Below are 57,671 nucleotides of genomic sequence, written 5' to 3'. Positions count from 1 at the left end.
TCCGCTAAAGCAAGGAAGCACTAGCAGCCGCGTGACTCCAATTGCGCCCAAAATTGTTCCGACCTGGAGGCATTGCCGGGATCGCCTGGGCGGTTCTCAACAAGGGACGCGCCTTCGAGTGCGTCAAGACTGAGGAGACGGCGTCCTGATGGCCCGACCCTCGCGCCGTGCTCGGGGCCCTCAAGGCGCAGCCTGGCAGCGTAGAGCAAGACGTCAGGACACCACGACGGCCGGCCTTGACGGCCTCTTGCGCGCGGCGCGTCTGCGCGCGCAGGCCCGGACGAAGGAACGACCGCCAGACACGAACAAAGGAGCAGCGCGAAGTGAGCAGCTATCGAGATGACGTAACCAACATCCCTCACCCGTCGAGGTCTGCGAGAGGATGACACGACGATGGAAGATCGGTCTTCCCGGCGCATGCGAACACTGGTGACCGAATGGCCCGTTCGAGGCCTGTCCGCCAATCAGCTCGAATGCGCCCTGATATCCATGATGGCCCGGGGCGTAGCTCGCTCCAATCAGAGGCGGGATACATTGATGCAAGACCGCCATCTGACAGGTTGACGAAATCTCTTGCAACGCGGGGCCGGACCAGTTGGGTCAAAACCGACGATCGAGGCTCCTGCGAGCCTCTCCGGTTTCCCCGACGGCCCGCCCCGGGCCAATCGCGGACCTTGTGTTGAGTTGAAGAGAAGACCTAGCGTGCACGCTTTGCCCGCTCGAAGATCGTTGTCGCCACCCCACCGCCCGATGAGTGCGGGTCTGTGAAGTGCAGCTCATCACCCCTGATAACAAACGAACGTTTCGTGTTCTTGCCGTCCCAGTTGGGAAATGTCGCACGCTCGACTTGAAACGTGAAGCTCTTGTCCACCTCGTCCACGACGTAAGTGCCGCAATGGGCGAAGCTTCCCGAAACAACAGCATTGCTTTCATCTGCCGTCGGGCTGGAACGGCTGTCCGACGCAAAATTCGGGAGGCCACTGGAAATAAAGATGATTGAATATCGCCCGATCGGATCGAACACCAGATGCCCCTTAGCGTTTGGGCCATAAGTATCCAATCTTTCGCCGTCCCGCTTGGTTACGACGGAAACGAGCGTCCACGTGCCTTCCAAATCCTTCGGATCGTGGCTAACTAAAGGGGTGGGTTCCGAATTGCGCATGGGCAATCCTCCTTCCTTGTTCTGGAAAAGCATTCCAGTCAGGCACGATTTTGATTTAAGGGAACGCCTTGCGGCAGCAAAGGCACCGACAATCTAAGGCATCAAATAGATCGAAAGTTGAACTAGCGCATAGGCCGGTCAAAGCGGGCTGATGTCCGAAGTAGGTCAATCGCGGCGGTTGGCCCGATCGACGCCGCGTATGCTTTACCACTCATCGTCGACATCGATGCACCGCGCCCAATTTGTCATGGGCAGACATAGTGCGTGCCTCCGAGAACCTTCCGATTGCTTTCGTAGTTCCGGACGGGATTTGCGTCATATGGTGCAGAAGCTCGGCAGCCTGAAACGGCTTGATCAGCACCGAAATATCCTGTGCGATTATCGCCTCGACGGTCTCCGACCTCATGTCGCCCGTCATGATAATGGCTGGAACGTTCCAGCCGAGCGCGGCCCGCAGCGCCCCGATGCTCTCGACGCCGTCGATCGAGCCACGCAAATTGTAGTCGGACAGCACCAGATCCGGGCGGACGCTCTCGCTGTTCACGAGCGTCAGCGCTTCATCCCCCGTCGCCGTGACGACCGCCTCGATCCCCTTGGCTTTCAGGAATCTGGCGACCGCCGTTCGCACCGACGTCTCATCCTCGATGATGAGGACCTCACGTGCCGGCAGCAAATCAACTTCATTTGCCGCACTCCGCGGCACCTCGGGTACATCGCTGCGCGCTTGCACACGCGGGACTTCGATGGAGAAGCGCGTACCCTTGCCGACTGTGGAGCTCACATGGATTCGATGGTCCAGCAAAGTCGCCAGTCTCCTGACGATCGCAAGACCCAGTCCGAAACCGCCACGCTGCAGGCCCTCCGCACCCTGATAATATTCCGCAAAGATGTCTGGCAGTTGATCAGGCCCGATTCCGACGCCACTGTCCCAGACTTCAATGCGAATATTATCGCCGCTGCGGCGGCACCCCAGCAGGATCCTGCCTGCATCGGTATACCGGGTCGCGTTCGACAGCAGGTTGCGCAGCATTTCCTCGAGCATGCGTTTGTCGCTGCGGACCATCGCTCCAGAACGCACCAGGCACCATCGCAGACCTTTTTCCTCGACCGAGCGGGCAAAGTCGACGGCAATCGAATCGAATATGTCGTTGAGCGTAAACTCGCTCAGCGATGGCCGCACGCTGCCGGATTCGAGCTGATTGACGTCGAGCAAACTCGACAGCATGCTGGACATGGTGTCGAGCGAACGGCCCATATCGGTGACGAGCTTGCGCCCTTCGCCATTGGAATGATGCTGCTCGAGCAAGCCTTGCAGGAATCTAAGGGTTTGCAGCGGCTGCCGCAAATCGTGGCTTGCCGCAGCGAGAAAGCTGGACTTGGCGCGGTCGGCCAACTCCGCCGATTTACGCGCGAACGAAATCTCCTGCTCGGATCGTTTACGAGCGGTAATATCAGCCGCGAGACCATGAATGTGCGCAAGCTTTCCGGCTGCATTGAATTGGGCGACGGCAATTTGCTCTAGCCACACTTCGCCGGCGCCGTCGGGACGCCGATAACGGAACGTCACCGCAAGCGATGGCGCATCGGGACGCGCGCCATCCGCGCATTCGATCATCCTCGGACGATCATCGGGATGGATCTGTTCGAGCCAGACTGAGCTATCGAGGGACTGCCTCGATAGAACACCGAGAATTTGTTCGGCATTCGAGCTGTACCGAACCTCGCCTGCGGCTACGTTCCAGTCGAATGTCATGACTCCGCCGGCGCGAAGCGCTTCCTGCAGCCGAAGCTCTCGTTCCAGAATGCTGGTCTCGTGAAGCCGCCGTTCGCTGAAGAGCGCCGCCAAAACCAGCGCGCCGAACGACGCTGCCAGAATCGTCGCCTGGGCGGACAGGATGCGTTCTTCGACCGGCAAACGCGGATCGCCAAACACACCGACCGCAAAGGTCGTTGTCCAGACGATCGTGATCGCACACATGAACGTTGCCGCAGCGGTGAAGGCGGGCCGAAGGCGAGCCGCGATCCAGACAACAAGCGGGCTGAGGGTGGCAATTGCCAGCTCAAACGTCCACGGCTGGTTCGGCAGAAAGACCATGCCCGCGCACAACATCGCGGCCAATGTCAATGCCACGCCTCCTTCCGTGACTTCGCGGCGCGGTGGAAAGTCGCGTATCAGCGACGCGACCCCGATCGCAAGTGGTGCAACGGTCACGGCGCCCAGCGCGTCGGACGTAAACCAGTGAAGCCAGATGGTCGGGATCGATGCGTTCGAGGTGTGAAACAGCACAAAGCCGAGCGTGCCGACGAACCCGGAGAGCGCCGTTGCGGCGATCGTGGCCGCGAACAATCCAATAACGCGCTGCAGCCGATCGAGCTCGAATCGCGAGCCGTGGAAGTGCTCGACGAGGGCGGCGATAATGACGGCCTCTATGGCGTTCGCGAATGCGAAGAAGATGGAGCTCGACAAATTGCGATCGCCCGACAGATTAGCGACGAGCGTCGCCGCCACCACGCCGATGACAACCGGCCACCGCGCGGCCGAACCCGCCCCGATCAGGATACCGGAAGCAACCCCTGCGGCCGGCCAGAACACGGCAACGCCGTCAGGTTCGGCGAGCAGGAAGAGGCTCAGGCGCGCAGCAAGAAAATAGGCAGCAGCCACGACAAAGATGACAGCCACGTAGACTGCCCATGCCGGCTGCTTGCCCGGCGGCCATACTGGCTCAACCAACAACGCCACGCTCGATCCGCCCATCGCCGAGGATGGGCAATCCTACCAACCAGGTCGCGCCGGTGGCAACCGAGCCATGTGCGACGTCGGCTCGCCGCACTGCAAAAGACAGACGTGGCGCGCGTGATCCTATGGGGGCAAAACCCGCACTCACCGGGCGACCTAAGCTCGTCCACTATGTCCTGAAAACCGGAAGTCGGCGTAACAGCGAACAACCAACTCACGGCGGAGAGACAGACATTTAGACGGTCGCAGCAAACCAGTCCCATCGCCCGGCCTTGCCCTTAAACTCTTGAGAACTGTGATATCGTTCATCCGAGATCGTTCACTGCTCGTCTGGCGGGATCTCGCCGCCTTAAATCATTCAAACGCGCTCTTCGGAAAGTAAGTGATAGCGGAAAGCAAGATCTGCGTAGCGCCGTTTGAGGGAATGCTGCTGCGCTTCGTGCACCAGACGCACGAACTCAGCAGCGCGATTGTGGGACTCAGTAACACTTTTCATGACCAGCCCTCCGAACGAACGGCATTTATGTCGACGTCACCCGCGAGGCCAGACTGGATCTTCAGGTTGATTATCCATGCGGGCTCAAATTGGAGCTGTTGGGCCAGCCTCGTCCCGCCATGCTCGCTCGCCGCAAGCGCACGAGAAGAGTCGAACGGAGCGGCCGTTGGTCGGGTCAAGCAGATGTTGCACCAACCAGGCTCAGAGCGGAGCCGCATCTGGAGCAGAGTGGTTGCCGATCCTTATCTGCGGAGACGTTTGCTGACATGCGACGCTAGTAGCATACCGGAGTGGCGAGGGAGCCCTCCGGGCGAGTACGGCGTTACCGCTCTTGAGCCTAGCCGTTCGTTCCTCTCGGCGCAGTTGCTTACCGTGCTGGCTAGTTTGCATCGACGAGATTTTGCCGATGTCGGCAATGGGTCAATCAAAATGCGAAGAGAACTCTGGTTGAGCAGATCTGGTCCGTTCTGCCGCAATAAGCGGACCTCCGTCCCGCGCGGGGCACTTCGCTGATGGGCCAATGCACAAGTCGCTGCGCTCCAGCCCGCTGCGCGGGAGCAAGAGCCGACAGGGCTGTAGCCGATGGAGAGGACAGCGATGCCGCGGCGGCAGGTCAACACGATTAACGGGCGGGATCAAGCGCGGTCCAGCACCCCGGTGTGGCAGCCACACCGGCCCACTATATGGAATGACAAAAATTGCCTTGACGAAAGCGCCAACCAGTTTGCTTGAATGTGCGGTCGATATCCCTGCTCGCAAGAAATTGATTCAAACCATGCCACTGGATATTGATCGACCGATTAATCGCGCAGTGGTTCTCGGATGCGCCATTTCTGCCACGCGCAACTATTTGAAATTACACAGGTCGCAAACATTAAAAATACTCTTTTGCAACACTCGTGCCGAAACGCGGAAGTTGTGGAAGCGTTCTGCCTGGTTTGCCGCCTCTCGAAGCAATGCCCGTCGATCGATTCACCGGCTGCCCGTTGCTGCACTTCACCCACCTGCCGAGATACCCACTGCACTCTCCTCGGTTCCCTGGCATGCAGAGATACACGCCACCTCGTGCTCGCGTCGCGCTTGCCATCGAACGCGGCACCCGACATGCGATCCTCACAGCGCTCGCTGCTCCGCCGGCGCCCTACCTCCCGTGACTTCGTGCCTTGGCGCTTTTTGGACGCCGGCCAGTGGAGCCCTGAGGAGCCTCCTCGTTGCCGGCCTCCAAAAACCTGCACATTTCCGGATTCATGCATTGCAGCAAAGGCGAACTCTATTCGACAACCCCGTCGTGAGTGCCGTAAGCATGCGGCGTAGGCCGCGGGCGGGCTGGTTTGTCCGGTTAGCGGCTAAACCTCGGGCTTTTCGGCCTTCGGCTTAACGATCGCCGCGAGTACCTGGCGGCGTTCTTCAATAATCCAAGGAGCGTCCTTGTGGATTGCGATCAGCTCTTTGAGGTTCTCGATCCCGTCATCGGTGAACGCCATCACCCCGTCTTCACCGACGCCGACGACCCATAGCTGGCCATCCTCGGTGTCCATTTCTTCGGCGACCTCGAACAGCCATTCCCCGTCTTCGCCGAGCATCTCAGCAACATGGCTGAGAGTGAACACGTGGCTAACCTTGTTGACGTGTCCCATCAAGCCGCCTGTGCCGCAAGGCCTTGCTGTTGCGCTGTCTTCCAGTTCCAGGGCAGCAGCTCATCGAGCCTGTGGGCGGAGTGGGTGGCGATGCGAGCGAGTACATCGGCGAGCCAGGCCTGAGGATCGACGTCGTTCATCTTGGCAGAGACGATGAGGCTATACATGGCGGCGGCTCGGCGCCCTCCGCGGTCGGACCCACAGAATAACCACGACTTTCTGCCCAATGCGATGCCGCGCAGCGCTCTTTCGGCTGCATTGTTCGAGAGGCAGACGCGGCCATCGTCGAGGAAGCGGGTGAAGGAGGTCCAGCGCTTGAACATGTAGTTCATGGCCTTGGCCAGATCGTGACCGCGGGTGAGCTTGGCGCACTGCTCGCGCATATAGGCTTCCAGATCGGCGACCAGCGGCGCGCTCTGCGCCTGGCGAACAGCTCTTCGGTGATCGGCGCTTTGGCCATTGATAGAGCGCTCTATCTCGAACAGAGCGTCGATGCGGCGCACGATCTCCATGGCGACGGGCGAGATGACGATCTCCTGCTTTCCGGCCGCTTTGCGCCGCGCGTTCTCCTCAAGATCCGCCATGGCGAAGAACGGCCGCCGGGCATGGACCCAACAGGCCGCTTCCCTGATAGGCCCAGGACTTCGCTGGGGCTCGTAGAGTTTGGTGTATCCACCGAAGGCGTCGGCCTGCAGGATGCCGCTATAGTTGGTCAGATGCGCCTGCGGATGCTCGCCCCTTCGATCGCGCGAGTAATAAAACATTGCTGCCGGCGGATCTGAGCCGCCGAAGGGGCGGTCGTCCTTCACATAGACCCAGCATCGAGCGACATCGCACTTGCCCAAGGCCAACACGGGCACGGTGGTGTCGTCGCCGTGGAGGCGTTCAGCTGCCATGACGTGGGCTTCCAACAGGCGCGATAGCGGCTCCAATACCGTGCAGCAAGCCCCAACAGCGTCGGCTGCGGTCGACAGACTGACGGGCACGCCCTCCAGCGCGTAACGCTCAGTCTGCCGGTTCAGAGGCTGATGCTGGCCGAACTTCTCATAGAGGAGCATGGCCAGCAGGCTCGGCCCCGCCCATCCTCGCGGAATCACATGGAATGGCGCCGGTGCCTGACTGATTTTCTCGCAGTCCCGGCAGGTGAACTTTTCCCGCACCGTCTCGACCACTTTCCACTGGCGCGGTATTGATTCCAGGGTCCGGGTCACATCCTCACCAAGCTTGCGCAGGCGATTGCCGCCGCAGCATTCACACGTCGTTGGCGAATCGATCACCACGCGCTCGCGGGGAAGATGATCAGGGAAGGTATTGCGTTCGGGACGCGTGCGCGTAAATCCGCGCACGGTCGTTGTCCTGGCGACAGCTCTCTCGGCCGCAAGCTCGTCTTCGGTGGCGCTGGATTCCAGCTCTTCAAACGTAAGCGCTAACTGGTCGATCAGACGAGACGAGCGTTCTGATCTTTGCCCGTGGACCTGGCGCTCAAGCTTGGCGATCCGCAGCTTCTGGCGGGCAATCAGCGCACTGTCTTCCGACGCCTTGGCACGGGCGACCGCAAGCTCCGCTGCAATATCCAGAGCCTTCGCGCGTTCGCTCGCCAACGCCTCTTTCAGAGCGGCTATGTCTTCGGGAAGAGCGTCGCGAGGCGTGTCCATGCAACCAGAGAATCACAAATTCAGTGCTTTGTGGTGCCCCAAAATGCGCATGATCTCATATTTTATTTCGCTCAGCCGGCGCTCTGCGGTCGCCATGTTAGTTGCGGATTCCTCCAGTCGATCCCTTCCAGCATATAAGCCATCTGAGCCGCTGAGATCGATACCGCATCTCCCGACGTCGCAGGCCAGATAAACTTGCCGCGGTCCAAGCGCTTGGCATACAGCGACATGCCTAACCCGTCGTGCCAAAGAATCTTGAGCAGATCACCGCGGCGGCCGCGGAAGATGTAGAGATCCCCCGCATGCGGGTCACGCTTCAAACTCTCCTGGACCGCGAGCGCCAGGCTTTGCATGCCGCGGCGCATGTCTGTGTGACCGGTGGCAATCCAGACCCTGACGTTGCTTGGGATCGGAATCATCACCGCCTCAGAAGCTCGAGGACCCGCTGCAGTGCTTCAGTGTCCACGTCACGGTCAACGCGGACCCGACAGCCGCTAAGCTCGATCTCGATTATGCCTACCTTCGCGCGCTCTTTAGCCGGCGATGGCCTTGTCTGCGCGACCACGGCCGATGCCGGAGTTGGTGTCGAAGTGATCTCCACAGGAACAAGCAATGGCGCTGCATCCCCGCCCAGCCGACCCTCGCGCGCCAACCGTCGCCACGTGAACAACTGGCTCGTGGACAACCCGTTGCGCCGCGCCGTCGCCGACACCAACCGGGAACCATCATAACTCTCAGCAACGATCCGCTGCTTCTCGTCCACTGTCCAACGACGGCGGGCGCCAGTCGAAACTACTTCCAATCGGGAGACCTTCGAAATAGGCGTATGGTCAGTCATACGCCTATGTCTTCATCCTCCGTCCTCAGCGCGCAAGGCGGCCCTCGCCGGAGCGATACGCTTGTCCCGACGCTGGCCTATGAACTTTAGCCCTCCGGCACCCCGGCCATTCGCATGCCCTGACAAAGGCGCTCAAGCGTGGAAATGTAGGTCGTGTTGTCGCTTACTCTGTGGGCGAGCACGCGACGGATGGTAAATTCGGGGCTGAGCGCAAGTCCGGCCCGTACAGCCGCTCGCGCCTCATCTACAGCGCCGAGTGCGCTTAGAGCACCCGCTAACATAAAATGGGCGAGAGGAAAGTTACGGTTAGTATCAATGCTTCGCCGAAACCAATCGACGGCTTCGGCATCCGCGCCCAATTGTATCTTGGCCCGGCCTATAGAGTACATCCAGTAATGGGCATTCTTATCGCGAGGGGAGAGCCGAAAAGCTTCAAGTACATGGGCTTCGGTCTCGGCAGCTCGACCCAAAAAATATTTGCCCGAACCAATAGAGTTATATGCGCCGGCTAAATTGCGGTTAAGCGCCAATGCCTGCTACCGATTCCTTCAGCGGCGCGTTTTGTAAAAATGTAGGCGCCGCCCAATATCCAGTGTGCCACCGCATAGTTTGGGACCAGTGAAAGCGCCTTAATCGCATTTGTTTCAGCTTCTGAATAGCGCGAGGCGCGGTCGTCGGTGAGTAAGCTGCTAGCCATACCCAGATCGACGGATGCCATTCCCGCAAGCGCCACGAAATTTCGGTTATTGATGCTCAAGGCACGTTCAAAAAAGGCGCGCGCTCGGGTGAAGTCGTCGGACGTGAATGCCTTGTTCAAGCAAGCCAAGCCTTGAAAGTTGAGGTCCATTGCATCGGGATGAAGCGAGCCCTCCGCCCTCCGTGCCTCGACCTCAACTAGCTGGGTATTCAGTGTGTTAGCGAGCCGCGATACGATCTCGTCCTGCATTTCGAACAGGTCGGCAATGGGCTTGTCAAAACGCTCGGCCCAGAGGTGATTGCCCGTTTCCGCATCAACCAACTGCACATTCACCCGGATGCGGTTGCCACCACGCTGCACCGAGCCCTCAAGCACATAGCGGATGTTCAGCTCACGTCCTACCTGCCTTAGATCAACCGCTTCGCGCTTGTAGGTAAACGCTGTGTGTCGACCGATGACAAACGAGCCGCTGATCCGTGACAAATCCGTGATTAGGCTCTCAGTTACGCCATCGACGAAATATTCTTGTTCGGGGTCGCCACCGATATTCGCAAACGGCAAAACGATAATTGACAGACGTGGCGGGCCTTCCGGACGGGCGAGATTGCTTTGGCTCTGCTGGTCCTGAATAGTGGCTACCGAACTAGCAGGTGATTTCTCTGTTTCCCGCACCGCACCTACGAAGCGGAAACCCTTGCGCGGCAGCGTTTTGATCAGGCGCTGTTCTTCGCCGGAATCCCCGATTGCGCCCCGGACGGCATTCAGGCGGGTTGTCAGCGCCGCGTCCGATACGCTGCGCTCATTCCAAACGGCTTTGATGAGGTCGTCCTTGCTGACAACCCGCTCCCTGTTGCGGATCAGGTAATCGAGCAGATCGAACACCTGTGGCGCGATGGCGACGACATCGCTTCTGCGGTGCAGTTCGCGACGGACCGTGTCAAATGTGTAGTCCTCGAAGATATAGCGCAAAGCACCATTCTCCCTGGCATCTTTCGGATATTGAAAAGCGCTCCTGATGTGGATTGGACCACAAAGAATAAGCGTGTGGTAAGGGAAATGTAAGCCATTCATTAAGCGCGCCGACCCGTTTTTCGGCAGACTTCGGTCGAAAGCGGATTTGAAGAGGTGCAGCTATGAAGACGATCGAGTCGGGACAGACCATCGCTTCGACACAGCATGTCTTCCGCGTCTTCGAAGCATATTGGTTTGCGTTTCAGGCGTGGCGGGAACGAGAGAAGGCGCGAGCCCAGTTGTACGCTCTAAGTGATAGTGACCTGAGGGATATGGGCATTACCCGGGGCGAGATCTACAATGTCACCGCGAACTATAGCGAACCGGGGCGTTGATACAGGTTACTGGGCCGCCGGTTGGCATAGCGAACGAAGTGAAGGACTTCGATAGATCCTTCGTTGGTGCGTGCCAGAGCTCCGGCCCGAATGCCTCTTCTCGGCCGTTCTCTTGAAAAAGGGCGGCAGTATTTCATTGTAATAGCTTCGTCGCGAGGAGGCCGAACTGCTCTATCGCCCTATCCGAACCTCGGGGCGGGCATCGGGATGAGCTTGATCATCTTTCGAAGGTTCTGGGCGGATGCCCGACCGTGGCTTGCGACCGTAGCTTTTGGCGCTACATGCGAAATGCCCCGTAGTTTTAGCGGGGTTTGGAGGAGCGGATATCCTCTGATATCGTTGTTGAAAAAATCATTAGCGGCAGGCGCCTAACCTACGCTCGGAGAAATGTCTCTCTTCGCTGCTGCCAGGCGAGCAGAACAACTTGACGCATTTTTCAGGGCAGGCTTCGCCCGAGGCTGACATCACGTCGCTTATTGCTCAGTCGCAACGTTGAGATGCAAATTGCGGGCTACTGCTCACAGAGGGTAATCGCGCTGCAATGCGGTTTCCAGTGGCAGGCCGGACTCCCGCGCCCGCTTGGTCTGCGGTTGTGGCCGAAGCTGATGTTAGTCGCGCATTTTCGCAGACGGACGGCCGGCGACCTCGTTCCGAATGTGGAACGAGGAAAAGCCTTTTCGGCGGATATTGACCGCAACGATCTAATCAAATTATGCTCTGGAGAGTATTAGATTCTAATGTTTTATCACTAGATCGCCCCCCACGGTGACAGGCCCTTATGCCTGTCGTGCCCACCACACAATTTCAACTCGCTCCATGTCTGCAAGGAATTCTTCATGCTGAGCAAGCTCAACTATTACGTCGCGAAGAAAATCAGGACCCCTCAAAATCTGGCGATCTTAGTACTGTTAGTCATGTCATCGACAGCATGTTGCTGGGATGTAGCCCGTGCTCAGGACTCATCGTCCCGCTACGGGATGGGTGGTCGTATCAGGGATTTTAAGGAATATCGTCAGCAAGCGTCGCAGACGGGTCAGCCCTTCCGAATTGAAGGTCATTGTCAGTCGGCTTGTACAATGTTCCTGCGGCTCAGAAATGCGTGCGTCGATCCGAATGCGGAGCTTTTATTTCATGCGGGAAGCGATCAAAAGGCAACCCAGAGCATGCTGAATTCCTATAATGGAGCATTGCGCAGCTATCTTCTAGCCAATCACATCATGGACACTACCTCATTCACGACAATCTCCGGCCGTGACATAATTCATCGATTTGGCTATCGGGCGTGCTCACCGAAGACGTAAGTTCAAGGCTTCTCTGGCTGCGAACTCTGCCTATTCGTAAGAATGATCTTCGTCGTGCCTGTCCAAAATTGGCGCTTGAAAGCACTTCTGTCATAGGCGTGTCCGAGCCGATCTAACCCGTCAACCTCGATGTCCGCGAAACGACTTGTTCTGTGCGGATGGCGCAGTTGGCTGCGAGGTGGGGACTTCGAATGATAAGCCGGTCGATGTTAGCGTTCGCGCTAAGCCTTTCATCGGCATTTGCTGCATCAGGTGCGTTTAGCCAAGAAGCTGACAAGTGCCAGTTTAACCTCGCAGCCGAACGGCACGACTGCAGCTCGTCGTCGATTGGCGCGACTTCGATCATTAAAGAAAGCTCAGCAGAGGGTTCATCCTCCCCGAGCTTTCTTCCTCCGCCGCCATCGATTGCGGACATCACAGCTATTCTCGACAGCGAGAAACCTGATCCCATACTGTTGGCAAAGATCAAATCTGCCGCCGATGTAGAACCTGCGAGTGATAGCTCTGAGAATGCCTTGGCTATATTCTACTACGAGCGATCCGAGGCTAGACAAATCCTGGGCCGGATGACCGAGGCATTTGCCGATGGTCAGCGAGCACTTTTTGCCGCAAGACAAGCAGGAAACAAGGGACTCACGATACGAATCGGGATGCTGAACCAAGCCTATTATGACTCAGTCGGGGACTTAAAGAGCGGCATGGCAGCATTAGAGGGTTCGATTGCAGAGGCCAGTCACCCTCAAACAACGGGCAACCTATTTCCCCTGCACCATACGGCGGTCGGCGTCGCGATCCGAATGGGAGACATGGAGAAAGCTGAAGAGCACCTCCGAAAAGGCCTTGCGCTCATCCAGGAGGCTCGGCGTAGCTGGCGCGGCTACGCTGTCAGAGGAGCGTCGTGGGAATGCTCCATCGCATTGATGCAAGCGCGCATATTTGCCGCACGCGGCCGGTTCAGCGATGCCGAGAGTGCGTTTCGGGAAGCGCGCGAACTGAGACTGAAATCAATAGAAGCTTTCAAGAAACTCAAAGAGACAAATCCAGATGTGCCGCTGGTTTCCGAGCAGCAACGGCAAGCGGACGCTTTTTTATTGAATATCGCCGAGATGAAATCCCGGCAAGGACGGCTCGCAGAAGCCGAGCTGGACGCTCGCACTGTATTGCTTTCTCGCCTTAAGGCCGACGGTAAATACAATCCTCTGATAACCAAATATGTGACCGGCCTAGCGGGCATTCTACGACTGCAAAGCCGCTTTCCAGAAGCCGAAAAGCTGGTGCGGACAAGCCTTGATATCCAGCGGACGCTCGGTATCGGAGACGATCAATTCAATAGCGCCGCTGCATTGTCCTTGCTAGGTGTAATCTTGACCGGTGAGAAAAGGTACGCCGACGCGAACGAGGCGTTCGACATGCTCCTAGAAGCAACCGCGAAATGGGAGCCGGGTCAGCGTGAAGCCCTGCTGTCGAAAGTCTCGCGGGTCCATGCACTGTTGATGGTCGGCCGAATTGAAGAAGCTTTGACCGCTGCTCAGGCGCTGGTTGATTATCAGGTGGCAAGGGTCGGTGAAGGTCACTACGACAGCGCTTCCGCTCGTGGATTCTACGGGATTGCGTTGATGCGCGCTGGCAAAGACCCCGAAGCTGCCCGCGAATTTAGAATTGCATTGCCAGTCTTGCTGGCTATCGTGCAAGAGAATGTTGCCGATGGGGATGAAGAGGTTAGGGCCGAGGCCCAGGCGCGACTTAAGTCGATCGTTGAAAACTATCTTGTGCTGATGGCACGAACGCCGGTCGCCGAGGACGGCCTTGCAGCCAGGACATTTGCATGGGCTGACGCGATCCGTGGCCGCGCGGTACAGAGAGCATTCGCAGAATCAAGTGCACGGGCCGCTGCGACGGAGCCAGCGCTCACCGAACTTGTGCGCAATGAGCAAGACCTCAGCAAACAGGCGCGAGCACAACTCGGCTTGCTCAACAACCTCTTGAGTGTGCCATCCAGCCAACGGGATGAGCATGTGCTGCAAAACGTCGAGAAATCGATTGCGCAATTGCGTTCTGATCGCGACGCGGCTCGTACCGAGATCAAGGAGCGCTTTCCGTCATACGCCGATCTAGTAAATCCCAAGCCGCCGAGCATCGATCAGATTCAGGACGCTCTACACGACGACGAGGCGGTGTTGTCTTTCTACTTCGGAGACGACGCAAGCTTTGTCTGGGCCGTACCAAAGGCCGGTCCCGTCGCTTTTGCTTCCATCGCAATTGGACCTGCGGAAATCAAGAGCAAGATAAAGCAGCTGAGAAAGGCATTGGACACTGAAGCGGCACTTGTTTCCGATATTCCTCCATTCGATGTCGATCTCGGCTATCAACTTTACTCTCTGCTTCTGAAGCCGGTCGAGAGTAGCTGGAAACGGTCCAGGACGTTAATCGTGGTGACGAACGGAGAGCTTGGCCTTTTACCGCTTTCACTGCTGCCTACCGTCCCCGCTCAAATTGACGCCGGCGAGGACGTACTGTTTTCCAGCTACAGGCAGGTACCATGGCTCGCGCGAACACATGCCGTGACGATGGTGCCCTCTCTATCTGCTCTTCGCACCCTCCGTAACCTGCCGCCTGGCAAACCGACGCGCAGTGAGCTGATTGCCTTCGGCGATCCCTACTTCTCGACCGAGCAGATGGAGGCGACGAAACTCGCTGAGGGCTCCGATAACGCCGCAGCGCCGCTTGCGACGCGCGGACTTCCGCTCAAACGACGTAACTTACCCAAGCTCGGCGTCGATAGCGCTGAGTTGGCAATATTACCGCGTCTCCCAGACACGGCTGACGAACTAAAGTCGATTGCGCTTGCGCTTCGGGCCGATCCCGCCAAAGTGCTCTTTCTCGGGGCGGATGCCAATGAGGCAAGGGTGAAGGCGGCCAATCTTTCAGAGTTCAAGGTACTCGCGTTTGCAACCCACGGCCTGCTACCAGGCGAGCTCAACGGCTTGAACCAGCCAGCCTTAGCGCTGTCGGCACCAACCGTTTGGGGCGGCGACGGTGATGGCCTTCTCACGATGGAGGAAATTCTCGCGCTGAAACTCGACGCCGATTGGGTTGTACTCTCAGCTTGCAATACCGGCTTGGGCGACGGCGCTGGCGCCGAAGCAGCTTCCGGCCTCGGTCGCGCCTTCTTCTACGCAGGGACCCGTGCGCTTCTCGTGACGAATTGGTCAGTCCATTCGCAGTCGGCGCGCGAACTCGTCGCCGACTTGTTCAAGCGTCAGTCGGACGACAAGAAACTAGCGCGCGGCGAAGCGTTACGGCAGGCGATGATCGCAATGATCGATGGGCCAGGTTACACTGATTCAGCTGGAAGAACCGAGTTCGCTTACGCGCATCCGCTGTTTTGGGCGCCCTACTCCGTTATAGGTGACGGCGGACGTCGTTGATCAATAGAATAGTAAGCGATTCGGGCCTCGCAGACATTGGAAGCCATTCGCCAGCTTTAGTGAGCCCTGCCCTTCGAGTCTGCTCGCGCGCAAACTTGTAGATTATTACCGTAGTTTATCGCGTGAAGCCGGTAGCGCCAGCCAAAAACTCGCGAGCACTCAATGCGTTGAATGCCCATGTTCGTCGGAGCGGTGATCCGCCGTAGAAGCTCAGTAGCGGACGCCTCCCGGTTCGTCACGACTATCCCGCGGGGGTTAATCTCCGGCTCACGGCCTCTTGGCAACCATGGAGGCGTCCGCCCCTGCTGGGCGCAGCAGTTCCGACCACCCACTGCCTGGTATCAGGCCGTTGCCGCCGCAGAACCACATACACCTCACTTCAACTCGCACTAACTCGCACTGCTCTACTTAGTTACTCAGCAGGCTCAATAATTTAGCAGGCCCCCTAGCTGTCCCAAATCGCCTTACGCGAGGACGCAAAGGCGTCTCCGGTTTTACCTTGCGGTGCTTGCGATGTGGGCTCATCTTGAGCGTCACGGAGGGTCGTCGTGCGCTGTAATGACTGTGGACATGACAACCGGGTAGAACGCAAATTCTGCGCGTCGTGCGGCTCCGCACTTTCGCTCGACTGTCCCGCCTGCGGTTTTGCCAACGAGCATGGCGCACGATTTTGCGGCGAGTGTGGCCGCGCGCTTGGAGCGAACGCTGCCGCAGCTAAACCAGCCGCCACCGTCGACGAGGACGAAGGCGATCGCCGTCCCGTCACGGTGCTTTTCTGCGATCTCATCGGTTTTACGCCTCTGTCCTCGACACTGGACCCCGAGGACGTGCGCGCGGTGCTTAAGCGCTTCTTCGCGATGGTCGACGCGATTGTTGACCGCTTCGGCGGCACGATTGACAAGCACATCGGAGACGCCACCATGGCTCTATTTGGAGCACCGCGGGCGCGCGGCAATGATGCGGAACGAGCGATCCGCGCAGCTCTTGAAATACAAGCCAGCGTGCCGGCCCTAGCATCCGGTCTACCCTCCTCCCTAGCGATTCACATCGGGATCGCAACCGGCGAGGTTGTCGCCAGCGCGTTGGGCAGCAGCCACCACCGCGAATACACGGTCACCGGTGAAGCCGCCAATATCGCCGCGCGGCTGCTCGACCGCGCCGGAGCCGGCGAAATCCTGGTGTCCGATCTCGTCTATCAGGCGACAAAACAAGTCGTTGTATTCGAGTCCACGGGTTTGCTGACGCTCAAAGGTGTGGCGCGTCCGATGGAGGCATGGCGGCCACTTGAAATGAAATCGTTGGCTCCGGACGCGCAGAGCTTGGTCGGCCGGCGCTCCGAGCTCGCGCAGCTTCGCGCCATCCTCAACGCCTGTGTCGACGGCACATCCGGAACTGCGGTGCTGATCCGCGGCGAGGCTGGGATCGGCAAGACGCGGCTGCTGGACGAGCTGAAATCGATTTCTGTAGCGATTGGGATGACCTGCGCCGCTGGTTTTGTGCTCGATTTCGGGACAGCGCGTGGCCATGGTGCGGTGCGCACCCTGGTGTCCAGGCTCCTGGAACTCGCCCCGGGCGCTGAGGCGGTCGCCGTCGAGGCCGCGATCGAGTCAGTGGTGGAACGGGCACAATTGCAGACGGATGACACGCTTTATTTTCGTGATCTTCTGGAAATACCGCACAGCGACGCCGCTCGAAAGTTCTACGAGGCGATGGATAACGCGGCGCGCAACAGCGGCAAAGAGCGCGTGATTGCCGCGCTCGTAAGATGGGTGGCAAGGCAAAATCCTCTGCTCATCACCATCGAGGACGTACACTGGGCCGACGCCGAAACGCTCAGCCTGCTCGCGGCGGTGAGCCGTGCGACGGTGTTGAGCCGCACCGTGCTCGTCATGACCACGCGGCTCGACGGCGACAAGCTCGACGCACAATGGCGCGGCATGACCGGCGAGGTAGGCATCGCGACTATCGATCTATCGCCATTGTCGGTGCGGGACGGGCTGGCGATTGCCAGACGTTTCATCGACGCCTCTGCATTCGCCGATCAGTGCGTCGAACGCGCGGGCGGTAATCCGCTGTTCCTCGAGCAGCTGCTGCGAGGCGCCGGCGATTTGACGGATGGGCGCCTGCCCGCCTCGATCCAGAGCGTGGTGCTGGCGCGCACCGATCTGCTTTCGGCGCCTGACCGCCGTGCCATCCAAGCAGCGTCCGTGCTCGGCCAGCGCTTCACTCTCGCCCAGCTCCGGACGTTGCTTCATGACCCGAATTTCGTCTGTGATACCCTGGTTGGCAACGTGTTGCTGCGTCCGACGGCCGACGGCTTTTTGTTTGCGCATGCGCTGGTTCGCGAGGGTATCTACGGTTCGATCACAAACGCTCGCAAACGCGAACTCCACGCCGCAGCCGCTGCGATATTCGTCGACGATCCGGTGCTGCGCGCCGAACATCTGGATTGCGCCGGCAGTGCGGAGGCGCCGCGTGCCTATATCGCGGCGGCAAAGATGCAGGCCGGCCTGTTTCGGCAGGATCAGGCCATCACCCTGGCGTCACGCGGCCTTGCGCTCGCAACCGGCGGCGGGGAGGCAGTTGAACTTGCCACCCTGCTCGGCGACCTCCAGCAGGATGCCGGACGCGGCACGGAATCACTCGAAGCGTACGTTCGCGCGCTGGCGGAGGCCAGCGATGCCGCGGCCCGCTGCCGCGCCCTGATTGGATGCGCCGCGGCAAACCGATTGACGGCTCGTTTGGAGGACGCATCTGCATCGCTATCCGATGCCGAACCTCTTGCCCAGGCGCTCGATGACAGCCGCTCGCTTGCGGAGATCCACTACATCAGGGGAAACTTGCATTTCGTGCGTGGTCAGCTCAATGAGTGCCGCACCCAGCATCAGTCCGCGCTCGAAGCGGCCCGACGGGTGGCATCGCTGGAGTGGCAAGCCCGTGCTTTGAGCGGTCTCGCTGACGCACTCTACATGGATTGTCGAATGGCGACGGCGCTGCAGCATTTCACAGCCTGCGTCGAGCTCTGCGAGGCCGACGGACTAGCAAAGATCATAGCGCCCAATCGCGTCATGATGGGACATTGCAGAATCTATACCTGCGACTTCGATCGCGGCCTTGATGATATGCGCGCAGGCAAGGATGCTGCCATAAGGATTGGCAACCGACACGCCGAAATGTTTGCGGTGCACTCGATTGGCTTCTGCCTGACCGCGGCGGGGCGATATACTGAGGCAGTACGAGAGCAATCGCAAGCACTGGAGCTTGCGCGCTCACTCAATGCTCGGCGTTACGAGGCGGTCATCCTCAGTCATTGCGCGGAGGTGATGCTGGCCACAGGTCGCCGCCAGGACGCGCTGGCACTGGCACGTCAAGGGCGAGATATCTCGGAGCAGACCGGCCACGGTTTTGTCGGCCCGATCTTTTTTGGACTTCTTGCCCTGCTAGAAGACCGGCAGGAAGATCAGGAGGCTGCGCTTGATGCCGCCGAGGCGCTGCTCGAGCGCGGTGCCGTCGGCCACAACCATTTTTGGTTCCGCCGTTACGCCATCGAGCGCGCGATTTTGCTCGGAGACTGGGATGAGGCCGACCGCCAGGCCGACGCGTTGTTACGTCGGACTGCTGATGAGCCGCTCCCGTATGCTTCCTGGGTCGCCCAACGCGGTAAGGCCTTGGCGCGGTGCGGGAGAGGCAAGGATGGTGACGAAGAACTTAGGCTAGTCCTCGAACCCGCGGCGGAAGCCAACATGCGCATCGACGCGCTCGGTGAATCATTGCGCACGCTCTAATTCAAGGCGTGCCTTATCTGCTCAGGCACTCCGGATTCGGTCAATCGCGACGGTTTTGGTCCAGTAAGGTTCGGTCGCCCCCCTAACAGCCGACATTTCTCCGGCCGTGGGATGCGGCGGCTCCGGGCCAAAGGACTAAACCGCTCGCGCGGTAAGTTCGGCAGCCCGCAGCACGGCTGAGAGATAGCGCAACGGGGCGTCCTGTCTTGAGACTGAGGGGTTCGCAACCTTCACCCAGAACAGGAGCATCCCCATGACCGACGAGGCAGTGAGCCCGTTGCGCCGGCGCATGATCAAGACATGACGATCCGGAAGTTCGCGCCCAAAACCCAACATGACTATGTGTAGCGGGTCAAGCACTTGGGCTGTTCTCTATCGGGTTGGCCGAAATTTCGGGCGCCTTCCAGATCACCAGACGTTTCGACATGGCTATTCTTCACCTGTTCATCGGCTTTAACCGATAATTCAGTCAAATCCTCTCGCACGCCCATGTAGTTGGTTCTGGTGGTGCTCGCGCTCGGTGCGATCGGTGCCGCCTTAGATGGCGCGATGTGCTAGCAAAGCCGGGCGTGATCGATTAACGGACCCCTAATTGCTCCCCACAAATCGGGCGGGACTTTCCCTGACAAGTTTCAACAATTTCTCACCTGTCGCCTGTAGTCTCGCGATCATGGAAAAACGCTACGTACGCCGGCGGCGCGTCTTCAAAGCCGCGAGGATCGAATTTCCTGGGGGCGCCCTCAGCTGCGTCGTCCGTGACCTGTCGGACGGCGGTGCCAACTTGGATGTACCAAGTCAGATTGGTATTCCGCACGAATTCATGCTGAGCATCCCGACGGCGGAATTGCGCCGGCCGTGTCGAGCGGTGTGGCGTTCGGCCAAGCGGATCGGAATAGCCTTTGCTTCCCGAGACAAAGTGGGGTCGTAAGCCTCAATTCGAGCTCTGAGCTGACTACTGATCGTTGGCCAAACGACATCAGGATCTCGCAACTTCGAGCCGCGTTTCCTCTGCCAGGGCTGCGGCAAGCTGCGGCGCCGATCTCCGGCCCGTTTTGAGCGAGGTGACCAGCGTCGAGCGATAAAGGCGAAAGAGGCCGCCAACTGAGGCGGCCTTACTCTTACTCTCTTACTCTTGCTTTTGCTTGGAGTGCATCGCGGCGAGTTCGGCCTCGAACTCGACAACAGCGGCAGCAATGGCGGCCGTCATTTGCGCGTCTGGGAACCGCCCACCAATGCGCCTATAGCGCTGGATCTTCTCTCTCAGCTCTTCGCACTTCTCACACATGGTCACCCCGGCACGGGTATCTGCGGGGGCTTAATTAACAAATGATGTACGTGTTCCAAAACGAAATTGGGCCACTGCAAAATTCAACTTAGGCAACTAGCCTCCGAGACCTCCATCCCGCCAACTTTGGCTTTCCATTTGTAGATACTGGCATCGCTGACGCCGTGCTTCCGACACAGATCGGCAACCGACACGCCAGCCTCGTGCTCCTTCAAAATCCCGATGATCTGCTCTTCCGTAAAGCGGTTGCGCTTCATGCTCTGGTCCTCATATGGGCCAGAGCGAACTTCAATCTGGATTAAGTCCAGTCACGGCATTGACCTCCGGCGCGGGCTCCTGCTGGGTCCAATGACCGCAGCCGGGCCAGGGGCCCAGCATTAGGCGCCGCCGGGACACGAATTTTCGAGCCGGACGGCGTATTTTTTTGGCTCTGTTTTCAACTAAATGAGCAGACGGTTCACTGGTATCCCAGCCACCAACACCGAGCCGCAACCATTTTTGATGATCGGCGAAGCAGTCCCGAAACAAACCTAGCGTAGCCTTCTGGAACTCACTCACGGAGATTTCGGTCATGTGGGCACTCATTGAAGGTCTGTACCGAGATTATTGCCTGACGCGATTGCAGGAGATTCGGAAATACGAGCAGTCGCATTAAGCCATGGCTCGCGCCCCACGATCTCCGGTGACGTCCACTTTTCTCACTGCTTTAGCGATAGCTGTTGCTGTGTGGGCGACGATCGGGGCACCCCCCGAGCCGTCGCATCCGAAGAAGCAAGTCGCCCACGTCTTAGAGCACCCCTGATTAACTCTTGGGAGCAAGACAATGCGGAACGACAAAAACGTTCAATTCCGTGATCTCGACGAGATCTTGTACAACGCGCAACTTCGCCGCTCTGCTGATCTTGGTCGCTGGCTGCGACAATATCTTGAGGAACGTCGTGGCGCCCGCATGAAAAATGAACGGGTGCGAAACCACAAACAATCGTCACGACCCGTTCACCGGCCCGTCTAAAGCTTTGCGCCGAGCCCATCGACAGGTCTTTCGGGCGCGCTCACAATAGGATCAACACCGACTGGGTAGATTCAAGCTTCCTGCCGAGCGGCCATGCTATTTCGCTTGTTCATGAGCGAGTTTCGACATCCGATAGCACGTAGGAGACGTCCAGATCAGCGAGCGTCAATTATCTTTTTCTAAGGCAGATGTGAGCAGTCTTACACCACTCTTGGAGTTTCTGTCACAGGATCGTCCCGCTTCTTCAAACTCAGCATGGGAAATGTTGCCATGAACATTGCAGAACGCGCGGTCATTCGACCACACCTTACTATTCAAAGCCACTGGATCACATATTCGTATGTGGCATTCACGCTCGTCGCGCTCGCTGTGATCTACCTCGCATCTGCGGGGCCGGGATTCACAGAAGCAGAGCTGGCGAGGACCATCGCATGGCCATGATAAATTGCTGATTGCCACGAGCCAGGTTCTGCTCTGTCGCGGCGTTCAACATGTACTTAGTCGCTACCCGCGAACCAAGGGCAGGGCTTTTGACGCCTGCTCCTGTAGCGGCTGGCGATACATTGCTTTTGGAGGCTGTCGCCATGCTTGAACAGATTGCGCGCGTTATGGGTTGGCTTTGCATCGGAGAAATAGCTTCAAGATCGGGTTTGTTGCCCCTTCCCGCGCCCGTCACGGGCTTGATTTTACTTTATGCCGAACTCTCCGTTCGCGGAAAGCTTCCGAACGACTTGGGTGTCCTTGCGGATCGGCTACTCCAATTTCTGGGTATGCTGTTTGTACCGGCTGGTGTCGGCGTGATCGCCTATCTCGGTGTCTTGAAGACCGAAGCGCTTCCGATCTTGGCGGCCGTGATTGGTGGCACTGCGATAACGCTGTTCGTAACCATGGTCGTTGTGAGTTGGCTCGGGTCCACAGCGACGAAAGCTCAGCAGCACGAAGGAACAGCTCGCGATGTCCAGCCTTAGTCATCTCACCAGTATGACCTGGGCCGGCCTGGCGGAAAGGCCGATCCTAGAGACCGCCGCAACGGTTTTTGCATTTCTCGCAGCGAGCCGCATATCGCGCTTCTGTGGCAATCACCCCGTTCTTAATCCAACCCTGATCGCGATTATCCTGATCTCACTCGGGCTCGAAACGACACACATTCCTTACGAAACGTATTTGCGAGGCGCTGACGTTATCCAGTTTATGCTGGCGCCTGCTGTCGTTCTGCTCGCAGTTCCCCTGTTTCGGCAGAGGGCCATCATCCGTGCGTCCGCGCGCTTGATCGCAGTCGGCCTCGCGGTTGGATTGCCCGTTGGCGTCCTGAGCGCTGTCGGAATCGCCTGGATGTTTGGGGCGGATTCTCAGACCATCCTCTCGCTTGCGCCCAAGTCGGTGACGGCGGGAATTGCCGTCGGCATTTCCGAGCAAATCGGCGGCCTCCAGACGCTTACGGTCGTCCTGGTCATCATGACAGGCATCACAGGCGCTATTCTCGGACCGATCATTGCGCGGATTGCACGGATCGATGACCCGCGCGTGGTGGGTCTAACGATGGGCATTGCCTCGCACGGCATTGGCACCGCACGCGCGCTTCAGATCAACGAGGTTGCTGGCGCCTTTTCCGGACTTGGCATGGGGCTGAATGGAGTGCTCACGGCGATCCTCCTGCCTTTGATATGCCGGCTGCTCTGAGCTACTCGCCCGGTGCGATCACCGAGGTGGGCACATTGAGAATTCGGGCTTTTCGTGGCATTCACAAATGATCTAGTACTGCCTCGTTTTCGACGCTGACCGTGCTCCCAAGTTCTATCCAGTTCTGAATTCGCCCCGATCGTTGAATGCGCCCGGTTGGGCCGTCCAGAGCGCAAGACCCAGAAAGGTGCCATTGAGGACACGCGTCGTTCACCCGAGGAAAACACGCGGCTTGGGCGGCAACATAGGCTTGATGGCAATCCATTCATGATCGGGTCGGCATCGAACTTGTGCACATGACAGAAAAAGCTCTAGTTGGCCAGCGCCGCTACCGCAGTGGCCGGGCCAATCAGCGGCCGCGCCAGGTTCTGCTCGGCGCAAGCAGCGGCTTCAATGCGCGGCTGACGCGGCTTCGCAGCGATCGCAGCCGGAGTACGAGGAAATGGGCGCGAATGTGCCTGCGAGCTTCCCAGCGGTAAGCATACGAAGCAAGGCGAGGGATGGGAGTGCTTCATGAAAAGGTCAGGGAACACGATCCTTGTCACGGGAGGCGGATCGGGCATCGGGCGTGCGCTGGCTGAGCAGTTCTCAATTCGCGGAAACCGGGTGATAATCGCCGGTCGCCGACGCGAGGCCCTCGACGAGGTCGTCTACAGTCATTCCGGAATCGAAGGCGCAGTTCTAGATATCAATAACGGTGAAGCAATCGGCAAATTTGTTAACGACGTTCTCGTCCGCCGCCCGACGCTCAATGTTGTAGTCCACTGCGCCGGGATCATGCGGTATGAGCGGGTCACCCGGGCCGGTTTCTCGACGGACATCGCCGAAGCCACGATTTCCACCAACCTTCTCGGCACGATTCGGCTCACGACCGCCTTGCTCCCTCATTTTTTGTCGCGCCCGGACGCCACAATCGTGACCATCTCCTCCGGCCTAGCATTCGTGCCGCTTGCGATGACGCCGACATACTGCGCGACAAAAGCGGCCGTTCATTCCTACTCGCAATCGCTGCGCTATCAATTGAAAGAAACGAATGTCCGGGTCGTTGAAATCGCTCCCCCGTACGTACAAACAGAGTTGATGGGCGCCCAGCAAGCATCTGACCAGATAGCGATGCCACTGAAAGACTATATCAATGAGACAATGGCCATTCTCGACGCCAATCCCGACGTAACCGAGGTGCTTGTCGAGCGGGTGAAGTCTCAGCGGTTCGCAGAGGCGCGCGGCGATTACGATGCCTTTTTCAATGCCTACAACAGTCGAGCCATGGCTGCGCGCGCCGATGAGTGGTGACGATTGAAGAACGAGAGACGACGTCACGGGGATACCCCGCGCCCAAACACCTCTACCAACTATGCCTTCACTGCTGCGGTTCCTGAGCCGTTCACGTGGGCCTATGATGATCTTGGGCTTTTTGTTGCGTATCGGCGCAAGAGCAGCGCACTGATCATCGCTTTATCCCAGGTCGCTATGATCGCAATCGATAGCCGCCTTCGGGCGGCTTTTTTTCTGTGTGAGATGTCGCATAGTGGCCCTAAGCCGAGGTAGCGGAACGAAGTTATCCCCTTCCAGTAAGTCGGCTTAAGCGACTATAATGGGTCGTCGTGACCCTTGGGGCGATGCGTGAAGCGGCGAGAATTTCTCGGCTTGGTTGGTGGATCTGCGGTGTGGCCGCTAGCTGCATCGGCGGTGGAGTCAGTGCCCATCGTTGGATTTCTCAGTGCCCGCTCGCTGTCGGAATCGGCACCTTTGGTCGAATCATTTCGCCGCGGCCTGCGGCAGATGGGGCTGGTCGAAGGCAAGAACGTGAACATCGTATTCGGGTGGGCCGAAGGCCAGTACTCACGATTGCCAGACCTTGCGAAAGAGCTCGTGAACCTTCCCGTCAGCGTCATCTTTGCGGCGGGCGGCTCTCCTGCTGCGCTCGCGGCAAAGGCCTCAACGTCTTCCGTTCCCATCGTTTTCGTGATGAGTGATCCAGTCAATCTTGGACTGGTGGCCAGCCTTAGCCATCCAGGTGGGAATACGACCGGCATCAGCAACCTGGCGTCTGACCTGCCGAGCAAGTCCACACAGCTTCTCAAACAATTGCGACCAGATGCGAAAGCGATAGCCTATCTCGTCAATCCCGCGAACCCGACCGCCTCGCCTAACACCACGCAGGCTTCAGAAGCCGCCAGTGTCTTGGGGGTGGAGCTTCGCATGGCGCACGCAGGGACGCTGCAGGAGATCGACGATGCATTTGCTGACATGGCAAGGCTTGGCGTCGTCGCGCTCCAGGTGATGGCGGACGCATTCCTGGATACCCGGCTCGAACGCATTATCGAGCTGTCGGCAAAATACCGAATAGCCGGATGCTATCCTTGGCGGGACTATGTCGTGGCAGGCGGCATGATGAGCTACGGCACGAACCTCACCGATTCCTATCGACAGGCCGGTATCTATGCCGGCCGGATCATCAAGGGCGAAAGGCCGGCAGACCTCCCGGTCTTGCAACCTACCAAGATCGAACTCGTTCTGAACCTCAAGACCGCCGCCACGCTCGGCATCGCCGTGCCGCCGCAGCTTCTCGCCGTCGCGGACGAAGTGATTGAATGAGGAGGCGTTTGCTGCGGAGCATGACTCGGCTTTTGGCCCATCGCTGCCGCATCCCACGGCCGGGGATATGTCGGCTGTCACTGGTGGACGGAACCTGACTTAGACCGGGCCAAAACGTCGCGATTGACCCTGATGTATGGCCCGGCCGTGCGTTGCAAGTGGTTTTGCCGAGCTGGCGGTGAGCGGTCTTGCATCAATGTATCCGGCCTTTGATTGGAGCATTTGCTCCGGGCCATCATGGATATCAGCGCGCGTGCGTTCTCGTTAGCGGACAGTCCTCGATTGGGCCATTAGGGTCACCAGAGTTCGCATGCGCCGGGAAGACCGAACCTCCATCTCGTCTCATCCTCTCGCAGACCTCGTCTGGAAATTGTCGATAGGGCTACGTCATCGCTTGCTCCTCATATCGCTCAGTTCCTTTGTTCGAGCCAGGGCCGTTCCTTCGTCCCGGCCCGCAGAACGTCGATCGCGTCGCGCGCAGGGGCGGTCAAGGCCAGCCGTCGCGCTTGGCTCGCGGTTGGCTCGGGCGTTGCCAGGCTGCGCCTTGACCGCCCCGAGCACGGCGCGAGGATCAAGCGGGTCGGACGCCTGCCTCGTCGGTCCTCGTCAGCTCGAAGGCGCGTTCTTTAGCCAGCACCGCCCAGGCGATGCGGGCAAGCTTGTTGGCGAGCGCGATCGCGAGCACGTTGTGGTGCAACCGCCTTTTGGCGGCTTCGATCCAGGACTTGAGTCCATAACGTTCCCAGTTCTTTATCCTGACGAGTACAACCCACGCCGCCTGCACGAACAGAACGCGCAGGTAGCGATTGCCGCGCCTCGAGATTTTGCCGAGGATCGTGCGGTCTCCCGTCGAGATCTGCTTGGGCACCAGTCCGAGCCAAGCGCCGAAGTCGCGGCCTTTGGAGAATACGTCTCCAGTGCCGATCGCGGCCACCATGGCGCTCGAAATGATCTGCCCGATGCCTGGCACCGTCATCAGGCGCGAACATGCCTGATCTTGACGGGCTAGTGCTTGGATCTCGCCGGACAGGCCATCGATGCGCTGGTCCAGCCGGCGCCAGTCGCCTGCCACCTCCTCGATGACACGCAACATGCGTGCCGACAGGGCATCGGTGCGCATCGCAAGGATAGTGGGCAGTTCCGTGCGCAAGAAGCCGCTGGCGCACGGCGATCCCGCGTTCCAGCATGAAGGCGCGAATCTGGTTGATGATGCCGGTGCGTTGCGACACCAGCCGCTCGCGCACCCGGTGCAGCGCCTGCAGATCCAGTTGCTCCGCAGTCTTGGTCGCAACAAACTTCATCGTCGGGCGCTGCACGGCTTCGGCAATCGCTTCGGCATCATAAGTCGTTCTTACTTGCTATAGGGTCGGACATATTTGGCCGGCATCAACCTGAAATCGTGACCAAGCGATGCGAGTTTGCGGCTCAGGTGATGGGCGCCGACACAGGCTTCCATGCCGATCAGGCAACGCGGCAGATTTGCGAGCCGCGCCTCCACTTGGCCGCGCGACCACTTTTGCCGCAGCACGATGGCGCCGCGCTCGTCCTGGTCCACGACGTGGAACGAGTTCTTGCCGATATCGATGCCGATCACCGCGATGGCGGTATTGGGTGTCTGAGACATGGTGTGCTCCTTTGGCGCCCCTTGCCAGCTTCGCTTGCTGGCGGGGCAGGAGCACGGCCGGACCATCCCATTAGCGGACGTATCGCACTCAAGTTGCTAAGCTTCGCTGATCAGGGTGCAACTTACACCGTATCGCACGGGCATAAAGAAACCCGTCGGCTTAGATTTGCGGATCTTTCGTCGCATTAGGCCCAGATTCCTTGCGTGCCAAAGAGCACGGCTATGAGCGAAACTAGCAGGCCAATTCCCGAGAAGATGGCGACGGCAATCAAATGATCGGAGTCATTGTTCGACGAGGCGAATTTTCGAGCATAAATGGATGGCTCTGAAATCGACGTTGGCATTATTGTTCCCAAGGATGGTCGGATATCATCGCTCTGTAAGCATCATGATGGTTGCCCTACCTTCGGTTAGGGAGAGGCGGCAACGCTCCGATTTGATGTAACAGCGCAAAGCGGTCGGGCACGCCCCAGTGTTCGACAAGTTTGCCGTCTGCAAAGCGGCAGATGTCGATGACGTCGATCGCGACCGGCTTTCCCGAACGCGGATCGAAGCCTGTCGCCCTGCTGCGCGCCCACACCGTGTCGCCGGCCTCCACGATTGCCTCAATCGTAAGCTTCAAACCCTTAATGCTATGCCTTGCATCTTCGATCTGGGCTTTGAGGATTTGCGGGCCGGGAATGGCTGTTTTTGCTAAATATTCATGCTCCACGATCTGGTCTGCGCAGAACTCATCGGCAACGCTCAAGTCACCTTGAGAAAAGCCGCGGTCGATGATCGCCTTGAAGCTTTCGATATTCGGCGACATGTCCTTCGCTCCGCTTTTCCGGTCGACCGCTGAGGCCATGGTGGCCACTGTCATGATGGCGAATGTACGCCGTGTCAGTCCCATAGCCAGCCCCCCGTCTGGTCGATCTAGCGGAGCAGGAGTAAGAGGCGCTTGTAAAATTCAGTCATCCGCTGGAAAGAAAATATTATTCCAGTCACCGACGAGGCGGCCGGGTGGCAAACCAGCGAATGAGCGGCACTCGCGGATGAAATGCGCCTGATCAAAATATCCGAGTTCGTGAACTATATCGGTCCAGGATCTGGTTGGCTCTTTGCGACGAGCGGCCAAGGCCCGATCGAAGCGAACGGTTCGCGCGAAGAGCTTTGGCGGCAGCCCCGTTTGGGTCGCAAAACGCCGCTGGAATTGCCGGGCGCTAAGACCAGACCCGGCGACAAGACCCTCGATCCGAAAACAGCCTCGCGTTGCGATCAGGCGACGTGAAGCGAGTGCAATTGCGCAGTCTGGCCCGCACTCTTGGAGGATGCCTTCGGCCCAGCGTTCGACCGCAGCGACGCGGTGCGGGAAGTCCGGCGCCATACGCACCGCGTCGCCAAGCTCAATGGCGGACTTTCCAAGAACGTCGGAGGCCGCGGGGTCCTGGTTAACCAAGGATGTCATGTCGATTCCGACCAGCCGGTTCAGCCCGGCCGGTTGAAACAAAATGTTGAAGACGTGGATCGTACCCGACAAGAAGATGTGCGCCCGGCGATAGGTTTGCGGTCCAACGACGCTCATATCCGGCGTCGGGTTCGCTTTGCCACCGTCGATGCGCACCCGATAAGGCTCAGCCAGGTGGATATTGAGGATCTGGTGCGGCCGGGCGGGAACAGGCCATGCCAACACTGAACTTCCCAGCTCGATCCGTCGCTCCTCGAACGCCCGCAAGACGCCTCTCAGCTGAGAGCGGGGTAATGTCCGCTTGATTTCCATCGAGCACCTTGGCGCGACGCAGCTTAGAGCGCGTCGATACCGGCAGCAAGAGCCGAGATTGGCAAGCAGCGCCTTGTATGGTCCATCGCTCTTGTTGAAGCACGGCAAGATGAGTCAGGGCTCTGGTTCTGCGCTGTGCATCATCGCCACTCGCACTATCGAGAGGAACGATATCACACCCTTGTCGTTCCGCTGGTCAGCGCCGACCCGAGGAGGAAGGGTGTGTCGGTGTCGTTCTTGAATGGAGCTTTGATGCCTCGTTACTTCTTTCACCAGCATGTGCGCGGGCCAAAAGACCGAAGATACCCGTGGAAAACGATTCCCGACCCATGCCGAAGCGTGCCACCGGGCCGCACAGCAGATGCCTGCCCACCTGAAAAAGGCTGCGGTGCGTTCCCCAACACCTATGTCGCCACCGAAGTATGTGACGGCAAACGGACCCTGCGTGGTGAGGGGAACAGTCGTTGTCGAACGGCGGTAAGGCTGCCTCGGCGGCGGGCGCTCTCGGCATCACCGTGCCGCCCCTCGCTGCGGTGCATGAGTCCGGAAATGGCCCATCGCGACAAAGTCGGCGCGGCCCGTCTATGTCGGCGATCAGCGGTAAAGCAGACGCGGCATCTGTCCATCGTAGACGACGCGATTGACCCCGAACAGACATCGCTTCGAGCGTTCGGCTATCGTGTGAGCGGTTGACCTGCTAGCATACAGGCGGCCGGCCAAAACCATGTCCGTCGATCGCACATCCGCCGTTGAGAGGGCACAATGCGCAGCCGCCGCATGATGATGATGGTTGTAGTCCTGGGAATGATTGCCACGACGGACAACGCTCTCAGTCAGCAGAAGACACTGACGGAGCAACTGTTAGGCGCCTGGGACCTAGTCTCATTCAATTCCGTGCACGCGGACGGCAGCAGGCTCACGGTGTTTGGCGACGATCCAAATGGGATTGCGTTTTTCGATGGGACGGGCCACTACATTATTACGGTAATGCGTTCCGACCGTGCCAAATTTGCCGCCAACGATCGAACGAAGGGCACGGCCGACGAATACAAGGCAACGGCCCAAGGCACGATCACCTACTTTGGCACGTACACCGTCAGCGAGCCAGATCGCGCCCTCAACATTCATGTTGTGGGCAGTTCATTTCCGAACTGGAACGGGACGGACCAGAAGCGAACGTTCGCAGTCTCGACGGACGAGCTTAGGCTGACGAACGCCGTTGCATCGACCGGAGGGACGACCGAGGTCGTTTGGAAGCGAGCCAAGTGAGCCACGCCATTCTGCTTCGTTATTTGGAAGTCCGGTCCTGGCCCTTCGGCGACCTCGGGATACGTCCGGTTTTCCGCCGCTGTCGGGCCTTGTGTGTTTCGGCATGGAATAAGGACCCCGTTTTCGGGGTGATCGGCATCCAATCGGGACCCCGGGATAAGGGTCCACAGTGGCTTCCATCGAGTCATGGAAGCCGAGGTTGGGATGCTGGTGGTGGAGACGATTGGTAGGATCCGTCGCGCCTACTTTGTTGATGGTCGTCCGATCAAGGCGATCTGCCGAGAACTCGGCGTATCGCGGAAGGTGGTTCGCAAGGTCATTCGTTCTCAGGCGACGGAGTTCCGGTATGAGCGCGAGACGCAGCCGCTCCCGAAGATGGGTGCCTGGAGTGCCGAGCTTGACCGATTGCTGGCAGGGAATGCGAGCAAGTCGGCGCGGGAACGGCTGATGCATCCGGCTATTCGAAGAGCTTCGCGGCCTGGGTTACGCCGGCGGCTATGATGCGGTTCGTCGATATGCACGACGATGGAGCAAGGAACGCGGCACCTCGACAGCGTCGGCTATGTGCCGCTCAGCTTTGCACCAGGCGAAGCCTACCAGTTCGACTGGAGCCACGAAGTCGTCCTGCTGAGCGGCACCACGGTGATGGTGAAGGCTGCTCATGTCCGGCTCTGTCACAGCCGCATGCTGTTCGTGCGGGCCTATCCGCGAGAGACGCAGGAGATGGTGTTCGACGCCCACGACCGGGCGTTCGCCCTGTTCAAAGGCGCCTGCACCCGCGGCATCTACGACAACATGAAGTCCGCCGTAGAGACGATCTTGGTCGGTAAAGGCCGTATCTACAATCGCCGCTTCCTGCAGATGTGCAGCCACTATCTGGTCGATCCGGTCGCCTGTACGCCAGCGTCGGGCTGGGAGAAGGGGCAGGTCGAGAACCAGGTCGGGCTGGTCCGCGAACGCTTCTTCACGCCGCGGCTGCGGTTCAAACATCTCGACGAGTTAAAGGCCCGGCTGATCGACAAATGCATCGCCTACGCCAAGGCTCATCGCCATCCGGAGCTGGCCGATCAGACGATCTGGGACGTGTTCGAAGCCGAACGCCCCAAACTCGTCCCCTATGCCGGCCGCTTCGATGGCTTTCATGCGGTGACGGCATCGGTCTCCAAGACCCGCCTGGTGCGCTTTGACAACAACGAGTACTCGGTCGCAGCCGCGGTCGGACGGCCGGTCGAGGTTCAAGCCCATGCCGATCGCATCGTGATCCGTCAGGATGGACGCATCGTTGCCGAGCACCCGCGATCCTTTGGCCGCGGGGATACCGTCTACGACCCCTGGCATTATGTGCCGGTGCTCGCCCGCAAACCCGGCGCCTTGCGCAACGGTGCTCCCTTCAAGGACTGGGTGCTGCCGGCCGCGATCGAGCGAATCCGGCGCAAGCTTGCCAGCACCGATGATGGCAATCGGCAGATGGTCGACATCCTCAACGCGGTGCTGACTGACGGTTTGCCCGCGGTGGAAGCGGCCTGTGCCGAAGCGCTCAGTCACAGCGTCCATTCCGCCGATGTCGTGCTCAATATCCTGGCCCGTCAACGTGAACCCGCCCCACCGGCCAACATCATGACGCCGGCCGCACTGACGCTCCGTCATGCACCAATCGCCGATTGTGCCCGCTACGACAAGCTCCGGAGGACCATCTGATGGAACGAACCCAAATCTTGGATCTCATGGGCGAACTCAAGCTCTACGGCATGAAGGCTGCCTTCGACGAGATCATGGCAACTGCCGTCAAGCGCCAGCATGAGCCTCAGCGCATTGTCGGCGACCTGCTCAACGCCGAGATCAACGAGATGCAGGCCAGGTCGATCAAATACCAGCTCACCATTGCCAAGCTGCCGCTTGCCAAGGACATCGCCGACTTCCAGTTCGACGGTACGCCGATCAATCAGACTCTCGCCAATGATCTCGCTGGCGGCGGCTTTATCGCCCAGCAACGGAACATCGTGCTGGTTGGCGGCACCGGCACAGGCAAGACCTTCTGGCCATCGCCATTGCCAGAAGTTGCATCCGCGATGGTGCCAGAGGACGCTTCTACAACGTCGTCGATCTCGTCAACCGGCTCGAGACCGAGACCCGCAACGGACGGCAGGGACGGCTCGCTGAGCATCTGAGCCGCATGGACTTCATCGTTCTCGACCAGCTGGGCTATCTGCCGTTCGCGCAATCGGGCGGTCAGCTCCTGTTCCAATCATCAGCCGGCTCTACGAGCGCACCTCCATCATTGTCACCACCAATCTTGCGTTCGGCGAATGGCCCAGCGTGTTCGGCGATGCCAAAATGACCACCGCGCTACTCGACCGATTGACCCCATCACTGCGACATCGTTGAGACCGGCAACGACAGTTGGCGATTCAAAGCCGCGACGATGTTCAAACAACCCGCGCTCGCGCCGCCTCCGCAACCCCGACCAGCTCCGACGACCCGAGCGCTACCAACAGAGCGCGCCGATCAAAGGACTCCCTTTTGGATGCCGATAGTGGGTCGCAGCCGAACGCCGATTGACATCCCGGCATTACAGAATCACAACCGCCAGGCAAGAAGCCCTTAAGGCCAAGCTGTAATTAGCTGTCGACGTCCATAGCTCCGGGAAGAGCAAAACAAGGTGCGCTTGGCGCGTCTTGACCATGTCGCAGGACGTCGCTCACCAAAGGCGCAGAACGATCATGAGGTCGTCAGCGCGAGAGCGCAGAAGAAATGTTCGCTGCTTCACCGCGCAATCCCGAAACGGCGATCGGCGAGGACTGCGAAATCCTCTTGCCGATTTGCAGTGTGGCTTGCTCTCGCGTCGTGGTGGCTCGCTCTAAGTACAGCTGGCCCCAGACCAAGGCTATCGCGGTGAAGAAAAGGACCAGCATCGCGGTCGCGAGTTGAGCGTGATCGTTCATGCCCATCAAAGGGAGTTCGCAATGCTTCGTTCCTATTGAAACGCCTGCGAATTTTAACGTAGTTAAGCTGCTCTCACCTGCCGGCTCGCGACAGGAATTGGAGTAACCTTAACAGCACGCGAGCCGCTCCTCGAGCCAATGGATCGGAACGTTGAGCAACGCGGACGGATTGGTTCTTCGTTGCTTGACTAGGAGGAGAACTACCCAATGAAGAAGCTCATTATCTGCGGCGCGTTTGCTGCTCTTGCCTTTGGCACTCAGGTAGCGAAGGCAGAAGGGTTCTACATCGTGCGTGATGCAACCACCAAGAAGTGCACGATCGTCGACACCAAGCCCACGACGACGACCACGACCGTTGTCGGGGACACGACGTTCAAGACCCGGACTGAAGCCGAAGGTGCAGTCAAGACCACGAAGGTTTGTACCGAGCAGTGATCTTGCTGCAGTACCACCCGCAGTCACTTGTTGAGGAGTAAGACCGATGCCTGTTCTTTTGCTGTGGGCAGTTCCCGCCGTTATCGTCGTCGGTGGCGCCGGCTATTGGCTCATTCATATGCATTAAGAGAGTTGGAGGAGTGGTCGCCCAAGAGGACGGCCGCTCCTCCGGTTTCCGAAGTACGACGAGAGCTTCGATCGCCGCGATCCCCGTCGCCGCCTTTCGGGCCCACGCTCCCCTGAAGGTCGACTTTCCTCGAAGCTTTCAAGCACGCAGCGACGCCTTAATCACTCGAATACGAGATCATCCGCCCACGCTGACGAGCGATAGGGCCGCGCGTTAGAGAGCTCGCGGTCGATCACGGCCCGCACGGCCGGGGCAGTTACGATCTCGGTACGCTTCATCAGGTCTCTAAGCTCGAAACGTCCTTCAATGCTGATGGTTTTGAGCGAAGCGATGATGTCAGTCACCGTGCTGCCATGCCCAAACGGCAGGAGTAATCTCTCGTACTCCACCTCGCGACCTTCGTCGTCCTTCAGGTGAGAGACGGTGTATACTGGCCGCCGCCGCTCGATGCATAGGTGATAAACTGGCATCACAGACGCCGCCAACCGGGGGCCAACGTACTCATCTAGTCGGCGGCCTTTACCAATCGCGCCATAAGCACTCGACATACGAGTTCCCTCGCTCCGTATCGTTACCACGGGCGGCGTGCAGGACCCTTCGACAGAATAATAAACGAGATCGTCGGCTTCTTCCTTGAGGCGACCGGGTTCGTACTCGGAAACGGCGGGAAGGTCGTCCTCATTGTGCAAGTACAGACGCAGCCATGTGTTCAGGAGATCACGCTGCCGGATCGCTGCTACAACAGCGGGTGTTACACTCTGAAATTCCATTGCTTGCGGACCCGAACGGCTGCCGAGCCTAAGCCTACTTCAGTCTCGCTAACGGTCCGTTAAGTCCTAGAGCCGCCTTCCGCGGGCGGGCCGACGCCCTCGTCGGTAGCGGCGTCAGATCGGAGAGTGAACCGCTGCACGCCTGCCGAACGGCAGAATCGCGCGAACTTGATGATCGGCGGCGAAGACGACTTCCTGCTCGCAGTCGAGGTCAGCAATCACGCTCTCGATAGCAACGATTGCCTGCTGGAGTTCCGCGAGTAACCTCAATTCAACGCCATCGACCAGATCGATCCGATTTTGAAGTGAGACGACCATTTCTCGACGACGTTCCTTCAGCTGCACAAGAGGTAAGCCATGATCCAACGGATAGTGCATCTTGTCCCTTTCTAATTTTGCTGTTCACCCTCAAACTATCGAAGCGCTCCTGAAGTGCCGTTGCAAGATCCCGTCAAATTTGACGTTTCAGACCTGGAGAACTGTGGGCGAAACAAACCATCAATCATAGGAGTGCTTAGGTTTGGCTCTCAAAGTATTCGAGAACAAGGGTTCACAGATTCCGGAGATTTGCGGTGGAAGACAGGGTTAAGGTTCGGTGTCCCGCTTGCAGACAAGTCTTTCGTGAGAAGGTCGGCAAAGTGCGGGAAGGCTCGCAGATTAACTGCCAGCATTGCAACAAGCTACTGACGTTCAGCCGAGAGAGCGAAGACCCATTCATGCGTCGCGCCCTGAAGGCCGCAAAAGAGATACGGACCGCAATTCAGGAAGGCGTAGTTCAGAAGGCTTATGGCAGATCGGAGGGAGCCGCGGAGCCACAAGTCAAGGTCGTAGATCGGTGGTAAAAGCTGTAGGGAGCGCCTCCTAAGAAACCTCAGGATCCGGTCCGAGCATTGTGTCGCGTCGTCAATTTTAGAATCAAGGAGTCTAGACGGTCCGTTTGGCACTCTTGATAGCCGAATCTTCGCCAAGGGACACGAAGGAAAAAGTATCAGTTCCCAGGAGCAGGCTGACTTGTAAGCCAAGTGAACGTGAACGCCATCGGGCATCGAAAGTGCATGATTGAACCTTGGTTCGTTGCGGCAGCGGACATCAAGCTTCTCAAGGCTCGTTCACAATCTCGTACGCTCGTCGCTAAGTTGACGAAGCTGATGAAGTGGAGCGAAAGGATCTTTAAGACAGAATGCATTGGCGCTCAGCCTCGGTCTGGGACACCAGCGATAAGCGGCAACGAGTGTACGCCGTCGCTCGGCAATCTTGGGAGCTGTCGTTAAGCGGCCGAAGGAGCAACTGGCTCAACGGCGCTCGCCGATCACTAGACCGAGAACGAAAGCGGCAAAGACTGTTGCCAACGGTGCTTCGCGAAAACGCCTCTTGCAATGGCTTGCAACTTATCCCATCGCGCCTCGGGAACCCATACCGCAGTCAGCTCGCCAGCGCGTAGTAGACGCGCGAGAGAAACGGCGTCCCGGCGATTCGTTAATTCGTTATCCCCCCAATCGCCCGCCTTCCTTGGGATCGGCGACGGCGCCACCACCATGCACTCGTGGCCGAGCGACCGGATCAGGCGATAAAGATCATAGCCAGTCGGGCCGGCTTCTTAACAGAAGTGGACGCGGTCAACCCGCTTGGAGATCCGTTCTAAGACGCGGCGCATGTTGGTGGCCGAAGCATCAACCTCACCGAAGAACCGAACTCCCCCTCCCCGCCTGCGTCCGCACTCGCGACGGCATTTCTCAGCTTGGCCACATCGATTCCGACGAATGCTTCCCTATAATTTGCCACGGCTCGTCCTAGGATCGGCTCGGTCCGCCCGAGCAACCCTCGGACGCGCAGTGTAGGGCGAGCCACCTCATCGGCAGACCCGGACATACGGCCTTACACTGGAGGTGGATCCGGTCGAGTTCTTCCGGCGCCCCAGCCAACCGGCCTCCCGCAAGAGGCCGAATAGGCCTCCGTTCCCCTGCCGAGCCTGGTGGTCCATCCAGTCTGTTTCTTATTGGACTTGTCTGGGATGTTGGCCTCGCGTGTCCACCGTCCCGTCCCGGAAAACTCGGGCAATAAAGGAGGCAGCTTAATCACTAAGTGCCGACCGTGTGGTCGCGATGTGCCTGAAAGCGGACGCGCTATGCTCACTTTGAGTTCGTGTCGAGTTTGACCCTAGCGAACTCTCGGCCACCCAAACAACCAGCGGGCTGTTTTGTCGGTGAAGATGGTGCTCCAGCCATCAGTTCTGGATGAGCTTGACGGTTGAAATCGGCCATTCGCCGTCGTGCCCAGCGATTGAAATGCGAAGACCGTGCACTTCGTCGAGATAGACATGATCAATCGTTCCAGCTTTGCCGTCAGTCATGACGACAGTCTTCCCGATCAACTCGTCCTCGGCAGCGTGCAGCTCCCGGAGGATGCTAACGGCTCTTTCCTCACCAGTGCTCGACGTGGTCATGCGCGTAACAATGACATAAGGGTCACGAAGCCGACGTGCTCGGAAACGGACGTGCGAGCTGGTATCGTATGACAATGAGCCAAGCCCAGAGCTTCGCAAACCAATTAAGCTTCAGCAGCTTTGGCTTCACTGCCGCGAACAGTCGTTCCACAATGAGTAGGCTGGCGGCATACGCTGCGATGATCATGGCTGTGCCGGTGATCCAGTGGCCCTCGCTCGCTACCGCTACAGCTATTAGCTTCAAAGGCTCAACCAGACAGACCGGCACGGCTAGCAGCGTGAGTGACTGATACGGACCGAGTTTGTCGATGGCTTGTCGCAAGATAGTCACTGGTCTCGGCCTCCTTCTGGCCTAAGCGAATAGAACTTTTGGGTGCGCAGATGAGTTCCAGTGACGATTCGGATCGGTAAGAAGTGGCTGGGCCGATCGCTCCGCATCCGTGCTTAAGAACGCGAATGGATTGCCGGCTTGAAGCACTCTATTGACCCGAAGGCGAAGACGACGCGGACGAGAGGGAGCCGATCCTGCTCCTGCGGCGCAAACAAATCCCACGAAGACATTGTCGCGTTCGAGAGGGAGATCTTCCGTCTGCTCTGATTGTCCGCAGCCGGGGTAGAGCGCCTCCACGGCCATCTCGTATGTCGAATTTAGTTCCGCCTGGACCGGTGAAATATTCGCACTTTTAGGACTGGGCAGCTCAGTTCCCACGAACTACAACGGGATTGGACAAGTTCTGGAACCGGGGCATGACTGAAGGAATATCCAAGTCTCTTACTGGTATTGACGGCTTCGATGAGTTGACACTAGGTGGCCTTCCCTCCGGGCGCCCGACCTTGGTTTGCGGTTCGGCGGGCTGCGGCAAGACGCTTTTTGCCTCGACATTTCTCTTCAATGGCGCGCGGCAACACGACGAGCCGGGCGTCTTTGTGACCTTCGAGGAGCGACCGGTCGATATCGTCGCGAACGTCGACTCGCTCGGTTTTGACCTGCAGAGCCTAATCGACCAATCCAAGATCGTTATCGAGCACATTGCAATCGACCCGTCAGAAGTCGCCGAGATCGGCGATTACGATCTCGAAGCCCTCTTTCTGCGCCTTGAATTTGCTGTGGACCAGATCGGCGCAAAGCGCATCGTGCTCGATACGATTGAGAGCCTGTTCTCGGCTTTCTCAAACCCGGCCATCTTGCGCGCCGAAATCCGCCGCTTGTTCGACTGGCTCAAGCAGAAAGGTCTGACGGCCGTTATCACTGGTGAACGTGGGGACGGTAGCCTGACCAGGCAAGGTCTGGAAGAATACGTCTCCGACTGTGTGATCCTGCTCGATCACCGCGTCGAGAAGCAGATCTCGACGCGGCGCTTGCGCATCGTCAAATATCGCGGCACGGCACACGGTACAAACGAATATCCGTTCCTGATCGACGAGGATGGCTTCTCGGTCCTGCCGGTCTCCTCCCTCGGCCTCGGCCACCAGGTGTTCGACGAGCGCATCTCAACCGGCGTGCCCGACCTAGACGCCATGCTGACCGGCGGCGGCTTCTACCGCGGCAGCAGCATCCTACTCACCGGCGTCGCCGGCTCCGGCAAAAGCTCGCTCGCCTGCATGATGGCTGACGCTGCCTGCAAGCGCGGCGAGCACGCGCTCTATCTCTCCTTCGAGGAGTCCGAGGCGCAGACCGTCCGCAACATGAGGTCGATCGGCACCAATCTCGACAAATGGCTGAAGAACGGGCAGATGCGCTATATCGCGACGCGACCGACATTCTACTCGCTCGAAATGCACCTTGCGATCATGTTGCGCGAGGTCGGAAAGTTCAAACCACAGCTTGTCGTGCTCGATCCGATCTCCGCCTTCACCGGTTCCGCAGAGATCAGCGAGGTACAGGCGATGCTGCTGCGCATCGTCGATTTTCTCAAGTCCAATGGTATCACGGCCGTGTTCACCCACCTGGCACATGTCCAGCAGGCCGAGACCGATGCCGGGTTGTCGTCTTTAATGGATGGCTGGATCCTGCTGCTCAACCGAGAGGCGAACGGCGAGTTCAACCGCGAACTTTACCTGCTGAAAGCACGAGGCATCTCGCATTCTAATCAGGTGCGCGAGTTCGTCATGTCGAACGACGGCATCCATCTGCTTGAACCCTATCTCGGCGAAGGCGGCGCGTTGACCGGGTCGGCGCGGCGTAACGAGGAGGCTCGCGCGCGACGGGCCGAAGTCGGTCGGCTGGCCGAGGTCGCGCGGGTCCAGGACCAGATCGGCCAGCGACGACGACGCGCGCTCGCCCAGATCGAGGCGCTCAGGGCCGATATTGATGCCGACGAGGCCGAGCTCAAACGGATCGTCAAGGCTGAAGATGTTTATCTCAGACAGAGCCGGCAAGACGCCGCCGAAATGGCGCGCGGACGGGGATTGGACCTCCCTGCCGGCAAGACGAAACAGGACTAAGTCATGGTCGCATCAAGCAAAGATCCCGTTAAGCTTGTCCTCTATGTCGCGGGCGAGACACCTAAATCGCTCGCCGCGATCCGTAACCTCGAAAAGATCTGCTCGGAACACCTTGCCGGCAAGTACAAGGTTGAGGTCGTTGATCTCAAGAAGCAGCCGCAGCTCGCCCGCGAACACGGAATTGTCGCGATCCCGACCCTGGTCAAAGAGCTCCCGGTCCCCATCCGCAAGATTATCGGGGACCTTTCCGACACCCAAAAGGTTCTAGTTCATCTGTCGGTTGAGGAATAATGACGGTGGTATCGCTCGTATCTGCGTTGACCCGGGACGAACTCGAGGCTCGGCTTTACGAGGCCGAGGAGACGCTCCGGGCCATACGCGAGGGCGAAATCGACGCCGTCGTCATCAAGGGTGGGCCTACCGAACAGGTCTTCACTCTTGAGGGCGATGGGCAATCCTACCGCACATTCATGGAGGCGATGGACATCGGCGCGGCTGCGTTCGATGCCGAGGGACAATTGCTCTATGCCAATCATTCCCTGTGCGTGTTGCTGGACCGTCCGGCCGGCGCGCTGTCGGGACAAGCACTGCTTGGCATGCTCGACGCCGTCAATCAGACCACGTTCCGCCGCCTTCTAACGCAAGCGTTGAGCGAGCGGCAATCGTCTGAAATCCACGTTCGCGTCGGCGACAGCGATCGCAGCTTCCTTCTCACCGGAGCCCCGATCGATTTTGGCATCGTGAGCGGCGTCGCGATTACCTTTACGGATATCAGTGAGCGTGAACAAATCGCTGCCGCCAAGGAGTCGGAGCGGTTGGCGCGGTCGGTTCTCGCCTCCGCCAACGAGGCCGTCATCGTCTGCGACCGCGCTGGCCGGGTGACTCACATTAATGCGGCCGCCGAACGGATATGCGAGGAGGCTCCAATCGGAAGGCCGTTTGGGGAGGCCATCGAGCTGAGTTTTGCCGATGCATCCGAGTTGATGTCGGGCGCCGACATCGTGGCAATGGCTGCGAGCGGTACGCCCGTGCAGGGGCTCGAAGCCGCCGTGAAGACGTCGACCCGCGACGTCACTGACGTTATGATCAGCGCGGCGCCACTCGTCGTAACCGGCGATCGGACGCAAGGTTGCGTGGTGACGTTGATCAACCTATCGCAACGCAAAGCCGCCGAGCGCCGCCAGGCTCTTCTGATGGGCGAGCTCGACCACCGTGTCAAAAATACGCTCGCGATGGTGCTGGCGATTTCCGCGCGTACCGCATCCCACGAACGCACGATCGAGGACTTTCAGAAATCATTCTCGGGCCGCATCCAGGCGCTGGCCGCCACCCACACGCTGCTGTCCAATGCCTCCTGGGAAAACCTGCAGATCAAGGATGTGCTCCGGGTCGAGCTCGCGCCGTATGCGACGCTTTCCGGCGGACGCATCACGATGGAAGGATTGGACATTTCCATCGATTCCAAGACAGCCGTCTCCCTGGGGCTGGTGTTCCACGAATTGACGACTAACGCGGTGAAATACGGCGCGCTTTCGAGCCGATCCGGCAAGCTGTCAGTGCGGCGGATCGGCCTGCTCGACGACGGTGCTTTGCAGATCGAATGGGAGGAGCGCGACGGCCCGTTGGTGACGCCGCCGACCTCATCCGGCTTTGGCCAGACCCTCATCTCCCGCAGCCTCGGCAGTGGACCGAGCGGAGGGACAAAGCTCGAATACCGGCCCAGCGGAGTAGTCTGCCAGATCGTAATCCCGAAGTACGGCCATTTCCATTCGCATTAGCTTTATGTGGTTCAACGTGCGTTTCTAGTGGTCTCGCCGAGCCGGCTGCAAATCGTCTCGCATCGAATCTTTTCGTTGTCTGTGAGATCACGCGTCCCTGTCTCCGGGAACGCCAGAGGAGAAGTACGACCAAACAATCTCAATCGCGTACCTCCGTTGGCTAATTTTGAGTAATTGCTGCAATGCTGCAATCAAAGACCTCTCGCGTTGGGTATGATTTGGATGCATTCTTCCCGTCATCGTTTCCGCGACGGGTCAACTTTTCCGACAGTGAGGGCATATGGCCGATTGGATGTCCGGAACAGCCGACTGGACCGGACAATTCAACTTTCTGAACGGTGGCGGCACCGTCGGGGCGCTTATGCGCGCTCACGACTGGTCGAATTCACCACTTGGTCACCCGGAAAATTGGCCGCAGTCTTTGCGGTCAGTCGTCGGTCTTTTACTCAATTCCAAGTTTCCAATGTTCGTCGCATGGGGCGAACAGCTTGGATTTCTCTACAACGACGCGTACGCGGAAATCCTCGGTGCCAAGCACCCGCGCGCACTTGGCGCTCGTTTCTTCGACATTTGGTCAGAAATCTGGCCTGACATTTCGCCGTTAATCGACGCCGCCATGGCGGGTGAGGCGACCTACCGTGAGGACCTGCCCCTCACAATGAACAGGCACGGCCACAACGAGGACACTTGGTTTACCTTTTCTTACTCGCCGGTTCGCGATGAGAGAGGTCACGTCGCCGGGATGTTCTGTGCCGTCGCCGAGACGACGAGCCAGGTCCTGGCAGCGCGTCGGCGCGATGCACTTTTGCAACTCGACGAGCGCCTGCGCAACGTTGCGGACACCGCAGACATCTCGTTTACAGCGTCTGAGCTGTTGGGCAAGGCGTTAGGGGCTTCGCGAGTCGGGTATGGCACGATTGATCATGAAGCCGGAACTACTTTGGTTGAAAGGAACTGGTTCGCCCCTGGATACGATAATCTTGCCGGCCTTCATCAATTTTCAGATTATGGCTCGTATATCGACGATCTACGGCAGGGCCGCGTGGTTACGAACACAGATGTTCAGAAGGATCCGCGCACCGCCGCGAATGCAGATGCATTTCGAGCGCTTGGAATCAGAGCGCATCTCGATTTACCCATTATGGAGAATGGCCGCATCGTCGGCCAAATGTTTATTCATTCGCCGGTACCGCGCGTTTGGAGCGTCGAGGAAGTTACTCTCGTTCGCGACTTTGCAGAGCGCACGCACGCCGCGATAGCCAGGCGCGCAGCAGAGCATGAGCTAAGACTGAGCGAGGGCCGCTTGCGGCAGTTGAACGAAACACTGGCAGCTCAGGTTGCGGCCCGTTCGGCAGAGCGCGACCGCCTCTGGAATCTCTCTCAGGACATGCTCGCGCGCGCCGACTACGCCGGCATGATGTCTGCGGTGAGCCCTGCTTGGACGCAAATACTGGGATGGAGCGAAGCGGAGCTCCTTGCACGTGGCTACTCGACTTTCATGCATCCAGATGACCGGCAATCTACGCTGGCCGCGATTGCTCGGATGGCTAAGACGCGTCAGCCGAGCCGGTTCGAAAATCGTATCGCAACCGTGCAAGGCGGCTGGAAGCATATTGAGTGGACTGTCGCGCCGGAGGCAGACGGTGAAAACTTCATCGCAGTTGGTCGCGATCTCAGCGTCACTAAATCCCGCGAAGCTGAACTCGAAGTTGCCCGAGAAGCATTACGTCAAAGCCAGAAGATGGAGGCGATGGGGCAGCTCACCGGAGGCGTTGCCCACGATTTTAATAATCTGCTTACGCCGATCGTCGGCGCGCTCGATATGCTGCAGCGCCGCGAGGTAGGTGGTGATCGTGAAAAGCGCCTGATCGCCGGTGCCGCGCAATCGGCGGAGCGAGCGAAGGTGCTTGTCCAGCGGCTGCTCGCCTTTGCTCGGCGTCAGCCGCTCCAACCGGTTGCGGTTGACGTCTCCAAGCTGGTTGAGAACATGGCTGAGCTCATGTCGAGCACGACGGGGCCACAGATCAAAGTCGTAGTCGACGTAAAAGATAACCTGCCGCCGGCCAAGGCGGACCAGAACCAGCTGGAAATGGCTCTTCTAAATCTGGCAGTGAATGCTCGCGACGCTATGCCGAATGGAGGCACGCTGCGGATAGCCGCGTCAGCAGATACTCAGTTGGAGGCAGACCGGAAGGTACCGCCCGGCGAATACGTTCGAATTTCCGTGGCTGACACTGGGGTCGGAATGGACGAGGCAACGCTCGCTCGAGCGGTCGAACCGTTCTTCTCTACCAAGGGCCTAGGGAAGGGCACTGGCTTGGGCCTCAGCATGGTCCACGGTCTAGCTTCCCAGCTCGGCGGTGCATTGATAGTCAATAGCAAGCTGGGCCTCGGTACCAACATCGAGCTGTGGCTGCCTCAAACCGAATCTGTGCCAAAAGTACGTAGTATCGCGCGCGATGCCCACTCAGTACGAGGCCGTGGCACGGCATTGCTAGTGGATGATGAGGAGTTCGTTCGCTTAAGCACCTCGGATATGCTCGTCGATCTTGGCTATCGCGTCATCGAGGTGACATCGGCCGAGCAGGCACTCGAAGTGGTGAGAGATAAAACTCCCATCGACTTGATCGTGACGGATCATCTCATGTCTGGCATGAGCGGCGCTGAGTTGGCGCGCACAATTCGCGCGACCTCTCCTGACACTCCGGTCTTGATCATTTCAGGTTATTCAGAAGTGGAAGGAATCGAATCGGACCTGCCTAGGTTGACGAAGCCATTTCGAAGAGACGAACTGATGACCTGCCTTGCAGCTCTGACACCAATTGCGACCAGCAAAAGCAGCAAATAGCTTCCAGCACGCAAACACTTTTTCGAGAACTAGCTTCGCTCGCGCAAGTGCCGGCATGCGCATGCCGGGCTCTTATACCGCTCGGCTACAGCCGTGGCACTAATGACGCGCGGTGGGATGGCTCACGAGACTAAGGGATTGCCCGTTTCGATATACGAACCACTTGGACCCGGCCAATCGTGGTCCCTTGTCGCCCTCCTCTTCCAAGCTCAAGGCCCCGGAGGCCGCCTCGCCATCGTAGTCGGCAGCCGCTTGCATCTGGTGTTCCTCTGTTGGACCCTGCAGCCTACTCCAAATTGCAGGCTCTCGTGCGCATCATGCGAGATTCTGGCGCGTTGCTAACGACCGGAACCGATTTGACCAACCCTTGGATAATTCCGGGCGAAAGCCTTCATCAGGAGTTTGAGTTGCTAGTGGCAGCCGGGCTTTCGCCATCCCAGGTGTCTGGCGAGAACGCCGCCCGCGCACTGCGCTCGAGGGACGTTGGCTTGATCGAGCCGGGAAGAGTGGCTGATCTCGTACTGCTTACGACCAATCCTTTGAACAACATCGCCAACACACGGTCGATCCAATGGTTATGAAAGGCGGAGAAATGGTTTCCCGTGGTCCTCCTCGATAGGCGGAGGCGATCGTAAGTCTGACGCTTGAAAAGAGAGATGGTCAGCGCCGGCATAGGATTATCCCGTCACGACATATTGCGCTGCCGCAAGGCGGCGCACTTATCGGTGGATCGCGCGGGCCAGTCTATGAGTAAAGGACTAGCACTACTTTGGCAGATTCTTGATTTTGCCGTGCTTTATAGGATTCCCGAATCAATATTTCTCAAGCGTGTCATCGTCATCGGCACGATTCCCTGATGCTCATGACCGACGCATCGACAGCTGCGTCATCCGGACCCAGACGCCTTTGCGTGCCGAGGACTTCACCGCATCGATGAACTTCACGCCTGCCAGGCCATCCTCAACGGTCGGGAAGATGATCGCCGGATCGGGCTTTATGCGCCCGCAAAGTTCGATACCCGACCAAAATTCATCTCTCCTTGGTGGTTCCAGGGGACATGGCGCGCACTCGTCGGCAAGCGTGTCTCGGGACTGCAAGCGTCAGAACGGACCCTTGTCCCATACAAGCGCATAGGCGAGCCCGACGCCCGGCTTCGCGACAGGCGGCTAGACGCGACAAGGCCCAACGTGCCACCGGCCGACGAGCGGCCCTAGCAACGCGGTTCTGCCAAAACCCTCGAACACCAGGGAACGAATCAGCTTGACGGCGTTGAGTCCGCATGTGTGCCGTGGCGTTGCGTCAGTCTGGTTCGGGAGTATGGCGCGTCGCTGGCGCCCGCAAAGCTGCTATTCCAGGTTACGTAGAGCCGTGTGATCCCACGTTGCGCGAGCATGCGCCACGCGGGAGGGATTGGGCCTACGAGATCAAAGCCGACGGATACCGCGCGCAACTGCATCTTCAGGATCGGGTTGTCACCGTCTATTCTCGCACGGGGCTCGATTGGACCGAGCAGTTTTCCTCGATCGCAGCCGCGGCTCATAAGCTGAAGGCGAAGAGCGCGATCATCGACGGTGAGGCGGTCGTCTACGGCAGCAGCGGCCTGTCCGATTTCCAGCAGCTCCGGCGCGAGCTCGGCCCCAAACGCAGCGAGCGTGTGCGCTATCACGCCTTCGATCTCCTGTACCTCGACGGTTACGATCTGCGCGACGCGGCATATGAGGATCGCAAGCGTCTACTGCAGGAGCTTCTGAAGGACGCTCCGCACACCTTCATCTACGTCGAGGCTCTCGAGGCCGATGGAGACGAGATCTTCGCCAACGGCTGCAAGCTCGGCTTGGAAGGCCTCGTCGCCAAGCGGTTCGGTCGGCCCTACCGCTCGGGCCGGCAGGAGACCTGGATCAAGCTCAAATGTAAGAAGAGCGAGACGTTTCCGATCGTCGCGTTCGTGGAAAAACTGGGAGCACATCCGCGCAAGATCGCCTCGCTCTACGTCGGGCGGCGCCAGAACGGCAGGCTCGTCTACGCGGGCAAGGTTCGGACCGGGTACACGGAAACGAGCGCGCGCGAACTGCGCGAGCGGCTGGATCCGCTAATCCGGCGGACATCGGCCCTCGATGTCCGGATCAAAAAGCCGAAGGCGACTTGGGTCGAACCGGCGATGGATGTCGAAGTGGAGTATGGCGCGATCACAGATGACGGCCTGCTCCGCGAAGCAGTCTTCAAAGGGCTTCGAGACGATCTGGCATTGCGGAAGGTCAAAGCCCCCCGGCTTGTGCCCTCCTCTGTCGGACGGCCAAAGCTCGGCGTGCCCAAGGAAAACATCCTCCAGCTTCTTCCCGACGCGGTCGTGCCCTCCAAGGAACAGTTGACGTATTATTGGAAGCGAGTTTGGAAGAAAGCACTGCCGCATCTCGGCCACCGCCCGCTCAAGCTCGTGCGGCACGTGCACGGCACGACCTTTTACCACAAGGGGCCGCTTCCGAACGAGATTCCGGGGGGCGTGCATCAGCTTCGCATTCGGAAGCGCGAGGGTGGCGAAGGCACGCGCTTGTGGGTCAACACCCTTGATGGCTTTCTCGGACTGGTGCAGATGGGCGTCGTCGAGCTGCACCCGTGGAATTCAACCGTGGAGGACTTCGAGCACGCTGATCGCATCGTCATCGACCTCGACCCTGGCGAGGGCGTTGAATGGAAGGTCCTTACTGAAGCCGCGCTTGAGCTGCGCGCGCTGATGAAGCGCGAAGGGCTTGACACCTGGCCCAAGCTGACCGGGGGCAAGGGTGTTCATCTGATGGCGCCGCTCAATGAGCCAATACTGCACGATCAGGCGCATCGCATCGCGCGCGGACTTTGCTCCGAGTTCGCGGCGCGCAATCCCAATCGCTACACCCTTTCGGCGCAGGCAAATCGCAGCAACCGGATCTTCCTCGATTATCTGCGCAACGGACGCGGCACTACCGCGATCGGCACCTATTCGCCGCGGGCGCGCCACGGATTTCCGATTGCTGCACCTGTAACCTGGACACGCATCGAAAATGGGATCAGGCCGGACGCGTTCACAATGGAGAGCCCGCTCCGGGCGAAGAACGCATCGCCGCGGCTTTCGAGGACGAGATCACTCGCGCAGCGGACCCATTACTTCAAGGACTGATCGCGCACGCTTGTCCAGGCTGCTGGCGCCGGTGCCTGTCGCCATACTCGCCCGACCTCAACCCGACCGAAGAGCCAACTCCAAGATCAAAGTGGATGAGGCAAGCTCAGAAGCGCACCATCGAGGACAGTTGGAGTCGGTCACCTCATCCAAGAAATCCAGCCGTGCGAATGCGCCAATTATTCGCCAACTCCGGTTGTGCTTCAGTCAAAATGTGAAACACTCTAGCCGCGTCGCGTTTTCGTATTCCAGACGTCGACAAACAGCAGTCGCGCGCGATCACCGCCGGCGAGCAAGACGTCTGTCCCGGCCATTTCGCTCACGTTACCGGCTACGGGTTCGCCTGCTCGCAAACATTAAGCAGCCGTAAACGAATAAACGCCGTATGTGACTTTCGACATCTGAACAGAATTAGACCAAATGAGGGACCACTCAGGTGATCAAAATCGTTGACGACTAATCCGGCCTGCATGTCGTTCCTCCTTCGAGGAGGACGTCATTCTGACTTTGCACAGGTCGTCGTCGCTGTGCCGAGCAAATCGCGCTTGCGGCCTGCGGGTTCACTGTCGGGCCGCGTGGCTCTCTTTACGGCAGAGTAGCGCGCTTGCCCGTTTTGGGGTGTCGACCCGCAAGCCTGAGGAATTTAAAGATGTGTGGGGTGAGCGGTGATCGGGTTGTTTCGTCGGTCAAGGTTTCGATGGTCGACATTGTCGTGTTCCTCGGCCATTTCTTGTGGCGCACCCACGCCGTTCTCGATTGGCATGTCTGACCGAAGGGCGTCGTCGCTTGAGCGCCGCCTCGCTCTTACCCCCGCAACAGCCGGTTACGACTTTCTTCCCCTGGCCGCTGCGCGCCCATTCCTCGCGCAAGCCAAGAAAGTCGTGCCCTGGCTGCCCTCTACTGCGTGCCGGCCCCTTCGGCGTGCGGGTCGATCGCCTCCGGTCTGTCGCCAGCCATCGAGGCCGCGATGGGCGGCCCGGGAAACTGAAAGGACACGACAATGGCGACCATCGGCACCTTCACCTCGACCGGTAACGGCTTCTCCGGCACGGTTCGCACCCTCGCTCTCAATGCCAAAGCCAAGCTGGTTCGCGTCGAGAATCCCTCCGACAAGGGACCGCACTTCCGCATCTTCGCCGGCAATGTCGAGCTGGGAGCGGCTTGGCAGAAGAGCGCCAGGGACACCGAGCGCGATTACCTCTCGGTCAAGCTGGACGATCCGAGCTTCCCGGCTCCGATCTATGCCACCCTGATCGAGGTGGAGGGCCAGGACGGCCTACAGCTCATCTGGTCCCGCCCGAATCGGGATTGAGGGCCCACAGCAATGGCTCCGCCGAAAGGCGGGGCCATTTGCCCGCTGTCACAGCCTCGGCTCACGGAGCCGTGATAGTCTCTGGTGCATGTCATTCAAATGTATTTCATCTGGATACGAATAAGGAGGTCGCTATGGCTTCGAATGCCTGTCCAGACCCGCATCGATGCGGACGTGAAGGAAAAGGCCACTGCGGTTCTGGAAAACATGGGTCTCACGGTATCCGACGCCGTGCGGATCCTGCTGACGCGCACGGCCAATGAAGGGATGCTTCCGCTGGAGCTCGTGAGCAACAGCCAAGCTTACGATACCTGGTTTCGTGAGAAGGTGCGCCAGGCGTTGGCCGACACGCGGCCTGATATCGATGATTTCGAGGCCGAAGCGCATTTCGCACAACGCCGTGCCGCTGCGCTTCGAAAAGCGCCGGAGCAGGAACGGTGAAACTAGTCTGGTCGCGCTTCGCGTTGTCCGATCGCGACAGCATTTTCAGCTACATCGAGGCCGAGAATCCTCGTGCCGCGGTCCATGTCGACGAACCGATTGCGAATGCCGCGCGGCTTCCGGATAGCGGTCGGCCGGGGCGTGTCGCTGGGACGCGCGAGTTGGTCATTCCGCGTACTCTTATGTCGCGGCGTACCTGGTCGACGGCGATAAAAGTTTTGATTTCTTGCCTATGTCGTAGCTGGGCTACGATAAGTACGGTCAAACTAAGGCTCAAGCCCTCGTCTCGCGTGCCGGACGAATAAAGGCCTTGGTCAGCGTCTCGAGCCGGAGTTTTCGTCACACCCTCTGGCGCTGGAAACGGCCGCTGCTGGATTTCAACCGCGCGGCTTTTTTGTTGGTGCATTTTTAATTTGGACGAGACGGCCTTTCTGCCGAGCGTTCACAACACGGGCTTTCGCCTCTACAGGACGCCCCACGCCCGGTAGCGTCCGCGCCCGGTCGCCTCGCGCAGGCCGAGCTCGGCGACCAGGTTTTGGGCAGCACGGGGAGTGATCTGGAGTTCCGCCGCGATCATGCCCGCCGAAACGATCGGCCTCGTCAGCACGTAGTCGAGGAGAGCCGGCAGTTTTGAAGTGGTGCGACGGCCGGGGAGTTTTCGGGCGAGCAGGTTTCTGGTCATCAGCCAGCGGTCGTGATCCTTGCGGCCAGACTCGGCGGCGGCCGTCATGGCCTCGAGCTGCACGACCAAACGCGCTGCGGCCTCGCGTGGCCGCCGGCGCTCACGCGGAATGTTTTTCAGCCCAGCATGCAGGCACGGCAGATGGGATCGCGTTTTGCCGCGGTCCCTCAACAATGCTGCGGCGAGCAGGCGGCCGAGCCAAGGCGTGTGCTCGAGCGGTTCGATCTCACCCCAGGCGTCGGCGGCAATCGCCCCAGCCAGGGTCGGCGGCAAGCCGCGAGTCTGGTCGACCACATCGCGCCACTGATCGAGGCGTTCCTCCTCATCCCAGTCGGGATCGTAGATGAGAGAATCCCGCTCCGGCCGAAACCGAGTCTCGTCGGCAAGCCTCCGCTCCGCCCTGGTGTTCGCTGCGTCGACCGCGTCGAAAGCGGCGGCCAGATGGGGATCGGTCTCGCGGAGACCGAGGGGCAATTCGAGACCCACCTCCTCCCGCTCGCGAGCCTCGTCGATCTCAAAACCTCCCTCACCTTCCTTCCACTTGCTCGTCTCCTGCTCTCGTTCGCCCCGCCCGCGGAGGCTGGAGAGCCCTCGAGCTGACAACGCCCATTCGGGTTTCGCCTCGGCGATGCGCCGACGGGCGCGCAGCACGGCGTGGGCGCGAGTCAGCTCATGGGTAGGAGCGCGAACGTCCATGCCGGCATCGTGGAGCACGAGGTCATCGAGGTGGACAAGTTCGCCGTCCAGCCACAAACTGGCGCAGGCATCGGTGAAGTGTGTCCGGCTGATTGCGCCGTCACGGATTGGGCTTTTGGCCAGCCGCTCGTCGAAGCGAGCCACGGCGTCCTCGGCGGCAGCGAGCGGTCCGACGAGCTGGGCCCAAGGCAGTGGATCGGGGATTTTGTAGGTCGGCAGCAAGGCCCTGATAAACCTTAGGGAGAAGCAGCGAAACGGAAACTAACACGGCTTTAGCTTCCGTCATAGCGATGTCGGTTCCGGACAGTCCACGATTGAATTTCGGCTAGCAAATTAGCGCTTCGGCCGACCTCGACCCAGACTCTTCGCCGCGCTGGCGCCAAACCGCCGAGAAGATGCGCCGCTGGTCAGGTCCCCTGCCCTCTACCGGACGCCTTCGGCCGCCGTCCGCGCTCAGATGTCCTCGTTGGTCAGGTCGACTGTCCGAACGTCGCGGTCACGGCTATCGGGCTGGCTCCCCGCGAATCAGCGTTCATTACTTCTGCCACGCTCAGACTCGGTCCGATAGTAGCGCTTGTCAGGCCGCCTCGATGTCGGTCTGCGGAAAATCCGCGCCCTTGAACATCAACGGTTCGCCAAGATATCGGGCGCAGGCGTAGGCAAAACAGTCCCCGAAATTGAGCCGCGCCGGGTGTCGGCCCTTGCCGAAGCGGTCGAAGGCGTCGAGCGCGATGCGGGCTGTTTCGGGCGCAACGTTCACCATTTTAATTTCGATCAGCGCGAGATAACTCTCGACCGCTTCGGCCGCCGCGGTGATCGGCAGATCGAGCACGCGGGCGATAGCAATCGCCGCCTCCCAGACGGCCAGCGGCGAAGTCAGCCGGGTTGTGCTTTGCTGCACGCGGGCCAGCAACTCGCGCGCCTCATCTTCGTCGGTCAGCATCGCGGTGAGCGCCGAAGCGTCAATGAACATCAGGAATCCTCGTACAGGCTGTCGCGGAACGCCTTGTCAGCAGGCTTGCCGCTCTGCGGATTGCCTCTAGCCCGGAGATCGCGACAGAACTGTACGCCCAGGTCGACCAAGGTTGGCTTACCCTGCTCACGCTCCAGCTCATGGGCGAGCGCCGTATGCACGGCCTCGGTGAGGCCAATCTTCTTGAGCGCAGCGACCCTGCGTGCCAGCGCGTCGGTCTCGGGATTCTTAATATGGAAAGCCATCGGGCGCTCCTCTATCCGCCAACGTGTATCCTTATATAGCACGTCGGATACACCACTTGAAGGCCAACCCCAATTGCTCGCCAAGGCTTGCTCACGACGCCTAGCGGCATTCTGATGTTTGAGGCCGCCTTTGACTTTTCCTCGGACCAGTACGCTCAACGGTCTGTTTGGAATTTCCGGGGGTTCTGTGCTGCGTCCAGCCCCGTCGCGACGGCGGCCAAGGCTGTGCGACCTTGAGATTCGCTGGATTGGGTTGCCGGGTCCGGACTGGCCCCCTAGGGCGCGGAATGAATCTCTGCTTGAAAAGAGCGTCTGCTCTCCAGATTCCAACCGTGCACTTGAGGCTCAGAATTTTCACCGGCTTGTTGACCGCGGTCAACTTTTGATGGTCGGGCGCGCACAGGCAGGGCGTGTAGGTGCTATGATACCGAAATGCCAAAGCGGATGCGGGGGTCCTGCGGGCATGAGCTGCTGCCTTCCCTCCTCGGATTACGACGGTGTTCGGCTTTCTGCACCGAGCAAAAGTTGACCGCGGTCAACTTTCCAATGCACTACATTACGCGATCCTTCCCTCGCTAGACGTTGGTGCGTGGAGCCGTCCACATCTGAACCGGGTTGCAAAATCGGCAATCTGGGGCCAGGGGTTCTTTGACTAGCAGGCCTGAGCCGACCGAAAATCATAAACTCCGAGATTGGCCTGGCGGACATCTCCGATCAGAGCTGGGTGGGCATGATAAAAGCCTGCCGGCCCTTACCGCTGAATGCTCTTTGGAATTCGATTCTCATGGGGCGCATCGACCGCGGGCAGGCAAAAGATACGAGCGTCGCCTGGGCGGTCCGAATGAGCATCTCGAAAAATTCGCCTAGCAAAGAGTTTGGCTCGTGGTCATCGTCCAATTTCACACTGGCGCGAGACTAGATCCGAACGCCTTTTCGGTCGGCCGATCGATGATGGTGATGAGGTTCTGCGCTGTCTCGCCGTCCGCATGGCAACGTCTCGCAGTTGGCCCAGACGATGCGGGGAGAGCGGCCCGAACACTCGCCAAAGCGGGCTCAGCCCGCGAAGAAAGTTGGTGACGCCCCGTAGAGTTTGCACTTCACCGCTGCAACGGATCGGAAGTCTTCGATAGAAGCGATGCCGAGAAAAATGCCATCGCTCGCGATCCAAGATTTCCTTTCGCAGACAAAGACAGCATTGAGCTGGCAGCAGCCTATCGTTCGGCGGCAGAAATCTTCTATGCTTATCCATGGCTTCTGAACGTACAGGGCCTTCCACGGCAGCACGCTGGCGGCTTAGGAGGCGCAATTTTGTAGCCAAATGGGGCCGAGTGACCGCGTCGGGCAGGGGTGCTCAAGGTGTTCGACGTCGACCAGTCTGGCCGAGACCACTTCTCAGATAGGTGACGGCGATTGCGGGTGAGCTTCGCCGAACATGGGAGCGCCACGCACCGCATTGTTGCTATTCGTTGAAGTCGCGATGCATGTAGAACTCGGCCTTTGCGCGACTGGTTCGTTGGCCTAGCCCCAGCCGTCCCGTAGTCCTTAATCTCTCGTTAACCCTTTCTTCATTGCCGAGCGGTAGAGAATCGGAGTTACTAACGCCGAATGTAGAGTTTTCGGCAAAATGTCGTAACCACGAGATGCCGCCGTGTCTTTGACAGAACAAACTGTCGCCGATTATTCGGCGTTAAATGAGCCTCGCGCGATCCATGAACTGATCGCTGCGGACGCTCGCGAGCTATCCGCGAAACTTGTCGCCCACAGACTGAAACTCTTCCCGCCGAAAGCCGCAAAAACCTTACGTCGATTCTCGTCCGGCGAAGCGGCCAAGTTGATCGGCGTGAACGACTCCTATTTGCGGCAGTTGTCGCTCGAGAAGAAGGGGCCCGATCCCGAGATCGGGCCGGCCGGCCGACGTCTCTATTCCCTGGGCGACATCCAGGCCCTTCGGACTTATCTCGACGAGACCGGAAAGGCCTCGCGCCGATATCTGCCGACGCGCGGGGAAGGGGAGCATCTGCAGGTCATAGCTGTCGTTAACTTCAAGGGCGGTAGCGGCAAGACCACCAGTGCGGCGCACTTGGCCCAGCATCTCGCCTTGCAGGGATATCGCGTTCTTGCCGTCGACCTCGATCCCCAAGCGTCCTTGTCGGCTCTGCATGGATACCAGCCCGAATTCGACGTCGAAGAGAACGGCACCTTGTATGGCGCCATCCGCTACGACGACAGCCGACGCGAATTGAGCGACATCATCCGACGGACCTACTTCCCGCTCCTGGATATCGTGCCAGCGAACATCGAACTGATGGAATTCGAGCACGAGACGCCCAAGGCTTTGGCCCAGCGGCAGTCCGGAGATCCACTCTTCTTCGCAAGGGTGGCGACGGTGCTCGGGTCGGTGGAGGCGAACTACGACGCCGTTGTCATTGATTGTCCGCCCCAGCTGGGATTCCTCACGCTGTCGGCACTATGCGCCGCGACCGCAGTCCTCATCCCGGTGCATCCCCAGATGCTCGACGTGATGTCGATGTCGCAGTTTCTTCTGATGACCTCGGACTTGTTGGAAGTCGTCGCGAAAGCCGGCGGCAACATGAATTACGATTGGATGAGATATCTCGTTACCCGCTACGAACCCGGCGACGGTCCGCAGGCGCAGATGGTCGGCTTCATGAGATCGCTTTTCGGCGACCGCATGATCACAAACATGATGCTGAAAAGCACCGCAATCAGCGACGCCGGCATCACCAAGCAAACCCTCTACGAGGTGCCGCGCGAACAGTTCACGCGATCGACCTACGACCGCGCGATGGAGTCGCTCGACGGCGTCAATGGGGAGATCCAGAACCTCATGCAAGCGGCCTGGGGGAGAGCCTGATGGGACGCAAGAACCTACTCAGCGATCTGCTGAGCGATGCCAAGCCGGCCGCTCCTAGCGCGCCGCCGGCGGAGGAGGGGAGGGCACCCCACCCGACCCTCGGTGGGCGTGGCGTCGTCGGAGCCATGAGTCGGTCGCTTGAGCGATTGACGGCCGAGAGCGAAGCGGCGAGAGCGCTGGCCGATCGGTTCGCCAATGGCGAGACAGTGCTCGAAATCGATGCCTCGCTGATCGACGCATCTATCGTGCCCGACCGGATGCCTGGTACGGACGAGGAGCATGAGGCTCTGGTCCAATCGATCTCCGCCAACGGCCAGCTCGTTCCCGTTCTACTGCGTCCTCATCCAAGTCAGCCGGCCCGCTACCAAACGGCTTACGGTCATCGCCGGGTGCGGGCGCTGAAGGCACTCGGACGGCCGGTCCGTGCGGTCATCAGGAAGATGACCGACGAAGAGCTCGTGGTGGCGCAAGGCAAGGAGAACGGCGAACGGAAGGATCTTTCGTTCATCGAGAGGGCAATCTACGCCGTCACTCTCGAGGACCGCGAGTTCAAGCGTGACACGATCGGCTCCGCCCTCAGCGTCGATAAGACCGAACTTTCCCGCCTGATCTCGGTCGGTCGCGCCATTCCGCGTGCGCTGATCGAGGCAATCGGCCCCGCCCCGAAAACTGGCCGGAGACGGTGGATGGAGCTCGAAGCCTTGCTCCAGGGCAAGGATGCAATCGGCGACTTGGCGCCGCTGATCTCGAACCAGGCCTTTCGCAGTAAAGATTCCGATGCGCGCTTCCTTGCCGTATGCGCAGCGCTTGCGCCCAGGCCGCAGCGAGCGGAACCTGAGCCTTGGACATCTGCCGACGGCAAGGCAGTCGCCTCGATCGACCGCAAAACGGAAAAGACCACCCTTGCGGTAAACGAGAAGGTTGCCCCAGGCTTCGGCGAATTCGTCGTAGGACGGCTAGGTGAACTATACGTGGAGTACCTCAAGGGAACTGCGTAAGCGCGCTTCCCGAGACTCCTTGAGAACATGGCGCAGCCAGCAAGAAGGCTTGCCGCGCGATCAGTAGGCGTATCGATTTTCAACAGAGGAGTAGAACGCAAAGAAAAAGGCCCCCGAAACGTCTCCGCCCGGAAGCCTTCTCTAACGTGTAAGCAGCCTTAGAGAATCACGGACGCGAATCCCAGTCAAGCGTATTTGCTGCGGTATCGATTCGCCGAGCGCTTTTTCTTTGCCTGAAAAGGCGAAGAACATGATCGACAGTCACCCAACGACGCCCTTCGGGCGGCGCGCGCTGACGCTTGCCATGATGGCGAGCCAGGCGGCCGCGAAGGCATGCCCTGAAGACAGAGTAGTTCACAAGTGGAAGATCTTCCGCGCGATCACCGATGCGAGGGAGCGGCTCGATATCTCGGATCGTGCGTTGACCGTGCTCAACGGCTTGCTGACGTGTCTACCGGAGACGGCTCTCACCCCTGGCAACCTCGTTGTCTTTCCCTCGAACGCGTCTCTGAGCGAGCGCACGCACGGGATGGCTGGGACCACGCTCCGCCGACATCTCTTCGCGCTGGTCAACGCGGGACTCATCATCCGCCGCGATAGCCCCAATGGAAAGCGATACGCTCGGCGATCTGGCGATGGCACAATCGAGCAGGCGTTCGGGTTCGATCTGACGCCGATCGTGGCGCGGGCCGATGAGTTCGATCGTCTGGCCGAGGAGGTAAGGATCGAGCGTCGCGCTGTCGCCTTGGCGCGGGAGCGTGTCTCGATACTCCGGCGGGATATAGCCAAGATGATTGCCGTCGCGGCGGAGGAGGGGGCCCAGGGCGACTGGGGGGATGTCCGGAGGCGCTTCGCAGGCCTCAGTGGCCGCTTGCCACGACTGGTCGGTCTAGGCCTCCTCGAACCTCTTGCCGAAAGCCTGGAGCGCCTTGCCGCAGAGGCGGGCAAGCTGTTGGATTCACATCTCTCTGCACAGAAAACGGACGGCAATGACAACCATTCTGGCGCGCACTATCAGAATTCAAATCCAGACCCCTTTATTGAACTTGAACCAGCCTCTCAAGAAGGCACGGGGCCGATCGGTGAGACCCAACCGGTGCCGGAGAGGAGGAGCCAACAGACGACGGGATTTCCGTTGGGGATGGTCCTCAAGGCTTGCCCTGACATCGCGATGTACTCGCGGACAGGGATCGGAAGCTGGCCCGAATTCATCGCGACGGCCGCGGTCGTTCGATCGGCGCTGGGGGTCAGCCCGAGCGCCTGGGAAGACGCCGTGGACGCGATGGGGGAGGGCGATGCAGCGGTCACCGTCGCCGCGATCCTGCAACGGTCGGCCGAAATCAAAAGTCCCGGCGGCTATCTACGGGGTCTGACGGCTAAAGCTAGGGCCGGGAACTATTCCATCGGACCGCAGATCATGGCGCTCTGGAAGAAGCAAAAGATTGCAAATCATGGACAGGCTTCCTAGCAGCGAGCGGGCGTTCCGACGCCCTGCGACTGGCGACTGCGTCTCAGGAACGGCGAGACGCGAACTGCACTGCGGGCGCGATTGAAGTGTTCGATGGTTCGATAGAAGCGATGCCGCTGCCGGAGGGCGCGGGAGGCGGTGCGATGTGAAGGAAGGAGACGGGGAGCGCCAGAACATAGAGTAACGGCGCGCCCACGATGTGGCGGTGAAGCAGCCCACGATCTGCACTGCGACCTTTCGCTAGGACTCGCCGGAGCCGGCGAACAGCACCGTTGGTGGCGTTGCGCGTTGCGGCGGGATGGACCGTCCGCCTGGTGATCCTGGTTTGCTCTTGAGATCGTATCGCTGGGCCAGGTCGAGTAGTCGCCGCCTGGTGAACGGGTCCGCGTTCTCGGCCAGATCGCGCGCCCGCTTCGCGAAGCTCCTATAAAAATCTTCCACGACGCCACCCCCGCAACATCACTGAAAACCGGATTTCAGTGCGGGAGGCGCTCCGCGTCAAGCGGTCTGGTGCATACGGACAAGTTTTGGCGATCTACTTGTGCTCGCGGCGCACTGGGAGCTGGTTCCGGCAGGGAAAAACCATGACTCCGCTCTACCTGAGCCGGAAGCTGTGCCCGAAGTGCGGGAAACCGATGACGGTTGTGCCCACGACGTCGCGCCGGGCCGGCCGTGCTACGTCTGCTTGGCCTGCGAAGACGATCCGCTGCGCGATCCCGCTGCCCGGAAATGG

At 59.4% G+C, this 57,671-nt stretch carries 42 protein-coding genes and 8 pseudogenes; 27 read left to right on the top strand and 23 right to left on the bottom strand.

Annotated elements, in window-relative coordinates; translation table 11 throughout:
• Positions 1-697: 697 nt before the first annotated feature.
• From ACVWZ4_RS36040 to ACVWZ4_RS36005, 8 genes are all read right to left on the bottom strand, one after another.
• Positions 698-1,162 carry a lipocalin-like domain-containing protein gene (locus tag ACVWZ4_RS36040; protein WP_456705379.1) on the bottom strand — a complete coding sequence of 155 codons (465 nt, stop codon included), beginning with the start codon at positions 1,160-1,162 and terminating at the stop codon, positions 698-700.
• A 211-nt stretch (positions 1,163-1,373) separates the two neighbouring features.
• Entirely contained in the window at positions 1,374-3,917 is a 2,544-nt protein-coding gene (locus ACVWZ4_RS36035) for an ATP-binding protein (protein WP_456705380.1), read from the bottom strand.
• Positions 3,918-4,257: 340 nt separating this feature from the next.
• Positions 4,258-4,395, bottom strand: coding sequence for a hypothetical protein (locus tag ACVWZ4_RS36030; protein WP_456705381.1), 138 nt, complete (start codon positions 4,393-4,395; stop codon positions 4,258-4,260).
• Between the two features lie 1,346 nt (positions 4,396-5,741).
• On the bottom strand, positions 5,742-6,032 hold the full coding sequence (locus tag ACVWZ4_RS36025; protein ID WP_456700490.1) for a hypothetical protein: 291 nt from the start codon (positions 6,030-6,032) through the stop codon (positions 5,742-5,744).
• Positions 6,032-7,687, bottom strand: a complete 1,656-nt coding sequence (gene tnpC / locus ACVWZ4_RS36020; protein ID WP_456700491.1) for an IS66 family transposase — start codon at positions 7,685-7,687, stop codon at positions 6,032-6,034. Before tnpC ends, ACVWZ4_RS36025 begins: the two co-directional genes overlap by 1 nt.
• Before the next feature lie 71 nt (positions 7,688-7,758).
• Positions 7,759-8,106, bottom strand: coding sequence for an IS66 family insertion sequence element accessory protein TnpB (gene tnpB / locus ACVWZ4_RS36015; protein ID WP_141340086.1), 348 nt, complete (start codon positions 8,104-8,106; stop codon positions 7,759-7,761).
• Positions 8,106-8,525 carry an IS66-like element accessory protein TnpA gene (gene tnpA, locus ACVWZ4_RS36010; RefSeq protein WP_310880253.1) on the bottom strand — a complete coding sequence of 140 codons (420 nt, stop codon included), beginning with the start codon at positions 8,523-8,525 and terminating at the stop codon, positions 8,106-8,108. The genes tnpB and tnpA overlap by 1 nt, the downstream gene beginning before the upstream one ends.
• A gap of 508 nt (positions 8,526-9,033) precedes the next feature.
• The gene (locus ACVWZ4_RS36005) at positions 9,034-10,191 is read right to left on the bottom strand and encodes a winged helix-turn-helix domain-containing protein (protein ID WP_456705383.1); all 1,158 of its coding nucleotides are present in this window, start codon (positions 10,189-10,191) and stop codon (positions 9,034-9,036) included.
• Positions 10,192-10,355: 164 nt separating this feature from the next.
• Between ACVWZ4_RS36005 and ACVWZ4_RS36000 the strand changes: the two genes are divergently transcribed.
• The 5 genes from ACVWZ4_RS36000 (at position 10,356) to ACVWZ4_RS35980 (ending at position 20,010) form a co-directional block, all read left to right on the top strand.
• Positions 10,356-10,568: a DUF1127 domain-containing protein gene (locus tag ACVWZ4_RS36000; RefSeq protein ID WP_456705384.1), complete on the top strand. Its 213-nt coding sequence runs from the start codon at positions 10,356-10,358 to the stop codon at positions 10,566-10,568.
• A gap of 836 nt (positions 10,569-11,404) precedes the next feature.
• The gene (locus ACVWZ4_RS35995) at positions 11,405-11,869 is read left to right on the top strand and encodes a hypothetical protein (RefSeq protein WP_456705385.1); all 465 of its coding nucleotides are present in this window, start codon (positions 11,405-11,407) and stop codon (positions 11,867-11,869) included.
• 206 nt (positions 11,870-12,075) lie between these two features.
• A complete protein-coding gene (locus ACVWZ4_RS35990) occupies positions 12,076-15,297 on the top strand; it encodes a CHAT domain-containing protein (protein WP_456705386.1) in 3,222 nt (1,073 codons plus the stop codon).
• Between the two features lie 548 nt (positions 15,298-15,845).
• Positions 15,846-19,082, top strand: a complete 3,237-nt coding sequence (locus tag ACVWZ4_RS35985; protein WP_456705387.1) for an adenylate/guanylate cyclase domain-containing protein — start codon at positions 15,846-15,848, stop codon at positions 19,080-19,082.
• Positions 19,083-19,752: 670 nt separating this feature from the next.
• Positions 19,753-20,010 carry a PilZ domain-containing protein gene (locus ACVWZ4_RS35980; protein WP_456705388.1) on the top strand — a complete coding sequence of 86 codons (258 nt, stop codon included), beginning with the start codon at positions 19,753-19,755 and terminating at the stop codon, positions 20,008-20,010.
• Positions 20,011-20,456: 446 nt separating this feature from the next.
• Here the strand turns inward: ACVWZ4_RS35980 and ACVWZ4_RS35975 are convergent.
• Both ACVWZ4_RS35975 and ACVWZ4_RS35970 read right to left on the bottom strand, forming a co-directional pair.
• Positions 20,457-20,624: pseudogene (locus ACVWZ4_RS35975) on the bottom strand (transposase); the annotation flags it as partial.
• A gap of 31 nt (positions 20,625-20,655) precedes the next feature.
• Positions 20,656-20,940 (bottom strand): hypothetical protein, encoded by a 285-nt coding sequence (locus ACVWZ4_RS35970; RefSeq protein ID WP_456705389.1) that lies wholly within the window; start codon positions 20,938-20,940, stop codon positions 20,656-20,658.
• A 1,023-nt stretch (positions 20,941-21,963) separates the two neighbouring features.
• Here ACVWZ4_RS35970 and ACVWZ4_RS35965 point away from each other — a divergent pair.
• The 4 genes from ACVWZ4_RS35965 to ACVWZ4_RS35950 all read left to right on the top strand — a co-directional run bounded on the left by ACVWZ4_RS35965 (position 21,964) and on the right by ACVWZ4_RS35950 (position 25,657).
• Positions 21,964-22,347: a CidA/LrgA family protein gene (locus ACVWZ4_RS35965; RefSeq protein ID WP_456705391.1), complete on the top strand. Its 384-nt coding sequence runs from the start codon at positions 21,964-21,966 to the stop codon at positions 22,345-22,347.
• Positions 22,348-22,360: 13 nt separating this feature from the next.
• Positions 22,361-23,059, top strand: coding sequence for an LrgB family protein (locus ACVWZ4_RS35960; RefSeq protein WP_456705392.1), 699 nt, complete (start codon positions 22,361-22,363; stop codon positions 23,057-23,059).
• 513 nt (positions 23,060-23,572) lie between these two features.
• Positions 23,573-24,352, top strand: a complete 780-nt coding sequence (locus tag ACVWZ4_RS35955) for an SDR family oxidoreductase (RefSeq protein WP_456705393.1) — start codon at positions 23,573-23,575, stop codon at positions 24,350-24,352.
• Positions 24,353-24,682: 330 nt separating this feature from the next.
• Positions 24,683-25,657, top strand: a complete 975-nt coding sequence (locus ACVWZ4_RS35950) for an ABC transporter substrate-binding protein (protein ID WP_456705394.1) — start codon at positions 24,683-24,685, stop codon at positions 25,655-25,657.
• Between the two features lie 571 nt (positions 25,658-26,228).
• Here the strand turns inward: ACVWZ4_RS35950 and ACVWZ4_RS35945 are convergent.
• The 3 genes and pseudogenes from ACVWZ4_RS35945 to ACVWZ4_RS35935 all read right to left on the bottom strand — a co-directional run bounded on the left by ACVWZ4_RS35945 (position 26,229) and on the right by ACVWZ4_RS35935 (position 28,995).
• Positions 26,229-27,281: pseudogene (locus ACVWZ4_RS35945) on the bottom strand (IS110 family RNA-guided transposase).
• Positions 27,282-27,681: 400 nt separating this feature from the next.
• Entirely contained in the window at positions 27,682-28,089 is a 408-nt protein-coding gene (locus tag ACVWZ4_RS35940) for an ester cyclase (RefSeq protein ID WP_456705395.1), read from the bottom strand.
• 141 nt (positions 28,090-28,230) lie between these two features.
• Positions 28,231-28,995: a helix-turn-helix domain-containing protein gene (locus ACVWZ4_RS35935; protein ID WP_456705396.1), complete on the bottom strand. Its 765-nt coding sequence runs from the start codon at positions 28,993-28,995 to the stop codon at positions 28,231-28,233.
• Positions 28,996-29,802: 807 nt separating this feature from the next.
• Here ACVWZ4_RS35935 and ACVWZ4_RS35930 point away from each other — a divergent pair.
• From ACVWZ4_RS35930 to istB, 3 genes and pseudogenes are all read left to right on the top strand, one after another.
• Positions 29,803-30,309 (top strand): lipocalin-like domain-containing protein, encoded by a 507-nt coding sequence (locus ACVWZ4_RS35930; RefSeq protein ID WP_456705397.1) that lies wholly within the window; start codon positions 29,803-29,805, stop codon positions 30,307-30,309.
• Positions 30,310-30,513: 204 nt separating this feature from the next.
• Positions 30,514-32,110: pseudogene (istA, locus tag ACVWZ4_RS35925) on the top strand (IS21 family transposase).
• Positions 32,007-32,722: pseudogene (istB, locus tag ACVWZ4_RS35920) on the top strand (IS21-like element helper ATPase IstB); the annotation flags it as partial. The pseudogenes istA and istB, both read left to right, overlap by 104 nt.
• 316 nt (positions 32,723-33,038) lie before the next feature.
• Here the strand turns inward: istB and ACVWZ4_RS35915 are convergent.
• A complete protein-coding gene (locus tag ACVWZ4_RS35915; protein ID WP_456705398.1) occupies positions 33,039-33,257 on the bottom strand; it encodes a hypothetical protein in 219 nt (72 codons plus the stop codon).
• A gap of 201 nt (positions 33,258-33,458) precedes the next feature.
• Between ACVWZ4_RS35915 and ACVWZ4_RS35910 the strand changes: the two genes are divergently transcribed.
• The gene (locus ACVWZ4_RS35910; protein ID WP_456705399.1) at positions 33,459-33,686 is read left to right on the top strand and encodes a hypothetical protein; all 228 of its coding nucleotides are present in this window, start codon (positions 33,459-33,461) and stop codon (positions 33,684-33,686) included.
• A 288-nt stretch (positions 33,687-33,974) separates the two neighbouring features.
• Here ACVWZ4_RS35910 and ACVWZ4_RS35905 read toward each other — a convergent pair whose 3' ends face one another.
• The 5 genes and pseudogenes from ACVWZ4_RS35905 to ACVWZ4_RS35885 all read right to left on the bottom strand — a co-directional run bounded on the left by ACVWZ4_RS35905 (position 33,975) and on the right by ACVWZ4_RS35885 (position 37,357).
• Positions 33,975-34,583, bottom strand: coding sequence for a hypothetical protein (locus ACVWZ4_RS35905; RefSeq protein ID WP_456705400.1), 609 nt, complete (start codon positions 34,581-34,583; stop codon positions 33,975-33,977).
• A 114-nt stretch (positions 34,584-34,697) separates the two neighbouring features.
• Positions 34,698-34,961: a hypothetical protein gene (locus tag ACVWZ4_RS35900; RefSeq protein WP_456705401.1), complete on the bottom strand. Its 264-nt coding sequence runs from the start codon at positions 34,959-34,961 to the stop codon at positions 34,698-34,700.
• 991 nt (positions 34,962-35,952) lie between these two features.
• A pseudogene (locus ACVWZ4_RS35895) lies at positions 35,953-36,365 on the bottom strand (IS110 family transposase); the annotation flags it as partial.
• Positions 36,366-36,807: 442 nt separating this feature from the next.
• Entirely contained in the window at positions 36,808-37,026 is a 219-nt protein-coding gene (locus ACVWZ4_RS35890; protein ID WP_456705402.1) for a PRC-barrel domain containing protein, read from the bottom strand.
• Between the two features lie 22 nt (positions 37,027-37,048).
• Positions 37,049-37,357 (bottom strand): hypothetical protein, encoded by a 309-nt coding sequence (locus ACVWZ4_RS35885; RefSeq protein WP_456705403.1) that lies wholly within the window; start codon positions 37,355-37,357, stop codon positions 37,049-37,051.
• Between the two features lie 416 nt (positions 37,358-37,773).
• Between ACVWZ4_RS35885 and kaiC the strand changes: the two genes are divergently transcribed.
• From kaiC to ACVWZ4_RS35830, 11 genes and pseudogenes are all read left to right on the top strand, one after another.
• Positions 37,774-39,471 carry a circadian clock protein KaiC gene (gene kaiC / locus ACVWZ4_RS35880; RefSeq protein ID WP_456790531.1) on the top strand — a complete coding sequence of 566 codons (1,698 nt, stop codon included), beginning with the start codon at positions 37,774-37,776 and terminating at the stop codon, positions 39,469-39,471.
• 3 nt (positions 39,472-39,474) lie between these two features.
• The gene (locus ACVWZ4_RS35875) at positions 39,475-39,762 is read left to right on the top strand and encodes a circadian clock KaiB family protein (protein ID WP_453982610.1); all 288 of its coding nucleotides are present in this window, start codon (positions 39,475-39,477) and stop codon (positions 39,760-39,762) included.
• Complete coding sequence (locus tag ACVWZ4_RS35870; RefSeq protein WP_456790530.1) at positions 39,762-41,249, top strand: sensor histidine kinase; 1,488 nt, start codon at positions 39,762-39,764, stop codon at positions 41,247-41,249. Before ACVWZ4_RS35875 ends, ACVWZ4_RS35870 begins: the two co-directional genes overlap by 1 nt.
• 280 nt (positions 41,250-41,529) lie before the next feature.
• Positions 41,530-44,097, top strand: a complete 2,568-nt coding sequence (locus ACVWZ4_RS35865) for a PAS domain-containing protein (protein WP_456705407.1) — start codon at positions 41,530-41,532, stop codon at positions 44,095-44,097.
• Between the two features lie 179 nt (positions 44,098-44,276).
• Positions 44,277-44,678, top strand: coding sequence for an amidohydrolase family protein (locus ACVWZ4_RS35860; RefSeq protein ID WP_456705408.1), 402 nt, complete (start codon positions 44,277-44,279; stop codon positions 44,676-44,678).
• Positions 44,679-44,753: 75 nt separating this feature from the next.
• Positions 44,754-44,954, top strand: a complete 201-nt coding sequence (locus ACVWZ4_RS35855) for a hypothetical protein (protein ID WP_456790528.1) — start codon at positions 44,754-44,756, stop codon at positions 44,952-44,954.
• A 422-nt stretch (positions 44,955-45,376) separates the two neighbouring features.
• Complete coding sequence (ligD, locus tag ACVWZ4_RS35850) at positions 45,377-47,248, top strand: DNA ligase D (protein WP_456705409.1); 1,872 nt, start codon at positions 45,377-45,379, stop codon at positions 47,246-47,248.
• A 35-nt stretch (positions 47,249-47,283) separates the two neighbouring features.
• Positions 47,284-47,466: pseudogene (locus tag ACVWZ4_RS35845) on the top strand (IS630 family transposase); the annotation flags it as partial.
• A gap of 782 nt (positions 47,467-48,248) precedes the next feature.
• Positions 48,249-48,560, top strand: a complete 312-nt coding sequence (locus tag ACVWZ4_RS35840) for a DUF736 domain-containing protein (protein ID WP_456705410.1) — start codon at positions 48,249-48,251, stop codon at positions 48,558-48,560.
• Positions 48,561-48,694: 134 nt separating this feature from the next.
• Positions 48,695-49,001: pseudogene (locus ACVWZ4_RS35835) on the top strand (type II toxin-antitoxin system RelB/DinJ family antitoxin).
• Positions 48,998-49,242: pseudogene (locus ACVWZ4_RS35830) on the top strand (type II toxin-antitoxin system RelE/ParE family toxin). The pseudogenes ACVWZ4_RS35835 and ACVWZ4_RS35830 overlap by 4 nt, the downstream one beginning before the upstream one ends.
• A 222-nt stretch (positions 49,243-49,464) precedes the next feature.
• Here ACVWZ4_RS35830 and ACVWZ4_RS35825 read toward each other — a convergent pair.
• The 3 genes from ACVWZ4_RS35825 to ACVWZ4_RS35815 form a co-directional block, all read right to left on the bottom strand.
• A complete protein-coding gene (locus ACVWZ4_RS35825) occupies positions 49,465-50,601 on the bottom strand; it encodes an RHE_PE00001 family protein (RefSeq protein ID WP_456705411.1) in 1,137 nt (378 codons plus the stop codon).
• Positions 50,602-50,956: 355 nt separating this feature from the next.
• Positions 50,957-51,352 (bottom strand): type II toxin-antitoxin system VapC family toxin, encoded by a 396-nt coding sequence (locus ACVWZ4_RS35820; RefSeq protein WP_456705412.1) that lies wholly within the window; start codon positions 51,350-51,352, stop codon positions 50,957-50,959.
• Entirely contained in the window at positions 51,352-51,597 is a 246-nt protein-coding gene (locus ACVWZ4_RS35815) for a type II toxin-antitoxin system VapB family antitoxin (RefSeq protein WP_456705413.1), read from the bottom strand. The genes ACVWZ4_RS35820 and ACVWZ4_RS35815 overlap by 1 nt, the downstream gene beginning before the upstream one ends.
• A 1,654-nt stretch (positions 51,598-53,251) precedes the next feature.
• On the opposite strand from ACVWZ4_RS35815, the gene repA reads away from it, so the two are divergent.
• The 3 genes from repA (at position 53,252) to repC (ending at position 56,938) form a co-directional block, all read left to right on the top strand.
• A complete protein-coding gene (repA, locus tag ACVWZ4_RS35810; protein WP_456705544.1) occupies positions 53,252-54,472 on the top strand; it encodes a plasmid partitioning protein RepA in 1,221 nt (406 codons plus the stop codon).
• Positions 54,472-55,470, top strand: a complete 999-nt coding sequence (repB, locus tag ACVWZ4_RS35805) for a plasmid partitioning protein RepB (RefSeq protein ID WP_456705414.1) — start codon at positions 54,472-54,474, stop codon at positions 55,468-55,470. Before repA ends, repB begins: the two co-directional genes overlap by 1 nt.
• A 253-nt stretch (positions 55,471-55,723) precedes the next feature.
• Positions 55,724-56,938: a plasmid replication protein RepC gene (repC, locus tag ACVWZ4_RS35800; RefSeq protein WP_456705545.1), complete on the top strand. Its 1,215-nt coding sequence runs from the start codon at positions 55,724-55,726 to the stop codon at positions 56,936-56,938.
• Positions 56,939-57,178: 240 nt separating this feature from the next.
• Here repC and ACVWZ4_RS35795 read toward each other — a convergent pair whose 3' ends face one another.
• Complete coding sequence (locus ACVWZ4_RS35795; RefSeq protein WP_456705415.1) at positions 57,179-57,379, bottom strand: hypothetical protein; 201 nt, start codon at positions 57,377-57,379, stop codon at positions 57,179-57,181.
• Between the last annotated feature and the right edge of the window lie 292 nt (positions 57,380-57,671).

The sequence above is a fragment of the Bradyrhizobium sp. USDA 4472 genome (assembly GCF_054058595.1).
The sequence above is the reverse complement of the archived record's forward strand: the minus strand, read 5'-3'. Positions and strand labels throughout refer to the sequence as shown.

Coding starts and splice junctions, on each gene's coding strand:
- ACVWZ4_RS36040 (WP_456705379.1), bottom strand. CDS start 1,162: ATGCGCAATTCGGAACCCACCCCTTTAGTTAGCCACGATCCGAAGGAT.
- ACVWZ4_RS36035 (WP_456705380.1), bottom strand. CDS start 3,917: ATGGGCGGATCGAGCGTGGCGTTGTTGGTTGAGCCAGTATGGCCGCCG.
- ACVWZ4_RS36030 (WP_456705381.1), bottom strand. CDS start 4,395: ATGAAAAGTGTTACTGAGTCCCACAATCGCGCTGCTGAGTTCGTGCGT.
- ACVWZ4_RS36025 (WP_456700490.1), bottom strand. CDS start 6,032: ATGGGACACGTCAACAAGGTTAGCCACGTGTTCACTCTCAGCCATGTT.
- tnpC (WP_456700491.1), bottom strand. CDS start 7,687: ATGGACACGCCTCGCGACGCTCTTCCCGAAGACATAGCCGCTCTGAAA.
- tnpB (WP_141340086.1), bottom strand. CDS start 8,106: ATGATTCCGATCCCAAGCAACGTCAGGGTCTGGATTGCCACCGGTCAC.
- tnpA (WP_310880253.1), bottom strand. CDS start 8,525: ATGACTGACCATACGCCTATTTCGAAGGTCTCCCGATTGGAAGTAGTT.
- ACVWZ4_RS36000 (WP_456705384.1), top strand. CDS start 10,356: ATGAAGACGATCGAGTCGGGACAGACCATCGCTTCGACACAGCATGTC.
- ACVWZ4_RS35995 (WP_456705385.1), top strand. CDS start 11,405: ATGCTGAGCAAGCTCAACTATTACGTCGCGAAGAAAATCAGGACCCCT.
- ACVWZ4_RS35990 (WP_456705386.1), top strand. CDS start 12,076: ATGTTAGCGTTCGCGCTAAGCCTTTCATCGGCATTTGCTGCATCAGGT.
- ACVWZ4_RS35980 (WP_456705388.1), top strand. CDS start 19,753: ATGGAAAAACGCTACGTACGCCGGCGGCGCGTCTTCAAAGCCGCGAGG.
- ACVWZ4_RS35970 (WP_456705389.1), bottom strand. CDS start 20,940: ATGACCGAAATCTCCGTGAGTGAGTTCCAGAAGGCTACGCTAGGTTTG.
- ACVWZ4_RS35965 (WP_456705391.1), top strand. CDS start 21,964: ATGCTTGAACAGATTGCGCGCGTTATGGGTTGGCTTTGCATCGGAGAA.
- ACVWZ4_RS35960 (WP_456705392.1), top strand. CDS start 22,361: ATGACCTGGGCCGGCCTGGCGGAAAGGCCGATCCTAGAGACCGCCGCA.
- ACVWZ4_RS35955 (WP_456705393.1), top strand. CDS start 23,573: ATGAAAAGGTCAGGGAACACGATCCTTGTCACGGGAGGCGGATCGGGC.
- ACVWZ4_RS35940 (WP_456705395.1), bottom strand. CDS start 28,089: ATGTCGCCGAATATCGAAAGCTTCAAGGCGATCATCGACCGCGGCTTT.
- ACVWZ4_RS35930 (WP_456705397.1), top strand. CDS start 29,803: ATGCGCAGCCGCCGCATGATGATGATGGTTGTAGTCCTGGGAATGATT.
- ACVWZ4_RS35915 (WP_456705398.1), bottom strand. CDS start 33,257: ATGGGCATGAACGATCACGCTCAACTCGCGACCGCGATGCTGGTCCTT.
- ACVWZ4_RS35910 (WP_456705399.1), top strand. CDS start 33,459: ATGAAGAAGCTCATTATCTGCGGCGCGTTTGCTGCTCTTGCCTTTGGC.
- ACVWZ4_RS35905 (WP_456705400.1), bottom strand. CDS start 34,583: ATGGAATTTCAGAGTGTAACACCCGCTGTTGTAGCAGCGATCCGGCAG.
- ACVWZ4_RS35900 (WP_456705401.1), bottom strand. CDS start 34,961: ATGCACTATCCGTTGGATCATGGCTTACCTCTTGTGCAGCTGAAGGAA.
- ACVWZ4_RS35890 (WP_456705402.1), bottom strand. CDS start 37,026: ATGACCACGTCGAGCACTGGTGAGGAAAGAGCCGTTAGCATCCTCCGG.
- kaiC (WP_456790531.1), top strand. CDS start 37,774: ATGACTGAAGGAATATCCAAGTCTCTTACTGGTATTGACGGCTTCGAT.
- ACVWZ4_RS35875 (WP_453982610.1), top strand. CDS start 39,475: ATGGTCGCATCAAGCAAAGATCCCGTTAAGCTTGTCCTCTATGTCGCG.
- ACVWZ4_RS35870 (WP_456790530.1), top strand. CDS start 39,762: ATGACGGTGGTATCGCTCGTATCTGCGTTGACCCGGGACGAACTCGAG.
- ACVWZ4_RS35865 (WP_456705407.1), top strand. CDS start 41,530: ATGGCCGATTGGATGTCCGGAACAGCCGACTGGACCGGACAATTCAAC.
- ACVWZ4_RS35855 (WP_456790528.1), top strand. CDS start 44,754: ATGGTCAGCGCCGGCATAGGATTATCCCGTCACGACATATTGCGCTGC.
- ligD (WP_456705409.1), top strand. CDS start 45,377: ATGTGTGCCGTGGCGTTGCGTCAGTCTGGTTCGGGAGTATGGCGCGTC.
- ACVWZ4_RS35840 (WP_456705410.1), top strand. CDS start 48,249: ATGGCGACCATCGGCACCTTCACCTCGACCGGTAACGGCTTCTCCGGC.
- ACVWZ4_RS35820 (WP_456705412.1), bottom strand. CDS start 51,352: ATGTTCATTGACGCTTCGGCGCTCACCGCGATGCTGACCGACGAAGAT.
- ACVWZ4_RS35815 (WP_456705413.1), bottom strand. CDS start 51,597: ATGGCTTTCCATATTAAGAATCCCGAGACCGACGCGCTGGCACGCAGG.
- repB (WP_456705414.1), top strand. CDS start 54,472: ATGGGACGCAAGAACCTACTCAGCGATCTGCTGAGCGATGCCAAGCCG.